Annotated in this window: 44 protein-coding genes and 1 pseudogene (1 of these 45 running past the window's edge); 26 read left to right on the top strand and 19 right to left on the bottom strand. The window is 63.9% G+C overall.

Features of this window, described 5'->3' with window-relative positions; all coding sequences use genetic code 11:
* Window positions 1-1,110, bottom strand: partial view of a chorismate synthase gene (aroC, locus tag K1X71_11315; protein ID MBX7073725.1) — the 5' portion only. It extends 27 nt beyond the left edge of the window; 1,110 of the gene's 1,137 nt are visible here — the first part of the coding sequence; the start codon lies at window positions 1,108-1,110; its stop codon lies off the left edge, out of view.
* Between the two features lie 242 nt (window positions 1,111-1,352).
* On the opposite strand from aroC, the gene K1X71_11310 reads away from it, so the two are divergent.
* Entirely contained in the window at window positions 1,353-1,952 is a 600-nt protein-coding gene (locus K1X71_11310) for a pyridoxamine 5'-phosphate oxidase family protein (protein ID MBX7073724.1), read from the top strand.
* 27 nt (window positions 1,953-1,979) lie between these two features.
* On the opposite strand, the gene xerD is transcribed toward K1X71_11310, so the two are convergent.
* Window positions 1,980-2,915, bottom strand: coding sequence for a site-specific tyrosine recombinase XerD (gene xerD / locus K1X71_11305; GenBank protein MBX7073723.1), 936 nt, complete (start codon window positions 2,913-2,915; stop codon window positions 1,980-1,982).
* A gap of 190 nt (window positions 2,916-3,105) precedes the next feature.
* On the opposite strand from xerD, the gene galE reads away from it, so the two are divergent.
* The 4 genes from galE (at window position 3,106) to K1X71_11285 (ending at window position 7,794) form a co-directional block, all read left to right on the top strand.
* Window positions 3,106-4,089, top strand: a complete 984-nt coding sequence (gene galE / locus K1X71_11300; protein ID MBX7073722.1) for a UDP-glucose 4-epimerase GalE — start codon at window positions 3,106-3,108, stop codon at window positions 4,087-4,089.
* Window positions 4,090-4,102: 13 nt separating this feature from the next.
* Window positions 4,103-5,104 carry an HD domain-containing protein gene (locus tag K1X71_11295; protein ID MBX7073721.1) on the top strand — a complete coding sequence of 334 codons (1,002 nt, stop codon included), beginning with the start codon at window positions 4,103-4,105 and terminating at the stop codon, window positions 5,102-5,104.
* 170 nt (window positions 5,105-5,274) lie between these two features.
* A complete protein-coding gene (locus K1X71_11290; GenBank protein MBX7073720.1) occupies window positions 5,275-6,372 on the top strand; it encodes a hypothetical protein in 1,098 nt (365 codons plus the stop codon).
* 12 nt (window positions 6,373-6,384) lie between these two features.
* On the top strand, window positions 6,385-7,794 hold the full coding sequence (locus K1X71_11285; protein ID MBX7073719.1) for an MBOAT family protein: 1,410 nt from the start codon (window positions 6,385-6,387) through the stop codon (window positions 7,792-7,794).
* A 57-nt stretch (window positions 7,795-7,851) separates the two neighbouring features.
* Here K1X71_11285 and K1X71_11280 read toward each other — a convergent pair whose 3' ends face one another.
* From K1X71_11280 to K1X71_11265, 4 genes are all read right to left on the bottom strand, one after another.
* Window positions 7,852-8,616, bottom strand: a complete 765-nt coding sequence (locus K1X71_11280) for a PIG-L family deacetylase (GenBank protein MBX7073718.1) — start codon at window positions 8,614-8,616, stop codon at window positions 7,852-7,854.
* Window positions 8,617-8,703: 87 nt separating this feature from the next.
* Window positions 8,704-9,438: a hypothetical protein gene (locus K1X71_11275; protein ID MBX7073717.1), complete on the bottom strand. Its 735-nt coding sequence runs from the start codon at window positions 9,436-9,438 to the stop codon at window positions 8,704-8,706.
* The gene (locus tag K1X71_11270; protein ID MBX7073716.1) at window positions 9,435-10,217 is read right to left on the bottom strand and encodes a hypothetical protein; all 783 of its coding nucleotides are present in this window, start codon (window positions 10,215-10,217) and stop codon (window positions 9,435-9,437) included. Before K1X71_11270 ends, K1X71_11275 begins: the two co-directional genes overlap by 4 nt.
* The gene (locus tag K1X71_11265) at window positions 10,214-12,142 is read right to left on the bottom strand and encodes a hypothetical protein (protein ID MBX7073715.1); all 1,929 of its coding nucleotides are present in this window, start codon (window positions 12,140-12,142) and stop codon (window positions 10,214-10,216) included. The genes K1X71_11270 and K1X71_11265 overlap by 4 nt, the downstream gene beginning before the upstream one ends.
* 221 nt (window positions 12,143-12,363) lie before the next feature.
* On the opposite strand from K1X71_11265, the gene K1X71_11260 reads away from it, so the two are divergent.
* Both K1X71_11260 and K1X71_11255 read left to right on the top strand, forming a co-directional pair.
* The gene (locus K1X71_11260; protein ID MBX7073714.1) at window positions 12,364-12,945 is read left to right on the top strand and encodes a lysophospholipid acyltransferase family protein; all 582 of its coding nucleotides are present in this window, start codon (window positions 12,364-12,366) and stop codon (window positions 12,943-12,945) included.
* A gap of 157 nt (window positions 12,946-13,102) precedes the next feature.
* On the top strand, window positions 13,103-13,792 hold the full coding sequence (locus tag K1X71_11255; GenBank protein ID MBX7073713.1) for a hypothetical protein: 690 nt from the start codon (window positions 13,103-13,105) through the stop codon (window positions 13,790-13,792).
* A gap of 113 nt (window positions 13,793-13,905) precedes the next feature.
* Here the strand turns inward: K1X71_11255 and K1X71_11250 are convergent, their stop codons facing one another.
* Window positions 13,906-14,142 (bottom strand): hypothetical protein, encoded by a 237-nt coding sequence (locus K1X71_11250; GenBank protein MBX7073712.1) that lies wholly within the window; start codon window positions 14,140-14,142, stop codon window positions 13,906-13,908.
* A gap of 172 nt (window positions 14,143-14,314) precedes the next feature.
* On the opposite strand from K1X71_11250, the gene K1X71_11245 reads away from it, so the two are divergent.
* The gene (locus K1X71_11245) at window positions 14,315-15,136 is read left to right on the top strand and encodes a PIG-L family deacetylase (protein MBX7073711.1); all 822 of its coding nucleotides are present in this window, start codon (window positions 14,315-14,317) and stop codon (window positions 15,134-15,136) included.
* Window positions 15,137-15,145: 9 nt separating this feature from the next.
* Here K1X71_11245 and K1X71_11240 read toward each other — a convergent pair whose 3' ends face one another.
* Both K1X71_11240 and K1X71_11235 read right to left on the bottom strand, forming a co-directional pair.
* Complete coding sequence (locus tag K1X71_11240; GenBank protein MBX7073710.1) at window positions 15,146-16,537, bottom strand: FAD-binding oxidoreductase; 1,392 nt, start codon at window positions 16,535-16,537, stop codon at window positions 15,146-15,148.
* Between the two features lie 8 nt (window positions 16,538-16,545).
* Entirely contained in the window at window positions 16,546-19,080 is a 2,535-nt protein-coding gene (locus K1X71_11235) for a ComEC/Rec2 family competence protein (GenBank protein MBX7073709.1), read from the bottom strand.
* A gap of 246 nt (window positions 19,081-19,326) precedes the next feature.
* Between K1X71_11235 and K1X71_11230 the strand changes: the two genes are divergently transcribed.
* The 4 genes from K1X71_11230 to K1X71_11215 all read left to right on the top strand — a co-directional run bounded on the left by K1X71_11230 (window position 19,327) and on the right by K1X71_11215 (window position 24,495).
* The gene (locus tag K1X71_11230) at window positions 19,327-21,459 is read left to right on the top strand and encodes a S9 family peptidase (protein ID MBX7073708.1); all 2,133 of its coding nucleotides are present in this window, start codon (window positions 19,327-19,329) and stop codon (window positions 21,457-21,459) included.
* Window positions 21,460-21,732: 273 nt separating this feature from the next.
* Window positions 21,733-22,434: a hypothetical protein gene (locus tag K1X71_11225; GenBank protein MBX7073707.1), complete on the top strand. Its 702-nt coding sequence runs from the start codon at window positions 21,733-21,735 to the stop codon at window positions 22,432-22,434.
* The gene (locus tag K1X71_11220) at window positions 22,431-23,612 is read left to right on the top strand and encodes a hypothetical protein (GenBank protein ID MBX7073706.1); all 1,182 of its coding nucleotides are present in this window, start codon (window positions 22,431-22,433) and stop codon (window positions 23,610-23,612) included. Before K1X71_11225 ends, K1X71_11220 begins: the two co-directional genes overlap by 4 nt.
* A 58-nt stretch (window positions 23,613-23,670) precedes the next feature.
* Window positions 23,671-24,495: an AAA family ATPase gene (locus K1X71_11215; GenBank protein ID MBX7073705.1), complete on the top strand. Its 825-nt coding sequence runs from the start codon at window positions 23,671-23,673 to the stop codon at window positions 24,493-24,495.
* A 231-nt stretch (window positions 24,496-24,726) separates the two neighbouring features.
* On the opposite strand, the gene K1X71_11210 is transcribed toward K1X71_11215, so the two are convergent.
* A complete protein-coding gene (locus tag K1X71_11210; GenBank protein MBX7073704.1) occupies window positions 24,727-25,386 on the bottom strand; it encodes a DUF2238 domain-containing protein in 660 nt (219 codons plus the stop codon).
* An 83-nt stretch (window positions 25,387-25,469) separates the two neighbouring features.
* Here K1X71_11210 and K1X71_11205 point away from each other — a divergent pair, with 83 nt between their 5' ends.
* The 3 genes from K1X71_11205 to K1X71_11195 all read left to right on the top strand — a co-directional run bounded on the left by K1X71_11205 (window position 25,470) and on the right by K1X71_11195 (window position 29,631).
* Window positions 25,470-26,252 (top strand): SDR family NAD(P)-dependent oxidoreductase, encoded by a 783-nt coding sequence (locus K1X71_11205; GenBank protein ID MBX7073703.1) that lies wholly within the window; start codon window positions 25,470-25,472, stop codon window positions 26,250-26,252.
* Window positions 26,253-26,428: 176 nt separating this feature from the next.
* Window positions 26,429-27,589, top strand: coding sequence for a hypothetical protein (locus K1X71_11200; GenBank protein MBX7073702.1), 1,161 nt, complete (start codon window positions 26,429-26,431; stop codon window positions 27,587-27,589).
* 140 nt (window positions 27,590-27,729) lie between these two features.
* Entirely contained in the window at window positions 27,730-29,631 is a 1,902-nt protein-coding gene (locus K1X71_11195) for a thioredoxin family protein (protein ID MBX7073701.1), read from the top strand.
* A gap of 21 nt (window positions 29,632-29,652) precedes the next feature.
* On the opposite strand, the gene ribD is transcribed toward K1X71_11195, so the two are convergent.
* From ribD to K1X71_11180, 3 genes are all read right to left on the bottom strand, one after another.
* Window positions 29,653-30,756, bottom strand: coding sequence for a bifunctional diaminohydroxyphosphoribosylaminopyrimidine deaminase/5-amino-6-(5-phosphoribosylamino)uracil reductase RibD (ribD, locus tag K1X71_11190; protein ID MBX7073700.1), 1,104 nt, complete (start codon window positions 30,754-30,756; stop codon window positions 29,653-29,655).
* A 5-nt stretch (window positions 30,757-30,761) separates the two neighbouring features.
* Window positions 30,762-32,897, bottom strand: coding sequence for a hypothetical protein (locus K1X71_11185; GenBank protein ID MBX7073699.1), 2,136 nt, complete (start codon window positions 32,895-32,897; stop codon window positions 30,762-30,764).
* Between the two features lie 168 nt (window positions 32,898-33,065).
* On the bottom strand, window positions 33,066-34,118 hold the full coding sequence (locus K1X71_11180; protein MBX7073698.1) for a transaldolase: 1,053 nt from the start codon (window positions 34,116-34,118) through the stop codon (window positions 33,066-33,068).
* A 341-nt stretch (window positions 34,119-34,459) separates the two neighbouring features.
* Between K1X71_11180 and K1X71_11175 the strand changes: the two genes are divergently transcribed.
* The gene (locus K1X71_11175) at window positions 34,460-35,854 is read left to right on the top strand and encodes a BBP7 family outer membrane beta-barrel protein (GenBank protein ID MBX7073697.1); all 1,395 of its coding nucleotides are present in this window, start codon (window positions 34,460-34,462) and stop codon (window positions 35,852-35,854) included.
* 112 nt (window positions 35,855-35,966) lie between these two features.
* Here K1X71_11175 and K1X71_11170 read toward each other — a convergent pair whose 3' ends face one another.
* Window positions 35,967-36,323: a hypothetical protein gene (locus tag K1X71_11170; protein ID MBX7073696.1), complete on the bottom strand. Its 357-nt coding sequence runs from the start codon at window positions 36,321-36,323 to the stop codon at window positions 35,967-35,969.
* A gap of 206 nt (window positions 36,324-36,529) precedes the next feature.
* On the bottom strand, window positions 36,530-37,210 hold the full coding sequence (locus K1X71_11165; protein MBX7073695.1) for a zinc ribbon domain-containing protein: 681 nt from the start codon (window positions 37,208-37,210) through the stop codon (window positions 36,530-36,532).
* Window positions 37,211-37,603: 393 nt separating this feature from the next.
* On the opposite strand from K1X71_11165, the gene K1X71_11160 reads away from it, so the two are divergent.
* From K1X71_11160 to K1X71_11145, 4 genes are all read left to right on the top strand, one after another.
* Window positions 37,604-40,033, top strand: a complete 2,430-nt coding sequence (locus K1X71_11160) for an MMPL family transporter (protein ID MBX7073694.1) — start codon at window positions 37,604-37,606, stop codon at window positions 40,031-40,033.
* Window positions 40,034-40,144: 111 nt separating this feature from the next.
* Window positions 40,145-41,389 (top strand): PQQ-like beta-propeller repeat protein, encoded by a 1,245-nt coding sequence (locus K1X71_11155; protein MBX7073693.1) that lies wholly within the window; start codon window positions 40,145-40,147, stop codon window positions 41,387-41,389.
* Between the two features lie 88 nt (window positions 41,390-41,477).
* On the top strand, window positions 41,478-45,344 hold the full coding sequence (locus tag K1X71_11150; GenBank protein MBX7073692.1) for a hydantoinase B/oxoprolinase family protein: 3,867 nt from the start codon (window positions 41,478-41,480) through the stop codon (window positions 45,342-45,344).
* Window positions 45,344-46,303 (top strand): aldose 1-epimerase, encoded by a 960-nt coding sequence (locus tag K1X71_11145; GenBank protein MBX7073691.1) that lies wholly within the window; start codon window positions 45,344-45,346, stop codon window positions 46,301-46,303. Before K1X71_11150 ends, K1X71_11145 begins: the two co-directional genes overlap by 1 nt.
* Here the strand turns inward: K1X71_11145 and K1X71_11140 are convergent.
* Entirely contained in the window at window positions 46,300-47,202 is a 903-nt protein-coding gene (locus K1X71_11140; GenBank protein MBX7073690.1) for a thioredoxin family protein, read from the bottom strand. The two genes, K1X71_11145 and K1X71_11140, sit on opposite strands and share 4 nt — an antisense overlap.
* 412 nt (window positions 47,203-47,614) lie before the next feature.
* Between K1X71_11140 and K1X71_11135 the strand changes: the two genes are divergently transcribed.
* The 3 genes from K1X71_11135 (at window position 47,615) to K1X71_11125 (ending at window position 52,890) form a co-directional block, all read left to right on the top strand.
* Entirely contained in the window at window positions 47,615-49,747 is a 2,133-nt protein-coding gene (locus K1X71_11135) for a hypothetical protein (protein ID MBX7073689.1), read from the top strand.
* A 34-nt stretch (window positions 49,748-49,781) separates the two neighbouring features.
* On the top strand, window positions 49,782-50,258 hold the full coding sequence (locus K1X71_11130; protein ID MBX7073688.1) for a hypothetical protein: 477 nt from the start codon (window positions 49,782-49,784) through the stop codon (window positions 50,256-50,258).
* Window positions 50,259-50,646: 388 nt separating this feature from the next.
* Window positions 50,647-52,890, top strand: coding sequence for a TolC family protein (locus tag K1X71_11125; GenBank protein ID MBX7073687.1), 2,244 nt, complete (start codon window positions 50,647-50,649; stop codon window positions 52,888-52,890).
* Between the two features lie 276 nt (window positions 52,891-53,166).
* Here K1X71_11125 and K1X71_11120 read toward each other — a convergent pair.
* Window positions 53,167-53,352, bottom strand: a pseudogene (locus tag K1X71_11120) (hypothetical protein).
* 567 nt (window positions 53,353-53,919) lie between these two features.
* Here K1X71_11120 and K1X71_11115 point away from each other — a divergent pair.
* Window positions 53,920-54,621: a PEP-CTERM sorting domain-containing protein gene (locus K1X71_11115; protein ID MBX7073686.1), complete on the top strand. Its 702-nt coding sequence runs from the start codon at window positions 53,920-53,922 to the stop codon at window positions 54,619-54,621.
* A gap of 181 nt (window positions 54,622-54,802) precedes the next feature.
* On the opposite strand, the gene K1X71_11110 is transcribed toward K1X71_11115, so the two are convergent.
* Window positions 54,803-55,513: a peptidylprolyl isomerase gene (locus K1X71_11110; GenBank protein MBX7073685.1), complete on the bottom strand. Its 711-nt coding sequence runs from the start codon at window positions 55,511-55,513 to the stop codon at window positions 54,803-54,805.
* Between the two features lie 315 nt (window positions 55,514-55,828).
* Entirely contained in the window at window positions 55,829-56,308 is a 480-nt protein-coding gene (locus K1X71_11105; GenBank protein ID MBX7073684.1) for a hypothetical protein, read from the bottom strand.
* 217 nt (window positions 56,309-56,525) lie between these two features.
* Here K1X71_11105 and K1X71_11100 point away from each other — a divergent pair, with 217 nt between their 5' ends.
* On the top strand, window positions 56,526-56,723 hold the full coding sequence (locus K1X71_11100; protein MBX7073683.1) for a hypothetical protein: 198 nt from the start codon (window positions 56,526-56,528) through the stop codon (window positions 56,721-56,723).
* Window positions 56,724-56,948: 225 nt separating this feature from the next.
* The coding region (locus K1X71_11095; GenBank protein ID MBX7073682.1) for a 3-isopropylmalate dehydratase large subunit at window positions 56,949-57,671 on the top strand (723 nt) is incomplete at its 3' end.

The raw sequence follows: 57,671 nt of genomic DNA, 5'->3' as shown, positions 1-57,671 counted from the left end.
CTGCTGGTAACGGGCTTGCATCTCGGCGAGGCTGTCGCCGCCAAATTTATCGACGAGCGCGGTGGCGATCTCAAAGGCCACCACGTTTTCCACAATCACGCTGGCTGCGGGCACGGCGCACACGTCGCTGCGTTCGTAATTGGCCGACTCGGGCTCTTTGGTGCGCAGATTGACCGATTCCAACGGTTTGCGCAGCGTGCTGATCGGCTTCTTGGCGGCGCGAATCACCAGCGGTTGCCCGTTAGTCATGCCCGCCTCCAGACCGCCGGCGTTGTTAGTGGGGCGCAGGTAGCCCAGGCTCTTGGAGTCGCGCGCGGCCGGATCAAAGGCGATGGCGTCGTGAACTTGCGAACCGCGGCGGCGCGCGGCCTCGAAGCCCAGTCCGATCTCGACCCCCTTGATCGCTTGCACCGCCATCACGGCCTGCGCCAGTCGGCCGTCGAGCTTGCGGTCCCATTGGGCATGAGTGCCAAGCCCAAACGGCAAGCCCTCGACGCGGACCTCGACAATGCCCCCGAGCGTGTCGCCGTCTTTGCCGCAGGCGTCGATAAGGCCCTTGATCTCGTCTTCTTTGCTGGGATCGAGGATGGCCAATTCGCTGGCGTCGCGCCGGGCGCGCTGCTCGTCGAGCGACCCGGCCAACGGCTCCGCGCCAATGCCGCCCAACTCGACCACATAACCAAATGCGATAATGCCAAATGGCGCCAATAGCTGCTTGGCCAGTGCGCCGGCGGCTACACGCGCCGCCGTCTCGCGAGCGCTGGCCCGTTCCAGCACGCCGCGGATCGAGCCCAGATATTTGATGGCGCCGGTCAGGTCGCCATGGCCGGGCCGGGGGCGATCGAGATCGCCCAACCGCTCCAGCTTGTAGTCTTTGTTGGCGACTTCCAGGGCGATGGGGCTGCCGAGGGTGCGGTTTTGCCAGATGCCGCTCTTGATGTCGACCTGGTCGGTTTCGATGCGCTGGCGGCCACCACGACCATAGCCCCCCTGACGGCGGCGCAGCTCAACGTCGATCGGCGCGCGGTCGATCTCGACGCCTGCCGGGAAGCCGTCGATCAAGGCGATGAGCGCCTTGCCATGCGATTCGCCAGCGGTCCAGTAGCGCAAGGTCATTGATATTTGCTAGTTACAGAAATGTGCGAAAGTTGGGATCAGCCCACGGCGCGCATGCGCAGCCGCCAATCGGCGACTTCGCGCGAGCCGACCCCTCGCCAATTTTATCTGGACGCGCAGAACGCCGATAGGTCGATTGCCGGTCCGTGAGGCGGGCCACACCCGCCGTAGTTTGCGGTGGCCGAGCAGCTTGCTTCGAGGCTGCAGTTCAAAATCAATATGGCTCGATTTGTGGCATGGTTGTTGCTTTACAGGAAAATCCCCCCGATCAATCTCCGCTCTTGCACGCCTTGCGTGGGCAACTTGACGCTAACAGCGCGAAAATGGCCAGCACCTATCAGAAACTGCGCGATTTGATCGACGGCGTGCCCGTGGCCATGTTGACCATTGCCAACGGCCGCCGCACGCTGCGCAGCCGCCCGATGCTGGCACAAGAGGAACCGTTCGATGGCACGCTCTGGTTCTTTACCCGAGCCGACGCGCCGGCAGAAGCGCAGCTTGCTGGCGAGCCAGTGAACGTCAGTTATTCGTCGCCGAGCGACAGCCGCTATGTGTCCGTTTCCGGAGTCGCCCGCGTGGTGCGCGATCCACAGGCGCTGACCCAACATTGGCGTCCCAACTATCTGTCCTGGTTTCCAGAGGGACTGAACGATCCGCACCTCGCGCTGCTGCGTATCGAGGCGCAAGAGGCGGAGTACTGGGACCTGGCTTCCGGCAAGCTCGTGCAATTGCTGGGCTTCGGCTGCTCGCTCTCGGCCGGCCAGCCGCGCGAACCGGGAGAGCACGAGCGCTTTGAGATGGATCACGGGCGGCTGAAAGAGCAACCTGCCGAATGAAATCGTCCGACGCGCCGGCGCGGCGCCTCACGCCCGCGGATGAAACCGCGCATGCACCGACTTCAACCGTCGATGATCGACGTGCGTGTAGATTTGCGTGGTGGCGATGTTGGCGTGCCCCAGCAACTCCTGCACCTGTCGCAGGTCGGCGCCGCCAGTAAGCATGTGCGTGGCAAAGCTGTGCCGCAGCGTATGCGGGCTGACATCGGGGTCGGCGCCGGCGCGGATGGCGTACTTCTTTACTAGCTCCCAGATCCGCTCGCGGCGCAGACGATCGCCGCGGCGCGATAGCAGCAGCCATTCGGGCGCCGGCTGGCGCAGCGCGGCCGACTGTGGCCGCTCGTGTTCCAGATACGCGCGCATCGCCTCAATGGCGCGACGGCCGAGTGGCACCATCCGCTCCTTGTTCCCTTTGCCTCGGCAGCGGCAGTGTCCTTCGTCGGCGTGCGTGTCGCGCAGCCGCAGATTCGAAACCTCCGACGCGCGGCAGCCAGTGGCGTAGAGCAATTCCAGCAGTAGTCGATCGCGCCGCCACAGGCCATCGGCGGCGCGTGGCGCCTCGAACATCTTGTTCACCACCGCGGTCGACATGACTTGCGGCACCCGCTGCCACAGCTTGGGGCTGCCCAATAGCTCGGCGCGGTTCTCGGCCAACACCCCTTCAAGCTGCAAGTAGCGACAGAGCATCTTGAGCGACACCAGATGCCGCGCGATCGACGAGGGCGCGAGCGCGCGCCGCGACAGCCAGGCCGGATAATCAGACAAGTCGGAGATCGTCAGCGCGGCGACCGAGCGGCCGGCGAGCCATTCGCGAAAGTGCCGCAGGTCGCGCTCGTACGCCATCACCGTATTGGCCGACAGGTGGCACTCGTTGCGCAAATACGCGCTGAAATTCGTCAGCCAATTGCCGCTGTCCACCGTCTGGCGCTGGCTGGGCGGCAACACCTGTCGTCGTTTGACCATCGCTGCGTCTCGGGAGTTTTGGCCCCACTGGGGGAGTTGGCGCCATCCGCCGTACCCTTCTCATCGACCACCGTCGGGCAGGGAATGGACGGCCCTTTTTCGCCGGCGCCGCACTTGCCCCCCGCGACGTCGCCAACGACGCTATATTCTGCCTGTTCGTTATGGTTTATTGGCCGGGGGACTTTCTCACGTGAACATACTCGTGGTTGGCGGCGCCGGCTATGTCGGCAGCCACGCCGCTCGCTATCTCGCGCAACAAGGCCACGAGGTGTGGGTTTATGACAACCTCTCGCAAGGGCACCCTGCGGCGGTGGCGGCTGGCCGGTTGATCGAAGGCGACCTGGCCGACCGTCCGCGCCTGGAGGCTGCGCTCCGCGAGCGGCGGATCGAAGCCGTGATGCACTTTGCCGCCTTTGCGCTTGTGGGCGAGTCAGTGACCGATCCGGCGCGCTACTATCAAAACAACGTCGTAGCGGCGCTGACGCTGCTGGACGCGATGCGCTCCGCCGGCGTCTCCAAGATCGTCTTCTCCAGCACCACCGCCACCTATGGCGCGCCCGAGCGCGTGCCAATCGCCGAGTCGACGCCGCAGCGGCCGATCAACCCCTATGGCTTCACCAAACTGGTGATCGAGCGCGCCCTGGCCGATTACGCCGCCGCTTATGGTTTGTCGTACGCGGCGCTGCGCTACTTCAACGCGGCCGGCGCGGCGGCCGCTGGCGATATTGGCGAAGACCATGACCCCGAGACGCATTTGATTCCGCTGGTGCTCCAGGTTGCGCTGGGACAGCGCGACGCCATCACCATTTTTGGCGACGACTATCCCACGCCCGACGGCACCTGCGTGCGCGATTATGTGCATGTCGACGATCTGGCGGCCGCGCATCTGTTGGCGCTGGAAAAGCTGGCGCCCGGCGTCGGCCTGCAAATGAATTTGGGCAGCGGAAGCGGCGCCAGCGTGCGCGCGGTGATCGAGTCGTGCCGCCGCGTGACGGGCCACTCCATCCCGGTCGCCATCGGTCCGCGCCGCCCCGGCGATCCGCCAGAGCTGATCGCCGATGCGAGCTTGGCGCGGCAGTCGCTGGGTTGGCGGCCGCGCTACACCGAACTCGACGAGATCGTCGCCAGCGCCTGGCGCTGGCATCAATCGCATCCACGCGGCTACGACGACTAGACGGAGGGGCGCCATGTCCGCGCGTTCGATCGCCATTGTGCCTTTGTCGCAACTGGTCCCTGGCCAGGAGGCCGATCTATTCGCGCTGTTGTCGGCCAAGGAGGAGCTGACCACGCGCGACGGCAAGCGCTATTGCCGCGTCGCCTTTCGCGATCACGCGCGCGAGGTGAGTTTTCCGATCTGGGCCGAGTCGCCGCATGCCGCCGACTGCGCGGCGAACTGGACCGTGGGCGCCTTTTACAAGCTGCGCGCCGCCTATCGCCAAACCAATTACGGTCCCCAGCTCGACATCGAGCGGATTCGCCAGATCACCGACGCCGACCGCGCCGACGGCTTCGACCCGGCGATGTGCCGTCCGCGGTCGCGCTTCGATGTCGAGGCGCTGCACGCCGAGTTGTTGCGAGTGGCGGAGACGGAGATTCGCCGGCCCGAGCTGCAGTCGCTGGCGGTCGACCTGCTGACCGAACATCGCGAGGCGATTTGCGCGCTGCCCGCCTCGGAGCGGCTGCACCACGCCTACGCCGGTGGTTGGCTCGAGCACACGCACAGCACGCTGACGACGGCGATTTTTCTGGCCGATCGTTACTTGGCGCAATATCCCGACCTGCGCCCGCCGCTCGATCGCGATCTGGTCGTGGTCGGCGCGCTATTGCACGATATCGGCAAACTGCGCGAGCTAGCGCCGACGCCGCTCGGCGCCGAGCTCACGGCGCCTGGCCATCTGATCGGCCACATCGTGCAGGGGCGGGACCTGGTGCGCGAGGCCGCGGCCGGGCGCGACATCGAGCCTGAGCTATTGCTGCGGCTGGAGCACGTTTTACTGTCGCACCACGAAACGCCCGAGTACGGCGCCCCCAAGCCGCCGATGACCCCCGAGGCGCTGTTGGTGCGCTACGCCGACGATATCGACGCCAAGTTCCACATGTTCACGCAAGCGCTGGCCAGCGACACCGGTGACGGCCCGGTGACGTCAAAGAAGAACGCGCTGGGCCGCCACATTTATCGCGGTGAGTGAGCGGCCCGGCGGTGGGAAACCTCGACACTTTTGCGGCAGCGCAGCCAGCGAAAAACGGAAGCTGCGGGCGATCATTTGCGGTGGATTGGTCGATCGAATACTGTGGTTGACTGTTCTTTTCATCCCATGCGCAGTGCAGGCAGGTTCTCGCGGCCGGCGCGCGAGAATTGATGGGACAGTTTATGCGCTTCTCCGTGCGGCCCTTGCTGAACGCGGCCGCAATCATATTTCTGACGCTCGCCTCCGCCGAAATCGTGGCGCGCCTGGATGACTATTTGCGGCAAGGAGTTCGCCTCAATGCGTCTCCCGATCCCGAACGCGATCTGCAGATTATCGACGCGCGCGGGAGGCATGGCACACCACATGGCGCGTATAAACGCTGGCGACTCAATCGCTGGGGCTTCAATGCCCCTGAACTGTCACTGATCCCCGCCAGCGGCGTCGATCGCGTAATGGTCCTCAGCGCCTCCGAGGCCTTTGGACTCTTCGAGTCGCCCGGCAAGGAGTTTCCGGCTCAACTCGACACGCTTCTGCGCCAGCACGGCGACTACGAAGTGGTGAACGCGTCGGTGACCGGCATGACGGTCGGCGCCATGAACGGATATTGGCGAAATTGGGTCGGTCGCTTTCGGCCCGCGATCGTGATTGTTTACGCCTCGCCCTTGTTTTATCTGAGCGACATACCGCCCGACGTGGGCAGCAAAGCCAACTACCGATTGTTCTTGCCGCCGCCGAAATTTCAATCGCGCTTCGTTGGTCGCTTGCGCGACCTGGTCGATGTTCCACAGTTCGCGCAGGATTGGCTCGACCAACGAGCGATTGCCGCTCAGATCGCCAACAAGCCAGTCGATTGGCTGTTTGAATCGCCGCCTCTCGATCGACTCGACCTGTTCGAGTCGCATGTGCGCATGCTCTGCGAACAAATAGTCGCCGCCGGCGGCCGGGTGGTGCTGTGCACCCATGCCGTTGACGCATTGCCGCCATTCTCGCCAGCGGAACTACGCCAGTTCGAGAGTGGTCGAGTCCACCTGCCGCGCGCCACTGCCGCCACGCACGCGCAATTTCACGTGGCGGGCAATCAGCGCCTGCGCCAGTTCGCTGCGCGCAGCGGATATTCGCTCGCCGACATCGACGCCGCCCTGAGCGGTCAGGCGCGCTACTTCGCCGATCTGGCGCACTTCACGGACCAAGGCGCCGAGCGCGTCGCCCAACTTCTTGATCAGTCGCTCTCTTCGCTGAGCAAGCAATTGCCGTCAGCGCGACCATAGTCTCACACGCGATTGGGCCGCCGTCCTTTGCTCTTCAACAGCTACATCTTTCTGTTCGGCTTTCTGCCAGTCGCTTACCTGGTGTTTTGGTCGCTGCGCTCGGCATCGTCGCGCTATGTTTGGCTGACCGTGACCGGCTATGTCTTCTACGGGTATTGGGATCCCCGTTTTTGCTTGCTGATGGCTTTCTCCACGCTGGTCAGCTACACGGCGGGACTAGGGTTCTTGTTCGCCAAGACACAGCGCGCGCGGAACGTCATTCTGATCATCCCGATCACGGTCGACTTGTTGCTGCTGGGGTTTTTCAAGTACACCCGATTCTTGCTGGAAAGTGTGGTCGACGTGGCCCAGAGCCTCGGCTATTCGTATCACGTCGCGATTCCTGAGATCGTGCTGCCCGTGGGCATCTCGTTCTACACCTTTCACACGATCAGCTACATCGTCGACGCCTATCGTGGCACGATTCGACCTACGCGCAATTTGTTTGAGTTTTCGGCGTACGTTTCGCTGTTCTCGCAATTGGTCGCCGGCCCGATTGTCCGCTTTCGACAGATCGAGCAAGACCTGGAGAACCTCGGCTCCGCCGATCGCGCTCGCTGGCTGCCGTTGGGCATCTCGTATTTTGTGTATGGCCTGGCCGAGAAAGTGTTGCTGGCCGACGCGCTGGCCAATCTGGTCGATCCCGCGCTCGCTCAATATCAAGAGTTGTCGACGGCGGGCGCGTGGCTGGCCATGATCGGCTATAGCATGCAGCTTTATTTTGACTTTTGCGGCTACAGCGACATGGCGATCGGCCTCGGTTATCTCTTCGGCCTGCGCATCCCGCTAAACTTCAACTCCCCCTACAAAGCGCTCGATCCCTCCGATTTTTGGCGCCGCTGGCACATCTCTTTGTCGCTGTTCCTGCGCGATTATTTGTACATCCCGTTGGGAGGCAATCGATACGGCCGCTCCGCCACGTTCCGCAATCTGCTGATCACGATGCTGTTGGGCGGCCTGTGGCACGGCGCCAACTGGACCTTTGTGCTGTGGGGCGCCTATCACGGCGCCCTGCTGATTGCCTATCACCTTGCCGCCGCGCCGTGGGACCGATTGCCGTCGGCGGCGCGTCAGCTCGCCACGTTCGCGCTCGTGCTTGTCGGCTGGGTCCTGTTCCGATCCACCGACCTCAACATGGCCGCCAATCTGCTGAACACCATGTTTCTTCCGCGTGGCGGACTGCTCATCGGCGATCCACTCGCCTGGACAACGCTGTTGGCCATCGCGGTTTCTTGGGCGATGCTCGGTCCCAACGCGGAGGACATCCACCGCGACTTCCGCTGGAGCGACCGCCATGGCCTGGCGCTGGCGGTCACCTTTGGCGCCTGTCTGGCCATTATGGCCGGCCACGCCAACTCGCCATTTCTTTATTTTCAATTCTGAGCGCCCGGCGGGGATGTTCCGACCGGAGTTCTAGCCACTCGCCACCAGCCACTACTCTCACCGCACGTCCGGCTTGCGCGGCTCGTCTCCCGGCTTCAGCCCAAACAAAAAGTGCATCAGGTCGCGCGTGCCCAAGAGTCGTGGGCTGCCGAACATCTCCCCTGCGGAGTAGCCCGCTGTGAAACCTTGCTGCATTGCGAAGGCCTTCACGCGCTCGATCACATGCGCCTTCTCGGGCGGAAACTGCGTCTGGTAGCAGCGGATGCTTTCCATCTTCTGGTCGATCGTGTCGCCGATGTCGACCACCAGATGACTGGCCATGTCGGTGATTTCGCGCGAACTGAACGCCAACGTGTAATAGAGTTGCATCGCAATGGTGTGGACCGGCAGATCGTCGAAATAGTGCTCCCACTTCGACAGCCGCGAATAAAAGATGGCCGCGTCCGTGATTTGCATCGCCTGCCAATGGTCGGGCGAGGCGAGCGGTGTCTTTTCGCCAAAACCCAGCACCAGCTTGGGGCGATAACGGCGAAACTCTTTGGCCAGCGCCACGCGGGCTTCAAAGGTGTCGAACAGCCGCCGATTTGGCAGCCCCAGTTGCACCCGTGTATGCACGCCCAATGTCTGCGCCGCGCGCTCGGCCTCGGCCAGTCGCGCCTCGGGGCCGGGCGAGCCGGGGGTTGGCTCGCCATCGGTCAGGTCGATGATGCCGACCCGGTATCCTTGCCGCACCAACTTGGCCAACGTGCCGCCGCAGGCGATTTCGACATCGTCGGGATGCGCCCCGACCGCGATCACATCCAACCGGTCTGTCTCAGCCATCGGCGCCTTCCCGTGCCAAAGTGTGAACGATGCCCGCCTCGCCGCGCTGATTGTGGCGGGTGGTCAAAAGGAGTGCAAACGCGCGGGCTAACTGGCCAGCGCCATCGGCTCCGCCTGTGGCGGCTGAAACTCGGAGCCCAGCAACTCGATCAATTGATCGGCGCTGAGGCTTTGCAGGTCGTACGTCTTTTCAAGCTGGCGAATCATGGCGGGCAAGCGGTGTCGCAAATCACCTCGTTGCGGCTTTGTATCCACGATTCGTCTGCGCTGGCGACCCGTCACGGGATCCCAATAGAGCCTGTCGATGACTTCGAAAATACAAGGAATCCGAGTCAGGAACAGCCGCTTCATCACCTCTTCAGTCGACTTTTCTAGTTTTGAAACGGGACCGACCAGGAACAACCGATTGTAGACCGGAGCGATCTGAAGAATGCGCCAGGCGATGCATAGCAAATGGCGATAGTAGTGCCGTGTGTTATTTGGCTCATAGATGTAGCGGTAATCGTTCTTGACGATGCGCCGATTGTCGCTGGCCGGGCACACTCCTTCAAAGTAGAACAGCGTGAGCCAGGTCCAGAGGCCGGCATTGGCCTCCACCTCGTGTGCCGGCAATGGCGCCAGCAGGGCGGTCAGATATTCCGCCGCCTCCCTCTTGTTGGCGAATTGGCGTGGCGCCACTTCGATGCTCGGCCTGACCAGTTCGGTCATCGAGTCGTCTTCTAACAGCGCGGTTGGCACGAGTGTCGCTGGTGTTTGCCGGCACTCGGCCAGGAAACGGCGAAAGGCCTCGATGCCTTGCTGGTTGAATTGCCGCAGTCTCATGACTCGCCCTCGTTCAGCGCGGCGGCTGCCTCGCGATAGCGAGTTTTCAGGTCGTGCTTCTGGCAAAAGGCCTCGACCACGTCGGCGATCCACTCCTCGCGGGCATCGCCGTCGCCCATTTCCGGCGACGGCTCGCGCATCGGGTGCAGATCGCGGCCAAAATTGAGCCAGGCGACCGCCCAATGGTCTTTGTCGTCCTCCTCCGAGCTACGATTCTCTTCGATCGCCTGATGCAGCACCTGCCGCATCGCCTCGGGAAAGACGATCGCGTAGAAAAGCGCGTCCGATCCGGCGCGCTCGGCCAACTCGGGCACGTCGCGGTTGACCAGCAAGCTGACGTACTGGTCTTTGAACTCCAACGCCCAGAGTCGATGGCCCAAGGAGTCGCTTGGCTCAATGGCCAAAATGCCGCGCCGGCCGCTGATGGTGTCGTCGCCAGAACGCTCCACCTGAATGCCGTCGGAGACGCCGAGCAAACGGCCAAAACGCTGCTGTTGATCGACAATCTTGAGCGAGAAGATGATGCGTTTCGACTCCAGACCGGTCAGTTCGCCATGCGCGGCCAACATGTCGTCGCCGGTGGCGCCCGCCGGAAATCGGAGCACGCGATTCGAGCCGGCGCAGGTGGCTTCCAGAAACACGGCGGCGCCGGGCGGAAATTGCGTCCCGTTCAAGTCGACCTGGGCGTTGAACGAACGGGGCGCCCCGTCAAGCAACTCGATTTTCACATGCTGCCGCGTCACGCGCTTGCGGCCGGTGAAGTTGACCCGCTTAATCATGCTTCGACCTCCGTCGCGGCCGACACATCATCGACGCGCACCAGCAAATCGCGATGCTCGTCGAAGCCGTCGATTTCGAAGCGAAATTCTGGTTGCAGATTGTTGAGCGTCACCACATTTCCCTTGTTGCGTTTGGCTTCGACCCCCGCGCCGCGCGGCGGCAACTGTCCTGGGGCTGTGCCAATCTCAAAGTCGAATGGGCTCCAATGTCGTAGCGGATCGCCGCTCACCAGGTCGTAGGCGCACGACACGCGCAAGCGCGCTTTTTCTGGCAGCGCGGCGTCACGCGCGTGCGACACGGTAAAACCTCCCTGCCGCTGCTGGATGCGATACCAGTTGTGGCTGGGCTCTAAATCGCCGAGCCGCGCGGATTGGGGATCGTCGTTGCCGGGGCGCGGCTGTCTTTGCGGCGCGGCTCGCTCGTCGACGGCGAAGAAGTCGCTCAGCAAATCAAAGTTGGGTTCGGTGATCGGCGGCGTCAGCGCGTCGTACAAATAATCGACCATCTTGCTGACAAAATGCACGCGCCCTTTCCAGACCTTCCAAGTTGCGTTCGGGCGTTCGCTGGTAGTCTCCCACTCTTCATGCGATGGGCCTTCGGTGTCGCCCAAAAGCTCGGCGAGCGGCCCCTTGTCGACGATCACCAACGATTGGACGCCGTGCTTGCCCACGCGCGCTGACTGCTTGACAATCGTCATCCCTTCCCGCACGAAGTAGCTTTCAAAGCGATCGGCAGGACCGCGCTGGCGCAAGTAGGCGTCGAGCAGTCCTTCGACGGCCGGTTCTTCGCGGCGCGGCAGCGCAATTCGAACTCGCACGCCGATCAACTCGCCGTTCTTGAATCGTTCCTGAAGCCGCGCCTTATCGGCGTCTGCAAACTCGATATCGCTCCACTTGGGCACGGCGTGAACACCGAGCAACACAGTTTGCGCGCTGGGCGGAGAGTTCAAGCATTTTGTGATGAACGACACGGGCGGCTTCTGGTTCCATTTTCCCGATTTTTTCGGATTCCATTCGATCCCATCGCAGATATCCGCGAGCGAATGTCGGTCGAGTTGTTGTGGCGGCAAATCGGGCCCGGAAACCTCGACCACCAAATCGCCGCACAATATGCGAGCAAAGAACTGAATCGCCACCGCCTTGAGAATGAGGCTGGCCTTCAATTCGGCGGGCACGAATGGCGCCACGACCGATAGCCCCGGTTCGTCGCGGCGGGACAAATGCCACTCGCGGGCGAACTGCTCTTGTTCTGCCGGGTCGTCGATGGGGAGTGGAATTGGATCGTCCGGCCGATTGGCGCACCAGTAGCCTTCTGGCACGTATTCTTGTCCGTCGACTTTATGAATCTGCAGCACCGCCTGCCCCATCAGCGAACGCTGTCGATCGGAGCGGCGGATCGATAGACCAAACATGCAATCCGCGCGGCTGGCGGCGCGATACACCGTCTTGCCCAGCCCCCAGCGCCCCAAATCGTCGTTTGATTTGCCGCTGATGCCGATGTTTCGCCAGAACCAGAAGAAGTCTTGTCGCGAAATCTCCCCGGCAGGTGGATCATCTTTGCGGCGAGGATCGCCTTCCAGTCCGCGCGTGCCAAAATCTTCGCACACCAAGTAATGGCAAGGATCTGATGGCGCGCCATTGGCCGCAAATGCCAGCTTCTTTCCTAATGGCGCGCGCAGCCGCGCGAAATAGTGGACCAATCGGTCGGTGGGTGGCGCCTCGTCTGGACCGTGCAGCGCAAACCGCACGCGCACCGTTTCGCCCTCGGCCCCGGCGTCGATGGCGTTCTGCAGGACTTCGCGCACCAAGGCCGCCGTGCCGGCGTATTCATCCTCGCGCGCTTGTTTGTCTTTGAACAGCACCGCTTCCTGCGGTGCGCGGCGCGGATCGCCGGGACGCTGCACGGCGAATACCCAACTCCCCATTTCTGGCCCTCATTGCTTACACTGTGGATCGGCCACGATTATTGTCTGCCGAACCGGTCGATTGCCAGTATTTTGAACGACCAGCGGTAATTGATCGTTGATTTGGAGACATCGGCCGCCCATTCTCTTGCCCGTTTCGCCATCGCCGGGAGGGGGGTTTGTATCGCGGCGATGGGCGGTGGAGAATCACGCGAAATCATCATTCTTGGCCGAGGCGGCGTGTGAAGCGACTACTAGGACGATTCTATCTGTGGCTGTTTGGCTGGACGGTCAACCCGACCAAGCCGCCGATCAACAAGTGCGTGGTGCTGGCCGCGCCGCACACCAGCAACTGGGACGTGCCGGTGATGCTCGCCATGAGTTGGGTGATTGGCGTGCGCATCAGTTGGGTTGGCAAGCACACGCTCTTCAAGCCGCCGTTGGGCTGGCTCATGCGGCTAATTGGCGGCGTGCCAGTCGATCGTCGCTCGCGCAACAACGCCGTCGAGCAAATGGCGGCCGAGTTCAAACGTCGCGACGAACTGTATTTGATGGTCACGCCCGAGGGCACCCGCAGCCGCGCCGACTATTGGAAGAGCGGCTTTTATTACATCGCGGTGGAGGCGGGCGTGCCGATCGTCTTGGGCCTGCTCGACTTCAAGCGGCGCTACGGCGGGCTGAACGAAGTGCTCTACCCGACCGGCGACATCCACAAAGACATGGATCAGCTTCGCGCGTTCTACGCCGGCGCCAGCGGCAAATACCCGGAGTGCTTTGGCCCGATCCGGCTCAAGGAAGAAGCCGAGGCGGCGCAGGCTCGATGACCCCGGCCAGATGGTGAGCCAGTCGCGTCTCACGTTCTTACGGCATCCACCCTCGTAATAGGGTGGAAATTATCAGCGCAAATTCATTTGAATGTGGACATCGCCGGCACTAAAAGTACCGCCGGGGGATCCATCCACACTTGTCGGGAGAATGCTCATGAGCCGCTGTTTATTGTGCTGCGCGCTGGCGCTTGCGATTTGGACGGATAATTGCGCGGTGGCCGCCACCTATGGGCCATTTGCTGACTTGAAGGAGACGATCGACGTTCCGCAAGGAGACGGCATCGTCATCTCGTTCAGCTTTCCCACCGAGCACAAGGTCACTGGTCCCGTCTCCAACCCGCCACCAAATATTGGAGACACGGTCAAGGACAAAATCACGTACTCGATCGAAATCCCGATCAATTTTTCATTCTTCGCGAATGTCGGCGGCATTGCCTGGCATTCGACCGAGGAACCCGACAACGGTAGCCGCGTCATCACCACCCTCTATGGCGTCGATCTCGATCCTAACGGAACTTCGATGCATTTGACCGGCTTCGACGCGGTCCAGGCCTCGCAGTTGTTGTTCCACGACGAGACGATCATCGGCGCGTCGGGCACGCTCTATTCCGGCGTCTCGCTCGGAACCCCCACGCTCGCCGACTTGCCCTCGCTGCTGCCGGGCTTCGACCTGTCGGTGATCTACGGCGATCCGTCGTCAGTGGTGTACGTGTTTCAAACCACCGTGCCGCACTTCGATATTGCCCCAGAGCCGGCATCGTGGCTGTCGGCGGGCATCGGCGTGGCGGCAATTGTGTGGACATCCTGGCGGCGTCGACGGTGCGAACGGGGTAAGCCGAAATAGGCGAGATCAGGTTCGAATCTCTGCGCCAATAACACGGCCGAAGCAAAGGCCGAGCCAGCCGACAAGGTAAGTGCGCGCCTCCATGCCAGTTCAACTGGCTGAGCCCCGCCCCCTTACGTCGCGTCGGCCCAGTCGAGGCCCGTCTCTTGCTTCACCCGGCGGTCGAAGTCGCCCAACAGGCCGCCGATGATCTCCCAGCCGGCGCGGGTGCGTAGCTCGATGTCGCCCTGCCGATTCACGCGCACCAGACTCTCATCGGTCACGCCCGCCTTGCGCAGTTCGTGTGGCTCGAGCTCCCCCGGCTCGATCACGTTCAGCAGCTTCTTGCCCACCATCTCGATGAACTGCATCGTCATGATTGAATCTTCGCTAGGGCGTCAAGAAAAACTCGGCGCCAAGGCACCGCGCTCGCGTGCCCGCTCATCATAGTCGGCCGCGCGGCGCCGAACTAGCCTTTCGCTCGTTCGCGCGCGGCGGGCTATATTGCCGACCATTGCCTTTCATGGTCAACGGAGCGCTCCTGTGACTGACCCGATCAAACTGCTGATCATTGGCGCTCACCCTGACGACGCCGAGTTCCACGCCGGCGCCCTGGCCGTGCTGTATCGCCGTCACGGCCACCAGGTGCGGATGGTGTCGCTCACCAACGGCGAGGCAGGGCATCAGACGCTGCGCGGCACCGAACTGGTCGCCATCCGCCGCCAGGAAGCCGCGGCAGCCGCCGCGCTCATCGGCGCCGAAAGCGCCGTGTGGGATTATCCCGATGGCCAGCTTGAGCCATCGCTCGCCCTGCGCTGGGACGTGATCCGCGAGATTCGCAGCTATTCGCCCGACCTGGTGCTCACGCATCGCACCTGCGACTACCATCCCGATCATCGGGCGACGGCGCGCGCGGTGCGCGACGCCTGCTATCTGGTCACGGTGCCTGCGATTGTGCCCGACGTGCCGGCGCTGGCCCGCGATCCGGTGGTGATGCACCTGCCCGACCGTTTCACCAAGCCGGCGCCGCTGGCGGCCGATATGGTAGTGGACGCGACCGACGCGTTTGACGCGGTGGTCGACCTGCTGGCGTGTCACCAGTCGCAGGTGTTCGAGTGGCTGCCGTACAACCAAGGCACGCTGCACGAGGTCCCCGCCGCGCCAGCCGACCGCGGCAGTTGGCTCGCCGCCTGGTACGGTCAGTGGCTGCGCCCCATGGCCGGCCGTTATCGCGCGGCGCTGGTAGAGCGCTACGGCGCCGAGCGCGCGAGGCGCATCGAGTACGCCGAGGTGTTCGAGGCCAGCGAGTACGCGGCCCCGCTGGACGCCGCCGCCCGCCAGCGGCTGTTCGGCTTTTTAGCCTAGTTCAGCCTGTCATCGCTCCATCCACCAATCGTGCGCGCGCAAGGCCGCGCGGTAAATCTGCAATCCGTAATAGCGCGCGGCGCCGCCGGGCATCCACCACGGCAAGCGATTGAAAAAGAACGGATCAACCGCCGATTCGCAGCGCAAGTTGCCATCGAGTCGGCACAGGATCTTCGGCGCCAGAATGCGACCGGCGTAGTTCGATAGCGCCACGCCATGCCCGGAGTAGCCAGCGGCATGAAACACGTTCTTCCGTTCGCCGCCGACGCCGAAAGTGGGGAACATATCGAGCGTGACGCCAAGTACGCCCCCCCAGCGATGTGTGAATCGCACGTCGGCCAGCGATGGAAAGAACTCGCGCAGCCGCGCTTCGAGCATCGCGAAGCAGGGGGCGTATTGGTCGCGATAGCCGCCGCTGGCAAAGAGCTGCGCGTCCTCGCCGCCAAAGGCAATGCGGTTGTCGGCCGTCAGCCGGAAGTAATGAATGAAGTTGCGGGCAGTCTCCAGGCTGGTGCGCCGCTGACGCCAGCCGATCGCTTCGAGTTGCGCGTCGGTCAACGGCTCGGTCAGTGAAATGTAGGTGTGCACCGGCGCGATGCGATCGGCCATGAAGCCGAGCGACGCGCCATAGCCGTTGAGCGCCAGCACGGCGGTCTTGGCCGCGACGCCGCCGCGCGGCGTGCGGATCGTCACGCTTTCGCCATCGGACAGCTCGGTGATTGGCGTTTGCTCATAAACGCGTACGCCGAGGCGCTCGACCGCTTGTTTGAGCCCGCGCGCGAGCTTGGCCGGGTTCAAGATCACTGGGTGCGGATCATAGACGCCGATGCGAAACGAGTCGCTTTGAATATGCTCGGCCAGCGCGTCCCCTTCCAGCAACTCATGATCGAAGCCGAGCGTGCGGCCTAGGTCGGCCTCGTGCCGGATGTGCGCGTCGCGCTTCGGCGCCGTCGAAATCAGCAGGTAGCCGGTCGCTTCCAGGTCGCAGGCAATCCGTTCGTCTTCAACAACCCGTTGCAAATGCTTCACCGCTTCGTACATCAGCCGGTACGCGCGCTGGCCGCCGTCGCGCCCCAGTTTCTTCACGGCGTCTGTCAAATCCCAACCGATCAGCGGCATCGCGAAGCCGCCATTGCGGCCGCTGGCGCCGTGGCCGACCACTGCCCGTTCCAACAGCACGATATCCAGATCGGGCCGCGCGCGTTTCAATTCATAGGCGGTCGAGAGGCCCGAGAAGCCGCCGCCGACAATCGCCACGTCGCAGTTGGTGCGCTCCGCCAGCGGCGCGCCCGGCTCGACCTGGATCGTCTCCTGCCAAAAGCTCACTGGCTGATACGCGCCGCCAGCGGCGACCGGCGGGGCGGTGGTGGCGAATGGCCTGTCGTCGAGCACAAGTCGCATGGCATGCCTCACGGTTGGTTGGCCGGCAGCGGGCGAAAGGTCGCCACGTGCAAGCCGCGCGTATTGCTGGTCAGCTCCACCGCTCCGGTGCGCGCGGTGTGCAGCACCCGCGCCCCGGCGCTGCGATACGCCGCCTCGACCGCCGGATCGGCGTCGTGTCCGCCACTCACCACCACCCACTCGGGCAGGCACCACTGGGCCATGCCGCGCGGGTTGCTCCGCGCGCTGCCGTGATGCGGGGCAAGCAGAACGTCGCAATCGATTGGCGCCTCGGCCAACAAGGCGTCGAGGCCGGGCGACTCCAGATCGCCGGTCAATAAGATGCGCCGGCCCGCGTGCTCCACCAACAGCACGATGCTGTTGGCGTTGTCGCTACCCAGTACGCCCGCGGCGGTAGGATGCAGCACTTCGATTTTGCAATCGCCGGCGCGCAGACGCTGCCCGGCTTCCAGGGTGCGCAGCGGGCCCCGCGCGGCGCCGAGCGCGCGCTCCAGTTCCGCCAACGACGCGGCGGGCTGATCGAACATCATCGGCGAGGTGTAGGCCACACCGATCGAAAACTTTTGGGCAAGCTCGGGCACGCCGTTGAAGTGGTCCAGATCGGCGTGCGAGATCACCACCGCGTCGAGATGCGTGATGCCGCGCGACCACAGGTATCCGGCGATGCTCCTCGCCACGCCGCCGGGCGAGCCAAGCTGGCCGCCGTCGTAGAGCAACGTCTGACCGTCGGGCAGTTCGAGCACCACGGCCAAGCCATGCCCGACCGAGAGAAAAGCGCAGCGCAATTCGCTTGGTGTGCTATTGCGCTGCGCGCTGGGGACGGTGGCCAGCGGGCGCGACGCTTCGGCCGGAGCCCGCAGCGCCAGTCCACAGGCGACCCATCCAGCGAATAGCGCCACCAGCCAGCGACGTGGCGGTCGCCAACCGCCCAGGATCACCAACACGAGCAGGCCGCCATAGAAGCCGACGAGCCACCACTCGGCGGGGCCGGGGAGCCATGTGTGTCCCCAGCGAAGTTGCGCCCCGCCGCGCACCAAGGCATCGAGCGCGGCGAGGCTGGCGTCGCAGACCGCGCCAAAGGCGCGCGCCAGCGGTGGCGCGACAAGACCAGTGGCCAATACGCCAAAACCGGAGAGTAGCGCTAGCGCCACTGGTCCCCACGCCAAAAGGTTGAGCGGAATTGCGATTGGCGCCGCCACGTGAAACCGCGCCAGCACCAGCGGCAGCGTGACGCCCCACACCACGGCGCTGGCCAAAAGCGCTTGCGCCGCGCGGCGCATTGTCCAGCGCGCGGCGCGGGTAGGCCAGGGGCGCGAGTCGGCGATCAGCCGATCGAGCGGATCGCGAATCTCGCCGAGACGGGCGATCCACGGCCCCGCGCCAAAGAGCGCGGCCACAGAAAGAAACGATAACTGCGTGCCGGTGTCGAACAGATCGGCGGGGCTCAGACACAGCACCACTAGCGCCGCGGCGGCCAGGCCATTGAACAGCCGCGTCTGACGTCCCCAGGCGAGCGCCAGACAGGCCAGCACCACTAAGGTGGCGGCTCGCGCGACCGGCGCGCCCGAGTCGGCCAACAGCGCGTAAGAAATGGTGAGCGCCGCGACGGCCGCCAACGCCAAGCGCTGCGGCGCCCAACCAAGTCGCAGCAGCAAAAAGAGCCCGCCGGCGAGCATGCCGACGTGCAGTCCAGAGATCGACAGAATGTGGACCGTGCCGGTCTCCAGAAATTCTTCGTTCCGTTCGGGGGTCAGTTCGTCGCGCAATCCCAAGAGCAGCGCGGCGGCCAGATGCGCTTGCCGCGGCGCCAGGCTAGCGCGCAGCAGCGACTGCCCGCGAGCGCGGACCGCGTCGAGGTCGATTGGCCAACGCCAGTGGTCAGCGCTGTTTTGATTTGTGACACACTCGGGAAAGTCTGACCACACCTGCGCCAGCCGGCGGCGGCCACGTTCGCGCGCGGCAAAGTCGAACTCGCCCGGATTGCGCGCCGCGCGCGGCGCGCTCAGGCGGCCAAACACGCGCAACTGATCTCCGGCCGCGATGCCGCCCAGCGGCCCGTCGACCGTGACGAGCGCTTCGCCAGCCGCCGCTTGCCAGGTGGCGCCGTCGCGCACTCGCGCCACGCGCACCGTCAGTCGGCTGCGCTCGCCGCTGGTGAAGGCGCGGAGCGGCGTGGGCTCTTGCGGCGGCAGGCGGCGTGGCGACTCAAGCGCGGTCGCTTCCAGGCAAATCGGCTGGGGCGCTTCGGCGGCGGCCAGGGCAATGTCGCGCGCGTCGAACAGATTCCAGCGAGTATGATGCCAGGCGGCGCCTGCCAGGCCGGCGGCTATCAATAGAAGCGCCGTGGCCGCCGCCAGGCGAGCGCGCCGCGCGGCCATGTTCCAAGCGACCAGCGCCATGCCAGACAGTAGCCACGCTGCCCAGGGCGCGACGACGATCTGCCGGTCGAGCGCCACACCCGCGCACACGGCCGCCAACACGAGCGCCAGCGGTTGATAGCTAGCGCGAGTCGGCGCGCGGCGATGTGAAGGCGCAAGTTCCATCGCAAGGTGCGAATGCGTCGTGTTGAACCGGCCAGACCGCCCGGACATATCACACAGGACGGCCTTGTTTTGGCCACGAGCATCTTAGCGGCGCCGCCGCGCGCGTGCGATGTTTGGCGTCGCTGGCGGGGCCTCCCCCGCCGGTGGTAGTTCCCGCGCCTTGGCCGAAGACGGCTAGATACGCTATCTTTGACCGCGCGCTGGCAAACGGCGCCACCACGACAATCCCAACCAGGAGATACTGCCATGCCGCGCGGATTACGGATTTGTTGTTCACTGCTCGCCGGCATGGCCTGTCTAACAATAGCCGCCATGCCGCGCGCCGCCCTGGCCGAGGAGACAAAGCCCGTGTCAGCGAAGATCGAGTTGATTCCGCGGCGCATACTGTTTGGCAACCCCGATAAGGCGTCGCCGCGCATCGCGCCCGATGGTTCGCGGCTGGCGTTCATCGCGCCGGTCGACGGCGTGCTCAACGTGTGGGTTTCGCCTGATCTCGATCCGGCCAAAGCCAAACCGGTGACCAACGACACCAAGCGCGGCATTCGCTCGTACTTCTGGGCCTACACCAACGAGCACATCTTGTACGTGCAAGACGTGGGGGGCGACGAGGATTGGCACGTCTACGCGGTGAATCTCAAGACCGGCAAGACTCTCGACCTGACGCCGCTCAAGAAGATCTCGGCGCAGATCACTGAAGTCAGCCGCAAGTTTCCCAACGAAATCTTGATCGGCCTCAATGATCGCGACGAGCGGCTGCACGACCTGTACCGCGTGAACATCGAGACAGGCGAGCGCAAGCTGGACGAAAAGAACGACGAGTCGTTCGCCGGCTACATGACCGACGACGACTACCAGGTGCGGTTTGGCATCCGCTTCACGCCGGATGGCGGCAACGAGATTTTGAAGCCCGACGACAAGGGGGGCTGGTCGCCGTTCCTCAAGATCGGCATGGAAGACACGGTGACGACCAACCCGGTAGGTTTCAACAAGACCAACGACGAGATGTACCTGATCGACAGCCGCGGCCGAGACACCGGCGTGCTGAAGATCGTCAATCTCGAAACGGGGGAGGAGAAGATCATCGCCGAGCACGACAAGGTCGACATCGGCGGCATCATGATGCACCCCACCGAAAAGACCATTCAGGCGGTGAGCAACAACTACCTGCGGACCGAATGGGATTTTCGCGACGAGCAGGTGAAGGCCGATTTCGACGAATTGCGCAAGCTGGCCGACGGCGAGATCGACATCGCCAGCCGCACCCTCGACGATCAAACCTGGGTCGTCGCCTTCGTTGTCGACAACGGGCCGGTGCGCTATTACCTCTTTGATCGCAAGACCAAGAAGGCCACTTTCCTGTTCACCAACCGCAAGGAACTAGAAGGGCTGCCGCTGGTCAAGATGCACCCGGTTGTCGTGCCGGCGCGCGACAAGCTCGATCTGGTTTGCTACCTGTCGCTGCCGGCTGGCAGCGATCCCGATGGCGATGGTCGCCCCGACCGCCCGTTGCCGATGGTGTTGAACGTGCATGGCGGCCCGTGGGCGCGCGACGCCTGGGGCTTTGATCCCGAGCATCAGTTTCTGGCTAATCGCGGCTATGCCGTGCTGTCGGTCAACTTTCGCGGCTCGACTGGCTTCGGCAAGAATTTTGTCAACGCCGGCAACAAGGAATGGGCAGGCAAGATGCACCTCGACCTGCTCGACGCGGTCGATTGGGCCGTGAAGGAGAAGATCGCCGCTGTCGATAAGGTCGGCATCATGGGCGGCAGCTACGGCGGCTATGCCACGCTGGTCGGCGTGACCATGACCCCCGACGTCTTCGCCTGCGGAGTCGATATCGTGGGGCCGTCGAACATCTTGACGTTGCTCTCGACCATTCCGCCCTATTGGGAGCCGGCCAAGCAGATGTTCAAAGATCGAGTTGGCGATTACGAAACTGAGGAAGGCAAAAAGTTCCTCACCGAGCGCTCGCCATTGACCTTTGTCGACAAGATCAAGCGGCCGCTGTTGATTGGTCAAGGCACCAACGATCCGCGCGTCAAACAGGCCGAGGCCGACCAGATTGTGAAGGCGATGCAAGACAAAAAGATCCCGGTCACGTATGTCCTGTTTCCCGACGAGGGACACGGATTCGCGCGGCCGGAAAATCGCTTGTCGTTCTACGCCGTGACCGAGGCTTTTTTGGCCGAACATCTTGGCGGACATTACGAGCCGATTGGCGACGCATTCGCGGGCAGCACGATCGAAGTGCCCGCCGGCGCTGGACAGGTGCCAGGGCTGCAATCGGCGCTCACCGCGCGTAAGGATGAAGAGTTGCCGAGCAGCGACAAGCCGGCCAAGAAGGCGGCCCGACGCCCGGCGGCGAGCCGACAGCGCTAGCTGCTCGGCAAGCCGCGACAGATTAATCGTTCACTCTACCATCGCTAACAAGCATGCTAGCAAAAGCGTGCGCGCTTGCGTTCTGCCACGCGCCACGGCCTGCGCACGCGGACAAGTTTCCGCGAAGCGAACAGGGCTCAAGATCGACAGGAGCGCTACCGATAGAACTTGCTGTGCTCCGGGTGTGCGCCCGAAGTCTCTCCCGTTGGCTCAGACCCAAGCGCGGGTGGAGGCCGGTAGCGGCCGAAACTCGCCTCGTTACGCGAGACGTGCATGGCGCTTTCCAAGACTGCAACGGTCCCGAAGCGCGTCGCCCCCACTGGAGGCGCCGCGGACACGCATCGATCGCAGGTGCTCATTCGGCTGCCGAACCTCGAAAAGACCACGAATCAACCGCCACTTGCCGAGCGCGCCAGCGCGCTGGCCAAGCGCATCGACTGGCGCGGCAAGTTGCCGACCATCGATTGGCGCCGCGCCTTGGGCCAGATGGCGCCCGCTACGTTTGAATTTTTGCTGCGTCACCCCAAGGTGGTCGCCGGCGCCACGTTGTTGGTGCTGGTGCAACTCACCGCGATGGCGGTGATGCGCGACGCTCCCGCCCCAGCCGTGGCGGCCGAAGTGGCGATACCACAGGTGGAACTGACGTCCACGCCCGCCACATTGCCCACCGGCGGCGCGACCCCCGCGCAGCCCTGGGGGGCAGCGCCTTTGATGGCCGACGCGCCGCCAAGCGCTCCTACCGTGGAGATAGGCGCGGTGACCGCCATCTCGGCCGAACCCGCGCCACCAAACTTTGTGCCGCCGACCATGCCATCGCCGCCGCCCGGTTTTGGCAACGAACCTATCGAGCGCATGGCGCAGTTGCCGCAATCGCCAGCGGCGCCTCCTGGATACCAGTCTCCCGCGCCGGCGCGGCAAGGCGTGGCCGAGTTGGGCGGGCAAATCATGCCTTTCGGCCCTGGGAGCCAGCGATGAGTCATTTGGACGCGGCTTTCATCAAAGCGTACAACAAAAACGAAACGGCCGGCGTGGCGCTCGACACCTTGCTGGGGGGCGCGCCGCGCGGCGAGCCCATCGCCGACGAGTTGCCCGGCGCCGGCAGCGCCCCTTCACTGGGCGACCTCTATCGCAGCCACGTCAATCGCAATCGCCAGGAAGAGCCGGCCATCGAAGGAGACCGGGCGAACTTCCTGCCCGATCAGATACGCGCCGAGGAGCCCATCGAAGCGGCGCCGGAGCCCGTGCGCCCCCGCCTGGCCACGCATACCATTGACGAAAGCGCGCCGCCGCGGCGTGGTCGTCCGAGCGGAACGCCCAAGGGCCCCTTGGCGCGTTTCCGTGGCGCGTCGTTGCAAACAGAGCGCCCGCGCGCGGCCGAGATCGAGAGCCCCGCGCCGACGGCCAGCGCCTTCCCTTCGCCATACGGCGACACGCTCGGTGACGAAGAGCCGCGCGCAGAGAGCGAACAACTACGCGCCTGGAAGATGCCGACCTTGGCGCCGCAAGGCTTGCCGGCGTCGTTTCAGCTCGAGCGATTCACGTTTCCGCCCTTGTGCCTCGAACTGGAAGAGCGGCTGGCGAGCCGCTTCGACGCGCTGTGCGAGCAATTGATGACCGGCACGCGGCAAGGACGCAAACTGCTTGGCGCGCTCGGCTGCCGTCCGCGGTCGGGTGTCACCACATTGGTCTTGTGTCTCGCGCGGCGCCTGGCCGCGCAAGGTTTGCACGTGGCGATCGCCGATTGCGATCTGGCGCGGCCGCAGTTGGCGGCCACCCTCGGCGTGCAGCCGCAGTTTGGCTGGCAAGAGGCCATCGCGCAAGACCTGCCGCTGGGTGAGGCCCTGGTCGAGTCGGCGCACGACCGCTTGACGTTGGCCCCCTTGATGCGCGCCACCCGCCGACTCGATGCCTTGCAAACCGATCGTTTGACCGAAGTGCTGGGCGAATTGCGTGACGCGTTCGATGTGACGCTGATTGATCTCGGTTCGCTGCAAGCGAGCCTCCGATCGGGCGTGTTGGCGGCGGCGCCGCTTGATGGCGTGCTGCTGGCGCGCGACATGCGGCAGGTCCGGACGCCAGAACTATCGGCGGCGGTGACGCAGATCGAAGCCCTGGGGATCCGTTGGCACGGGGTCGCGGAAAACTTTGTCTGAGTGAAAGCGAGTGAACGCCCCAGCGGGTGGACGGTTTCCACCCGCCGCGGCATCGGCCATGTACCAAGCCTACTGGCAACTCGATCGACGCCCGTTCGAGAACAGCTCGGACCCGAACTTCTATTACCCGTGCGAAGCGCATCAAGGGGCGATACTCAAGCTGCGCTACGCCATCGAAAACACGCGCGGCGCCGCGCTGTTGACCGGTGGCTCCGGCGTCGGCAAGACGCTGATTGTGGAAATGCTCAAGCGGCAACTGAGCGAAGCCTTTTCGCCCGTGGCGCATCTGGTTTTTCCGCAGATGCCGCCCGAAGAGCTATTGGCTTATCTGGCCGACGAACTTGATCCGGCCACCGCCCCTGCCGGGCACCCTCCCCGAGTCAACGAGAGCGTGCGGCGCATTGAAAAAAGCCTGGCCGAAAACAGTCGCCAGGGGCGCCACGCGCTGGTGGTGGTCGACGAGGCGCACCTGATTGCCGAGCCGGCCGCCTGGGAGGCGCTGCGGCTGTTGTCCAACTTTCAAAACGAACGTGGGCCGCAGTTGACGCTGTTGTTGTGCGGCCAACCCGCTTTGCTGCCGGCGTTCGACCGCATGCCGCAATGGGAAGAGCGGCTCGGCGTGAAGTGCCTGTTGCGCGCGCTCACGCTCGACGAAACGATGAGTTACATCAGTCACCGGCTGACGGTCGCCGGCGCTCAGGCGCCGATCTTCGACACACCGGCGCTGGAGGCGGCGCACTTTCTGACGCACGGCAACCCGCGCAAGATCAATCGCCTGTGCGATCTGGCGCTGTTGATCGCGTTTGCCGAGGAGCAGCCGAGCATCACCGCGCCGCAGGTCGAAGCGGTGGCGCAAGAGTTGGTGACGGTCACGCCCGAGTAGCGTCCTGGCGCGACGGCGACGCCAGCGCATAGAAAAAGGACGCAGCCGACGTCGGGTTCCCGGATGGTACTACCATGTTTGGGCAGTTCGTCTCCCGATATACGGGAGTCACTAACCCGGCGTGGGTTCTAAAACGATCGAGGCGAACTCCACTAGGGCCACGTCCTTGGTTGAAGTATGACGCGTTCGCGCCAGATTTCTAGCTAGACAAATGTTGAGCGACGAGTTTTTTCAATCGCGCGCTCGTCTCGCGCAAATCGCAATCGCCAGCGCCGCGGTGATCGATCCCAGCGCGTTCGACACCAGATCCCAGCCGGTGTTCACGTAGCCGCCGACGTTCGTCTCGGCCACCGCCAGCGTCGCCGCGAACTCGACCACCTCGTTCGCCGCGCCCAGACCCATGCCGGCCAATGCGCAAATCGTCAGTAGCGGCGCGCTGGGGCGAACATCGCGCCGCGCCACGCCTAGCCAACGCGCGATCGACGCTTGAGCGATCTGCCAACACACCCAGGTCGCCACGCCAAAGCCAAAGGCATGCACCGCCTGATCGTATTTCAGCCGGCTCGGAATAATCCACCAACTATAGAGGACGCGAATGTGACCGTCGATGGGCCAGCTCTCGGGCACCGGGACGAGTCCCCCCGCCATGTGCAACAGCCCCCACAAGCTGAGCGCGGCGAGCGACCACTCGGCAAGGTGAAATCGCCAGTGCAGCCAGCCGATGTAGGCGATGAGCGCCGCCATCACGGCGATGTACAGAATGAACTCGCGGTTACCCGATTGCAGCGCGCCAACAACCGCGGCCACCAGATACGCCAGCGTTACGGCGACGACGGCGCCAACAAACGGAGTGACCAACGGCGGTTCGGCGTCAGGTGCTTTGGCTGTCATAGCGACTCCCTGGCGGATGTGCGACGACCTGGAACTTTGCTATCGTGCCTCACAACTCTAACCCACGCCCACGGAACTTGCGCATGGCACGACGCACCTTGAACGGCAGCCGCATTTTGCTGACCGGGGCTTCGAGCGGCATCGGCCGCGCATTGGCGCTGGAACTGACCCGAGCCGGCGCGCGGGTGCTGGCGGTCGCGCGCCGAGAGCCACTGTTGCGCGCCCTGGCGAACGACAATCAAGGACCGGGCACGATGGAGATCGCCGTCGGCGACCTCACCGATCCGGCGGCGCGGACCGAATGGTTGCGTCTGGTCGGCGAGCGGTTTGGCGCGCTGGACGTGTTGATCAACAACGCCGGCGTCGGCGCCTTGGGACTGTTCGAGCATGCCGACGAGGCGCGATTGCGACAGGTCATGGAGGTCAATTTCTTTGGGCCAGCGGAATTGATCCGCGCTAGCCTGCCGCTGTTGCAGCGCGGCAATCATCCCTTGGTGGTCAACATTAGCTCCGTGTTGGGACAGCGGGCGATTCCCAGCATGAGCGAGTACTGCGCCAGCAAGTTCGCGCTGCAAGGGTTGAGCGATTCGCTGCGGGCCGAGTTTGCGCGGCACGGCATCGACCTCATGGTGGTCAGCCCTGGTTCGACCAACAGCGAGTTCTTTGACAACCTCGTCGAGACCAAGGGAGAAGTCCTGTGGCCCAATCGGCCGCGCCGCACCAGCGAGCAGGTGGCGGCCGAGATTGTGCGCGCCATGCGGCGCGGGCGGCGGGCGATAGTCCCCAGCCATTCTGGCCGCATGCTCGTGTGGCTCAATCGCGCGGCGCCATGGCTCATCGACCGGGTGCTAGCACGCAAGGCGTAGTCGCCAGTTGATTGTCCCATCGCGCAGCTAGCTGATCGAGCAGGCAAGCCCGCGAGAAAAATCGGGCTGTGGTCGGCGCGCCGCATTTGCCGATGATGCCAACGAGGCGAAGTTTGCAGCCCGCCGTTTCCGGTCGTGGTCGCGCCCTGTCGCCCATTTTCCGGGGGGAAAAGTGCATGCGATATTCACATAAGCGCGGGCTGGCCGCGCTGGCCGCCAGTTTGGCTTTGTTTTTTGGCGCCGCGCAATGCCGCGCGCAACAAGCGGAAGTCGAACTCGAACCACCGTTGCCAGTCGAGCGCCAGGCGAGCGATGCAACCGACGCCGCGCCGGTTCCCATGGCGATTCAGCGCACGCGCCGCACCAGCGCCACACCGTCGCCGCTGGCCGAGCGACTAATGTTAGCGCGGCAATCGCGCGAAGCGACGGCCAATGCCAGCGAAGCCGCGGTGCTCGTTGAACCGGCCCCGCTCGATGGAGAGGCCGCTCCCGCCGATTTGGTCGAATCGCTGGTACAAACCGCGCCGGCGCCCGCGCAGCCGATCTGCGACGTGCCAGCCGACGTGGCGCCCCCTCAGCCAGAGGTCGTCGGCTCGCCACGATCGTTGCGCATCGCGGGCGCCACGCCGGTCGTCTCCCAATCCAAAGCGCAAGGACGCCGCATGCGCCGAGACGCTGATGTGCGCCTGGCCGCGGCCAACGAATCACCAGCGCCTTTGCCGCCGCACAGCATCGCGCCGGTGCAAACCGCCGAGCACATGCAAGCCATCGCCGAAACAGTCATCTCCGATGTCGTCGTCTCCCCCCCCGGCGAAACACAAGACTCTGGCGCTGTCGCCACGGATGATGTCGCCGCCGGCGATTGCGCTTCGGGCAACTGCTCGGGGGGACAATGCGGGAGCGACTGCGCCAAGCCCGCCCTGGGGTCGCGGTTGGGCTGCCTTGGTTGCCTTGGCGGACTGCTCGTGCAGCACGAGGTGGGTTCATTCAACTGTGGATGCAACGGCAGCTACAAATTTCCCGTGCCGCCGCTCTACACCTATCACTGGCCCGGCATGTACTCGCAAGAGTTGATGACCGACTATCACTATCCGTGGCGCTTTCTGCCGCTCAAGCCGTACACTGACGAGTTCCCCCGTCCGGGCGAACCGGGCAAATTGGCCGGCGCGGCGCCGGCAATCAGCATGACGCCGCCCGCGACGAGCGTGCGAGTTGTGAGCGCCACGGTGGAGTCGGCCCCGGCGGTCGCCACGCCGATGGCGATTGAGGCGCCCCGCATGCCCGGCGAGCCTGAGCCCACCAGCAAAAAGCTGGAACGCCTTTACGGCGTGAAATAGCGATTGACTGCGTGGGTCGCGGTTGGCTGGTAAGATAGGAGGCGGAATACCCACCGCCCCCTGCACCTACCTGGCAGCCGCGTCGCATGCGACGACTCTTGCAAACCACGCCCCGTTGGCGCCACCGAGCACGAGCTTGTTTGGCGACCTTCGTAGCGACGCCACGTTGGATCGCATGCTGGGCGCTGGTGTTGGCGATCGCCGCCGCCGCGAGCCCATCCACGGCGGCCGAACTGGGTTTGCCGATCGACGAATTTACCTTGCGCGATTCGCATGGCCGCGAGCACGCCTTGGCCTCGGCGCCCGACACCAAGGCCTTTGTGGTGGTGTTTCTCGGGGTGGAATGTCCGCTGGCGAATCTCTATGCGCCAAGGCTCAACGAATTGGCCGAGCGCTTCGCCGGGCGCGGCGTGGCGTTTTTTGGCATCAACTCCAATCGCCAAGATTCCAATAGCGAACTGGCGGCTTATGTCGAGCAGCACCACTTTTCGTTTCCCCAATTGAAAGACGTTGGCAACGTGATCGCCGATCGCTTTGGCGCCGAGCGCACGCCAGAGGCGTTTGTGCTCGATGGCAATCGCGTGCTGCGCTATCGAGGCCGCATCGACAATCAATACGAGGTGGGTGTGCAACGCGCCGCGGCGACGCGTCACGATCTGCGCTTCGCGATCGAAGCGGTGCTGGACGGCAAGGAGGTCTTTGATCCATCGACCGAGGCGCCAGGCTGCTTCATTGGCCGCACCGAGGTGCGCCAGCGTGAAGGTCAAGCCGCGCCGGCCGCTGGCGACATCACTTGGTCCAGCAAAATCGCCGACATCATTCAGCGGCGCTGCCAGGAGTGTCATCGGCCGGGGCAGTTCGCCCCGTTTCCGCTGTTGACCTACGACGACGCCTTGGGTTGGGCCGAGACGATTCGCGAGGTGGTCACGCTCGAGCGAATGCCACCGTGGAACGCCAATCCCGAGCATGGCCAGTTCTCCAACGATCTGCGGCTTACGCCGGAAGAAAAATCGGCGCTGCTGGCCTGGATCGACGCTGGCGCTCCACAGGGCGATCCTGAAAAGCTACCCGCGCCGCGCGAGTACGCCAGTGGCTGGCGGATTGGCGAGCCCGACCAGATCGTGTACCTGGCCGAAAAACCGTTCGAGGTGCCGGCCGATGGTGTGGTGGACTACCAGTGGTTTTACGTTGATCCCGGTTTCAAGGAAGACCGCTGGGTGCAAGCGGTCGAGGCGCGCCCCGGCGCTCGACAGGTGGTGCATCATGTCACCGTGTATCACAAGCCGCCGTGGGGCGACTGGGATATGCAGCACAATACGCGCATCAACTTGCTCGGCGGGTTCAATCCCGGAGGCGAACCGCTGGTGCTGCCTCCAGGGCATGCGATCTACCTGCCGGCCGGCACGCAGTTCGCCTTTGAAATGCACTACACGCCCAACGGCGTTGTGCAACAAGATCGGAGCCACATCGGGCTGGTCTTCGCCGAACCGGGCGACGTGAAAAAAGAAGTGCAGGCGTTCATGCCCGCCGACACAAAGATCGACATTCCGCCGGGCGAAGCCGACTATCGCTCGCGGATCTCGTATCGCTTTCCCGAGGACATGGACCTGATGATCCTCCGCCCGCACATGCATCTGCGGGGCAAATCGTTTCGCTACGAAGCGGTGTATCCGGGGGGCAAGCGCGAGATTCTGCTCGATGTGCCGCGGTTCGATTTCAACTGGCAGCACAGCTACTACCTGGCCCAGCCGAAGCGGATGCCGCGCGGCACGGAGTTGGTCTGCAGCGCGAGCTTCGACAACTCGGCGGAGAACCCCAGCAACCCCGATCCAGCAGCGCGGGTGCGGTGGGGCGATCAATCGTGGGACGAGATGATGATTGGCATCTTCTGCGCCACGCCCGTCGTGCAGCACTGGAACAACTATCCATTGGCGTATGGCACGCCGCGGACGCGGCGCATCGCGTTTGTGGCGCTGGCTGGCGGCATTGCGGTAAGCTTGGCCGCGAGCTACTGGCAGCGCGGCCGGCATGTCACGGGATAAGTTCACCGCGCTTTCGGCGCGCTAGCGGGCGATTCGTCCGCAGATGTACACGTCGCCCCCCAGCACGCGTACGCGCGGCGATTGCAACTGTGAGGCCAGCGCCATCTGTGGCACGCCGTCCCCCGCCAGCGGCGAGGGGGCGGCGGCTCCGCCAACCAACTTGGGCGCGACGAACACATGCGCTTCATCGATTTGCGAGCTGGCGAACAGCGAGCCAAGCACGCGGCCCCCCCCTTCCACCAGGATGTTGGTCATTCGCCGGCGCCCCAGTTCCAGCAGCAATTGATCCCAGCGCGCCAGAGGCGTGTCGCCCGCCGAGCGAAACACCTCCACCCCTAGTTGCCGCAAGCGCTGGCAAGCGATCTCGCTGGCATAGCTGGCGGCCGCGACCAGCACCGGCGAGTCGTGGGCCGTGCGCGCCAGTTGCGACGCCGGATCGAGCGCCGCGGCGCTATCGAGCACGATCCGCGTGAGCACGCGCGGGCCGGCAGGGCGCGCGGTGAGCAGCGGGTCGTCTGCCTTCACGGTTCCACGGCCAACCACAATCGCGTCGACTTGGCGGCGCAGTTCGTGGGCGACCTCGCGCGAGGCTTCGTTCGAGATCCAGCGACTATCCCCCGTGGCGGTGGCGATCTTGCCGTCGAGCGTCATCGCCCATTTGGCGATCACCCAGGGGCGCCCGGTCGCCAACAATTTGAGATACGGCGCGTTCAGCTCGCGGGCTTCGTCCTCGAGCAGGCCGACTTCGACTTCGATGCCGGCCGCGCGCAGTCGCTGAATGCCGGCGCCATCGACCTGCGGAAACGGATCGCGCTGCGCCACCACTACACGGGCGATGCTCGCGGCGATGATCGCATCGACGCAGGGAGGCGTCTTGCCGTGATGACTGCACGGCTCCAGCGTGACATATAGCGTCGCCCCCCGCGCGCGCTGGCCGGCGATGGCCAAGGCCTCCACTTCGGCATGCGGGCCGCCATATCGGCGATGCCAACCCTCGCCAATGATCTCGGCGCCGCGGGCGACGAGGCAGCCCACCAACGGGTTGGGCTCCACCAGTCCGCGCCCGGCGGCCGCCAGTTCCAGCGCGCGGGCAAGATGCCAGCGGTCGATTTCGACCTGTCGCATGGCGCCTAGTCCATTCCCGGAACCCAGAGCTTCGATTTTTGCGCGCCTCCCGCTTCTCCCTCGGGAGTCCAAATGCGCCCCGGATCAACCGGAGCGGCCGTGGCGGCAATGGTCGATTCGTCGGTCGGCATCCGTCCTCTCGGCACGCCGCCAGGTGGAGCGATGCCCGCCATTTGCAACAAATTGCCCAGCGCCGCGCGCACGCCCGGCTCGTTGCCATGTTGGCGCGCGATGTGGTCGAGCAGGCGCACTGCTTCTTGCTCTTCGCCGCGCTGCAAGCGCAGCCCCAACTCTTCCAGATCCCAGGGTGCGCACGATTGACCTTTGCCGGCGGCCCATTGGCGCCCCTCGTCGACCCAGCGCAATCCTTCGTCGGTCGGACCGACGTTGAGGGCCAGGGTGCGATAAATGGGGGACAGGTCGTAGCGCTCGCCGAGCGAGGGGCGCGCCAGAATCTCACGACCGGCGCGTGACAACAACAGGCGATAGTTCATCATCACGACCCGACTATAAACCTGCACCAATTGCTCATCGCTGAGCTTGGCCAGATCGAGCCGCGGAAACCGCGCCATCGGCAGCGCTTCAATATCGACTGTGGCAAGGTCAATCGGTTCGACCGGAGGCAACCCCAACTCCTCGCGCAGGCGGCCAAAGTCAAAGTCGTCGCCGTCTCCTTGAGCCGATAGCTCCAAGAGCAGCGCCAGCGCCGCCAGCCGGAGCCGATACTTGGGGTCTCCCTTCACGGCCAGCGGAGTCTTGTTGTCGAGCACCGGCAGCGGCAGCCGTGGCCAGCGCTCGTACAGATTGTGCTGCTGAAAGTCGCGCGTCAGTTCTTGAAACCGCGTGAGACTAATGTCGTCCGGCAGCCGCCATTGCGGCGCCAAGGCGTGCCGGATCATGGGTATCTTGTCCAGCACTTCCTCGTCGCCGGCGGGACCGATAGCGCCATCCGCGATTTGAGCCAGCGCCTCGTGCGCCGCGGAGAACTGCGCGTCGCGACAGGCGATCAGCTCCAAACGCGCCTCGCGGTCGGTTTGTTTGCCAAAGAGCAGCGCCGTGGCCAACGCCCGGGGAATATCGGCCAACCCGAGCGAGGGAGTGTCGTTCTTGACGTGCGGACGATCTAGCAGGAGGTACGCCGCGCGGGGTGGCGGATTGTCGTCTTCGGCGGCAAAGCGTTCCTCATCGATCGGCGCCGCCACGGCCACATCGGCCGAAGCCAACAACTCGCCCAGGCGCTCGGCGTCGAGCACCGGATAGGTGGTGGCCACGATATCAAGGTTGTGCAGGTTGTCGACCGGTTCGAGCAGTTGCGCTAGCGCCTCGGCCTCGACCGCCTGATCGTACGGAATGTCCAAACTGGTAAGAAACCGCAGCGCGCCCACGGCTGCGGCGTTCTCGCCCAACCACGATCGCAGCATGGCGATGTTTTGCCAGACGACGGGCGGATTGGCGTTGCGCCCCGCCAGATCGACCAGTTGCGCCGCGGCGCGACGCCAGCGCCCGCCGATCGCTTCGACCATGATCTTATCGAACTGCGGAGCCCAACTGGCATCGGCGGGCGCGGGGACCAGCTTGCGGTGATCCTTGAGCAACAGCGGCAACTGCGGCGAGTTGAGTAGTTGCGTCAACATCTGGACGGGCGCTTTGTCGTCGGGATCGAGGCTGTTTTGCAGGATCAAGTGCGCCAGCGCGGCGGCCGGCCGCCCGCTGGAAATCGCCGCCATCGCCATGCCGCCCAGCGCGTCGTAAAGTTGGACCGGAATATTGCGATCCACCCGCTCCAGCGCGTCTTGCAGCAGGCCGATGCCAGCCTCCTGTCCCTTGTCGCGGGCGGCGAACAGAGCCGACTCGGCCAAAGCCACCGGGTTGGTGGGGTGCGCGGCCACGAATTGCCCAACCGCCTGTTGTAAGTCGTCCTCGCGCTGACCGGCGGCGAGTACGGAGCACTTCAGCGCCATCAGGCAGGCGCGATTGGGATGCTTGGCTTCGATCTTGGCGATCGACTCCAGCGCCGCCACGCGTTGGTCCCCCTCGATCATGCGCGACAGCTTGTCCAGATCATGTACCAGATCGGCGCAGCAGAATTTGACTTTCTTATCGAATCCGCCGGGACACGGCGAGTAGGAATCGATGGGCATGAAATCGCTTTCTCAACAGAAACGGCGCGAGCCCCAGGGGAGTCGCGCCGCGGGATACAGCTACAACAAGCGGCGCGCGAGCGCCGCGGGCGGCCAGTCCGCAAAATTGGCCTGCGGCGGATTGTACCAAATGCGGTGGCCCGGCGACAAAAGGGGCCAAGCCGCGTGTCAGCGAGCGGCCAGTTGCGAGCGCTTTTCGGCGATCAGCTTGAGAAGCCCCTTTTGCGGGTCGGCGAATTTTTGGATGCCTTCGCGCATCAGCGTTTCTTCCAGCTTGCCCATGTCGACCAGGCGGTCGACCTCCGCCAGCACGTTGGCCGCCGGCAACTGGTCGACCTGCCGTGTGGCGGTTCGTCCGCTCGCCTCGTAGGCGTCGTTGGTTTCCGGCGGATTGGTCTCGATGTCGCTGCCGGCCAGGGCCTCGACATATTTCCACGGCGGGTCTTCGGGCTTCTTCGTGCCGGTGCTGGCAAAGATCATTTCTTGCGCCAGCGGCGTTTTCTTATCGGCCCAAAAGTCCTGGTTCTCGCGCCAAATGCGTTTGGCGTTGACGATGCCCACCTGGCCTTGCGCGGCGGTCAATTGCGGCACGGCCTTCTCGGTGTACACGTCGAGCCGCGAGACAAAGATGCTGTAGACACTCTTGAACCCGTCCAGACTCTTACGCTTCTGGGCGCCGCGCCAAATGGAGTCGCGCGCGATGCGATACTGCCGATCGGTGAAGATGAGCGTCACGTTGATCGTGACCCCGGCCGCGGCCAGCGCCTCCAGCGCGTCCAAACCGGCGGGCGTGGCGGGGACTTTGATCATGCGGTTCTGTTGACCCGCCGACCACTGCTTGCCCAGCGCCACATACCGCTCGACGCGCGTGGCGTGCGGCAAATTCGCGCTCGGGTCTTCCAGCAAGGGATCCAGCTCAAAGCTCACATAGCCGTCGTTGCCATTCGTTTCTTTCCACGCGGGCAGAAAGACTTCTTGCGCGCGCTTCACCAGTCGATCGGTCACCTGCCAGGCAATATCTTCGTCGCTCAGTCCGTTCCGCGCGAGCGACGCCAGATCGTCGTCAAAGCGCCCCGTCTTAAGCAGGTTGGCGATGATGATCGGATTCGAGGTGGCGCCCGTGGCGCCCCAGGCGCGATTGCTGGCGACCAGTTCGGGGTCGATCGAATCGAGCCACAGCTTGGTGCCGCAGGCGATGAGCGAACGCAAAGGGGAAGTCATGGTCGCTAGTTCTCCTATTCCTATCGATGTCCTGCCAGCACGAATCGCGCGCCAAGCAATCGCTAGCTTATCTCTTGAATTTGCCGCCGGTTTTTTTACCCGCCTCCCTTGCGATAGTACCCCTTGTGGCGCGCCACGCCAACGATTGGCAAATTGGGCAAGCTGCGGCGAGCGGCCCGGAAGCGCTTGCGATTGACGTGGCAAACCGTGCCGATTCTAGCGGTTATTTGTGTTGTGCCGCGCCCGAGCGTTCCGATTAGCAAAGATGAACATGCGCCGGCGCGCGGGCGGGGTGTCTTGCCTTGGTCTGGGCCGGCGTGGTTTTGCGGAGATTGTCCCCCGTGCGTGCTCGTTGGCTCCAGATTCTGCTGCTTGTGGCGATCGGCATGACCGGCGCGCGCGCCAGTTGGGCCGACGAGGCCGAAGACCTCGGCGTCTGGCTCGATCAAACGCCCCAAGACGGCATGGTGGTCGACGAGTGGGGGGCGGAATACCCTACCCCTGCCGACGACGCGCAGAGCACCATCCTCTGGCCCGACGAGGGACAGTTGATCGGCGCCTACAGCACCGACCCCATCGCTTACGACCAAGGGCAAACGCCCCCCTATTGCCGGGGCTGCACGCGGCCTGGTTGCGGACCCGCCGGCTGCGGCGCCTGCGGTGGTGGCGGCCTGCGCCCCACCTGGTTCGCCTACACCGACGTGGTGGCCCTGGAGCGCAGCAGCGGGCGACCCGTGAATCTGTCGGGCACCGAGCGCACCGTGGTGATCAACAACCAGCAGATCCTGGTGCGCACCGTGGATCAATCGACGCGCGATCTCGACTTTGGTTATTCGGTGGGGACACGGTTGACGGTGGGACGGTTCTTGGGGACCGACTTCGTCAAGCGGGTGCATACGCTGGAGTTCAGTTATCTGGGGCCGTTCGATTTCGACGCCTCGCATCAGGTGCGCGGCGGCAGCACCACCACGGTCAATCCCTTCACCGGCAATCCGATCATCACGTTGGGCGATCTGATCACGTTCTTTCCCAACGGCGTCGGCGGGTTCAACTTCACCAACCTGCAGCGCGCCGAGTACTCGTCCGACTTCAACAACTACGAGGCGGTGTGGCGGGTGCGCCGCTCGCTGGGGCGCGACAGCCTGGTGGCGCTGCCCAACAACAGTTGGGAAAAGCGCTGCACGCCCGGCTTCACGCCGTCGTTCTTGGCCGGCTTTCGCTACATCACGATCAACGAGGCCTTTGGCTTTCACGCGCAAGGCAGACACGTCCTGTACGACGCCAACGGCGGCATCGACTCCGATGTGCTGGCCCGCGGCGATTACCGCGTACGCACCACGAACAATCTGTTCGGCTTTCAGATCGGCGGCGACATGGTGCAGCAGTATTGCCGCTTCAACCTGGGAGCGCGCGGCAAGATCGGCCTGTTTGGCAATCGCGCCAGCCAGACCAGCGTAATCACCGCTTCCGACCTGGAAGGCGCCACCCTGCCGTCGCGCGCCTTTGGCGACGCGATCACCAAGTTCGCCTTCGTCGGCGAGTTTGGCTTTACCGGCGTGTGGCACGTGCGACCCAACATGAACCTGCGCGCCGCCTACGACTTTCTGTGGGTGACGGGACTGGCGCTCGCCCCCTTGCAGGTCACGCCCAAGACCGGCAATCAGCCCGCCAATCTCGACCACTCGGGCTCGACGTTCCTCACCGGCCCCTCCCTCGGCGCCGAGTTCTTCTGGTAGAGGGCGGCGCTACGACGCCTAGCCCCTCGTCGCCAGCGAAACGAATCCAACCCCAGTTTCTGTCCAACACTTGGGGTCCACCTCATTCTCTCGGCCGCCCGGGCGGCTGTTCTTAGTGGCGGCGACGCATGAAATCCCGGATCAAGCCCACGACGAAGCCGAAAACCGCATAAACGCCGCCACCGATGACGATGTAGCCGGCCGCTAGTTTCAGCACTTCTCGCTTCTCACCGTAGTACGCGATAAGCGGCAGTATCGGCAGGTCAATCAGCCACAGAGACATCGAATACAGCCATCGCTGCTCGCCCCGGACCGACAGGATGAATGGCAGACAGACCAACCCTACCAATGTGTGCGACAGAAAGAATCCGCAGCCAGTCAAGAACGGCGTTCGGGCACGCAGCGTCCAGAAGATCAGCGACACAAAGAACATGACATTCACGGTCAATGCTGCTGCCGAAAAAGCCATATCTGAGTATGCGAGGGTTACAGCATTCCCTGGAGGCTCAAGCATGGATTGTCTCAGGGGGCATCTTCCGCGCTATTGAATCGCGCGCTAGCAAGTCGACACATCCGTAAGCGTAGAGTCAACTGGCTGGAAGCGCCACCCAGGAACTTCCGCGGAGTTGGAAGCCTGCCGGCGTTTGTTCCCGCCGCGATCGCCCCGCGCCGACTTCAGGCCGCCCGGCCCAGCGCGAACCCGGCCAGCACGTCGCATTCGAGATCGGCAAAGAGTTGATCCAGGCAGCGATTGCTCTTGCCCCAGTCAAACCATTGCCCGCCGATGCGGGCAGTGGCCGCGACCGAGGCGGCGGGTCCGTAACGGCGCACGGTGATCAACAGGTCGCCTTCGAGCGCAAAGAGATCGGATGGCAGCGCCGCTTCGATCAGGCAACCATCTTCGGCCTGAGTCACCTGGCGCAGCGCCTGGCCGCGGCGGGCCAACGAGCAGAGCACACGCACGATCGTCTGGCTGGCCGGCGCGGCGACCTGCCGCGCGCGATCTTTGCCCGTCTGCACGCCCAGCCGTTTGAAGAAGGCGTTGGCGACCCCCGCCACCCCCTCCATCGAAACGCCGAGCGGCACGATCTTGTCGGCCAGCGCCAAGAATTGCTCGCCCGTCATCTGCTTGGGCGCTTGCGCGGCGTGTCGCTCGATCGCGGCGCGGACCCCGGGAAACTGCAAAATCGCTTCATAGCGAATTTCGCTCTCCCAGTCGGGCAAGACTTCGACCGGCACCAGATCGAGCAGGGCAAGTTTTTCGCCGGAGTCGCCAGAAGCGGCGTCCAAGAGCGGCGCGCCGCAGTGGGAGCAGAACTTGCCGCGAGCCGGTTTTCCACATTCGGAGCAGAACATCAGACCCATCCCTGGCGACGATGAACGGTGCCCTACCGCGTTGGCTGGGGGCAGAGCCCCCCGCGTCTTACATCGGCAAGACTTTTGCGCCAGGTTGGCGCTATTGCGATGAGAAATCACACACAACCGCAGGTTGCCTCTTTCGCCTGTAACGACTGGGTAATTTGCTCGTCGCGATAACTGCAAGTGCTAGCTGGATTTATCGAGAGCATCGCTGGTATGGATCGTGCTGTCTCGCTAGCATGGGTTGAACTACCCGCTTGTAGGCGGCGCCGGTAACATACGTTGCCCAAACGGCGCTTAGGCCTACAGGGCCGCTTGGCGAGTTGTCGCCATCGCAAGGGCCCCGGCGCCGCAAATGAGCAGTCCCTCCTGGACCGTGGGTCACTCGCAATGAATTCCCCCGCCAAGCACTCTTTTTACTCGCGCTACGGCCTGACGATCATGCTGGTCGTCTTCTTTTTGCTGCCCATCTCGTTGGCGGGGGCTCGCCGGGCCCTGTTGAGCAACAAGAACGACGTGAAGCAGTGGCTGCCGGCGCGGTACGAAGAAACGCAGGTCTACGAGCGGTTTCAGAAGCACTTTCAGAACGAAGAGTTCGTGCTGGTGAGTTGGGACGGCTGCACGCTGGACGACCCCCGGCTGGAACTGATGGCGACCAAGTTGCGGGCCAAGGCCCACGCCGTCGCCGCCGACGACGACGGCGAGGCGCACCAGTCGTACTTTTCGCGGGTGATGACCGGGCCCGACTCGATCGCCGAGATGACCGAAAAGATCGAGTCGCTCAGCTACGAAGAGGCGCGCGATCGGCTGGTTGGGTCGCTGGTCGGTCCCGACAAGGAGACCACCTGCATCGTCTTGACCCTCTCGGCCTATGGCTCTGAGAACGCTCGCAAGGCGGTCGACAAGATCGAAGATGTGGCGGTGAGCGAATGCGCCATCCCCGCCGCCAACCTGCACATGGGGGGCCCGCCCGTCGATAACGCCGCCATCGACAAGGCGGGCGAGAGCACGCTGGTGCGCTTGGCGCTGATGTCGGGCGCCATTGGCCTATTGGTGTCGTGGTGGTCGCTGCGCAGTAAGCGCCTGGTGGCGCTGGTGATGTTCACCGGCATCTACTCGATCATCATCAGCATGGCCATCGTGTATTACTCGGGCACCCCGATGAACGCCATCTTGCTGTCGATGCCGTCGCTGGTGTACGTGACGGCGACCTCCGGCGCGATTCACTTGGCGAATTATTATCGCGACACCGTGGCCGAGCATGGCACAAAGAACGCGGCGCTGCACGCCATCCAGCACGCCTGGCTGCCGCTCAGTCTGGCCACAGTCACTACTGCGGTGGGCCTGGTGTCGCTCTGCATGAGCGAACTGGTGCCGATTCAACTATTCGGCATCTTCTCGGCCATTGGCGTGGTGGTGAGCTTGCTGCTGTTGTTTTTGTTCTTGCCGGCCGGGCTGGAGATGTGGCCAATCCGTGTGCCGAAAAAGCAAGAAGGCGAGCCCGCGGAGACGGTGTTTTCGCGCTTCTGGTGGCGCATGGCGGAGCGCGTGGTGCGGCATCACAACCTGGTTTCGGTGGCCACGCTGCTGGTGATGGCCATGTGCGCTTATGGACTGGTCCATATCAAGACCTCGGTCAGCATGATGCGCTTCTTTCAGAAGGGCGCGCCGATCCTCAACGACTACACCTGGCTGGAAAAGAACCTTGGCGAACTGGTGCCGGTCGAAATTGTGCTCAGTGTTCCCAAGGACTCCGGCCTGTCGCTGCTCGACCAAATGCGTCTGATCGACCGCGTGCAGACCAAGGTGAACGAAATTCCCGAGGTCGGTAGTTCGCTTTCGACCGTCACCTTTGGCCCCTCGCTGCGCAGTCGCACGCGGCGGATACCGATCGTTGGTCGGGTGGAAGACCCGGTCCTCAATAAACGCTTGACGAAGAATATCGACGAGTTCCTTGCCGGCGACTATCTGCGCGAGACGCCCGACGCGCTGTTGTGGCGGATCAGCGCCCGCGTCGGGGCGCTCAAGAACGTCGACTACGCCCAGTTCATCGACGTGCTCAAGCAAGAGGTGGAGCCGATCGTCTCCGAACAGGAGACCAAACTCGCGCAAGCGCCCCCCGCTGGGGGCGTGGCGCTGGCGGCCGACGCCGCGGCCCGGCCCAACATCGATGTGGTTTACACCGGATTGGTGCCAATCGTTTACAAGGCGCAAACCTCGTTGCTCGATGGTCTGGTGACCGGCTTCGTCTCCGACCTGGTGCTCATCATCCTGGTTATGATCATTGCCGTTCGCAGTATGTCGGCCGGCATCCTGCTCACCATCACCAGCATCTTTCCCGCGCTCATCGTATTTGGCCTGATGGGCTGGTGGGACATCGTGGTCGATGTGGGCACGGTGATGACGCCGGCCGTGGCGCTCGGCGTGACGGTCGACGACGTGGTTCACTTCATGCTCTGGTTCCGTCGCGGCATCGCCGATGGCCTCTCGCGTAATGAGGCGGTGATGCTAGCCTACAAGGGTTGCGGCCGAGCCATGTATCAAAGCTGGGGCGTGATCGGTCTGGGGCTTTCGGTCTTCGCCTTTAGCCCCTTCACGCCGACGCAGCGGTTTGGCTTTATGATGCTTACGCTGCTCACGGCTGCATTGCCGGGCAACTTGCTACTGATGCCCGCCCTGCTGGCGGGGCCGCTGGGCCGGTTGTTCGAGCGCGGCATTCGACCGGCCAAGCAGCCGGCGCCGGCCAAGGTGGCGCTGCCGCCGCACGCGAAGGCCGACAACCCGCATCGCCGCCGCGACCCGGCGCCCAGCGTGCTGTAAGGGCGAGGTCGCTGGTCGGGCACTTTGCCGCGCGTCGATTTGCGTTGCGCTCCGTGCGCCTGTTAGGCTGACGCTGCGCGCCCTGGAATCGCCGCCGCGGAGACCGAGCCGATGACGCACTGGACGACCCGTCTCGTATTGCTGCTGGCGATAGCGTGTTGCGCCGATTGGACTTTCGCCCAGGAGTGGACTCGCTTTCGCGGGCCCAATGGTTCCGGTGTTAGCGAGGCCCAAGGCATTCCCGCCGAGTGGACCGAAGCCGACTATCGCTGGCGCGTGGAACTGCCGGGCGTTGGCCACTCGGCCCCGGTGATCTGGGGAGACAAAGTCTTTTTGACCAGCGCCGACAACGACAACGCCACGCGCATGGCGCACTGCCTCAGCGCGCGCGACGGCAAGTTGCTCTGGTCGCGCAGCTACACCTCGTCGTTGCACACCAAACATCAATTCAATAGCTTCGCGTCGTCCACGCCAGCAGTTGACGAAGAGCGGGTGTATGTGGTGTGGTCAGCGCCGGAAGACTACTCCATCCGCGCCTTGGACCACGATGGCCAGGAAGTCTGGCATCGCTCGTTGGGGCCGTTCGTGAGCCAACATAGCTGCGGCACGTCGCCAATCGTCTATGAAAACCTGGTGATCCTGGGCAACGATCAAGACGAGTCGGGCGTCAGTTTCTTGGTGGCGCTCGATCGAACCAACGGAGAAGTCGTTTGGCAAACCCCACGCCCGGGACGCGAGGTGTCGTACGCCACGCCATGCGTCTACGAGCCACCGGGACGCGGTCCGGAACTCGTTTTCTTGAGCGGCGCGCACGGCTTCACCGGCATCGACCCCAAGACGGGCGCACGGCTCTGGGAACTGGCCGACGTGTTCGACAAGCGCACGGTCAGCTCGCCCGTCGTGGCCGGCGACCTGGTGCTAGGTACCTGCGGCTCGGGAGGCGGCGGCAACTTTGTCGTGGCGGTGCGCCCCGGCGGGCCAGATAACCAGCCCGCGCCAGAGGTCGCCTACAAGATCACCAAGAGCGCGCCGTATGTGCCTACGCCGGTGTACCTGGACGGTCATGTCTATCTGTGGAGCGATCAAGGGGTGGTGAGCAGCGTGCGGAGCGATTCGGGCGAAGTGGTCTGGCAACACCGCGTGGGTGGGCGCTACTTCGGTTCGCCAATTTGCGTCGATCGCCGGCTGTACTGTATGTCGGACGCGGGAGAGTGCGTCGTCGTCGCCACCGGGCCCGAGTATCAACTGCTCGGCAAAAATCCGATCGGCGAAGGAAGTCACAGCACCCCCAGCGTGGCGGGCGGCGTATTGTATCTGCGCACTTTCTCGCACCTCGTCGCGCTCGGTGGCGGCTAGCAACCGGTTGAAGTGTTCAACAAGCTGCCGAGATCGCTCGCGCGGCGCGCCGCTTGTCAACGCGGGTCGTTTCGCCGAACATCACGGCATGTCAGATCAAGCTTCTAGCGTCGCCCCCCCCTGGGAGTTTTGGATCGATGTCGGCGGCACCTTCACCGACTGTTTTGCCCGCGGCCCGCAGGGCCAGTTGTCGCGTTACAAGCTGCTGAGCACCGGCATGGTGACCGGGCGAGTGGAGCCCGGTTCGTCGAGGCGCACGATCTTCGATAGCGCTCGCCGCGCCGATCCGCCTCGCGTGTGGGAAGGCTTTGCCGTTCGTTTGCGCAGCGGCGCGCGCATCGTAGCGGAGGGACGGGTTCTCGAGTTCGACCAAGCCCGGGGGGCCCTTATGCTAGACGTCGATCTGCCAGACGACGTTGGCGACGGTCTTGTTTACGAACTATCCAGCGGCGAAGAGGCGCCGCTGGTCGCCGTGCGCTACCTGCTGGGCCTGCACTGCGATCAGCCGATTGGCGTCGTTTCGATTCGGCTGGGCACCACGCGCGGCACCAACGCCTTGCTCACTCGCCGCGGGGCGCGCACGGCGCTGGTCACCACGCGCGGCTTTGGCGACATACTGAAAATCGGCTATCAGAACCGGCCGCGTTTGTTCGACTTGGATATCGTCAAAACCGAGCCGCTCTTTAGCGCGGTGCTGGAAATCGACGAACGCGTGGCGGTCGATGGCGCCGTGCTGAAGGCGCCTGACCAAGACGCGATGATCGCGCCGCTCAAGGAGCTAAAGCAACAAGGAATCGAGTCGCTGGCCATTTGCCTGTTGCACGCCAGCGATCACCCCCAGCACGAAGCGCTGGTCGAACAGGCGGCTCGCCGGGCTGGCTTCACGGAGATCAGCGTGTCGCATCGGGCGGCGCCGCTGGTCAAGATCGTGGCGCGGGGGGACACCACCGTAGTCGACGCCTATCTCAACCCAGTGCTGCGGCAATATGTCGGCCGACTGCAAAGCGCGCTCGGCGCCGGCAGCCGTCTGCGCTTGATGACCTCGGCCGGCGGGCTGATCGGCGCCGACCATTTCACGGGCAAAGACAGCGTGCTCAGTGGCCCGGCCGGGGGCGTGGTTGGTTTCTCCCAGGTGGCGCTGGCGGCGGGCTTTGCGCGCGCCATCGGTTTCGACATGGGAGGCACCAGCACCGATGTGTCGCGGTTCGACGGCGGTTTCGAGTTCGAGTACGAAACCGAAAAGGCAGGGGTGCGGCTGGTGACGCCGATCCTCAAGATTCATACCGTTGCCGCGGGTGGCGGATCGATCTGCCGCTTCGACGGCGTGAAGCTGGTGGTCGGTCCCGAAAGCGCCGGCGCCGATCCTGGTCCTGCCTGTTATGGTCGCGGTGGCCCATTGTGCGTCACCGATCTCAACTACTATCTGGGCAGATTGCCGGCGCGGCGGTTTCCGCTGCCGCTCGATCGGGCGGCCGTCGAATTGCGCCTGGCGGAACTGATCGCCGCGGTGCGCGCCGAATCGGGACGCGAATACACGCCGCAGGCGCTCTGCGAGGGGCTGCTCGAGATCGCCAATCAAAACATGGTGCAGGCGATCCGCGCCATTTCAATTGCGCAAGGCGCCGACCCGCGCGATTATGTCTTGGCGTCGTTCGGCGGCGCGGGAGGGCAACACGCCACCGCCGTCGCGCGCGAACTGGGCATGCGTCAGGTGCTCTGCCATCCAGACGCCGGCCTGTTGAGCGCCTACGGCATCGGCCTGGCCGACGTGACGCGGCACAAAGTAGCGGGCGTATATCAGCCGTGGGACGAGCAATTAGCGAGTCGGCTTGCCAATGTGTTTGACAAACTTGCCAGCTCAGCGCGCGACGAACTGCAAGACGAAGGCGTGCCGGCCGAGCGCATCGAAATTAGCCGCTCTCTGGAGATGCGTTATCGCGGACTCGACGCGGCGCTGGCCATTGTCGCGCCCGCCGATGGCGACTATGCGGCTGCCTTCGCGCGCGAACATCAAAAGCTCTATGGCTATCTGCATCAGCAGCGCCCCTTGGAAGTGGTGTCGGCCCGTATCGCCGCGCAAGGCCGCGTATCCGCGGCATTGCCGCTATCCAAGCGGCTGGCGGCGCGCGATTCCAGGCGGGGCGAAAGCGTCGCCGTGTGGCACGCCGGCAAAGAGCTGGCCGCGCTGCAATACGACCGCGCCAATCTGACGCCAGGCTGCGTGCTGACCGGACCGGCGATTGTCTGCGAACCGACCTCCACGCTGTGGATCGAGCCGGGCTGGCGCGCCGAGGTGCTCTCGGGCGGAGAGCTACTGCTCACAGGCGACGCAGTTCAAAACGCCGCGGCTGCGTCAACCACGGCCGACCCGGTGATGCTCGAAGTCTTCAACAATCAATTCGCCGGCATCGCCGAACAGATGGGCATCACGCTCCGCAACACGGCCAGCAGCGTGAACGTGAAGGAGCGACTCGATTTTAGCTGCGCGCTGTTCAACGCCGCCGGGCATTTGATTGTCAACGCGCCGCACATTCCGGTTCACTTAGGGGCGATGGGCCTCACCGTGCGATCGGTGCTGGCCGACAATTCGCGAATGGCGCCGGGCGACGTGTTCGTGACCAACGACCCCTATCGCGGCGGCTCACACCTGCCCGATGTCACCGTGGTGACGCCGGTACACGACCCGACGACTGGACGCTTGCTGTTCTTCACGGCCAGCCGGGCGCATCATGCCGAGATTGGCGGAATTGTGCCCGGCTCGATGCCGCCGTTCTCCAAGAACCTGGCGGAAGAAGGGGTGCTGATCCGCAACTTGCGCGTGGTGGCCGCTGGCCAATCGCGAATGGAGGCCCTTGAGGCGCTGTTGAGCGCGGGGCCGCATCCCAGCCGCGCCGTGGCCGACAATCTGGCCGACATCGCGGCGCAAATCGCCGCCAACCAGCAAGGCGCTCGCGACCTGGCGCGGCTTGTCGAGCGTTACACCTTGCCGGTGGTTGAAGCCTATATGGAACACATCCAAGACGCCGCCGAGCGCAAGCTGCGGCAGGCCTTGGCGCGGTTGCCGCTGGGGCGACGCGAGTTTGTCGATCATCTCGATGGCGGCGAGCGTATCGCCGTGGCGATCACCATTGAGCATCTGCCAGCGCCGCGCGCGATCATCGACTTCACCGGCACAAGCGGCGTCTCGGCGGGCAACCTAAACGCCAATCGCGCCATCGTCACGGCGGCAACGCTGTATGTGCTGCGGGTGCTGATCGCCGAAGATATTCCGCTCAACGAAGGAGTGCTCAGCCCGGTGACGTTGATCCTGCCCGAGTCGATCTTGAACCCCGCGCCTGGCGCGACGCCGGCCACCTCGCCCGCCGTGGTGGGGGGCAATGTGGAAACATCGCAGCGTGTGGTGGACGTGCTGTTGGGCGCCTTGGGCTTGGCGGCGGCCAGCCAAGGGACGATGAACAACCTGTTGTTTGGCGATGCCACGTTTGGCTACTACGAGACAATCTGCGGCGGCGCGGGCGCAACCAACCGTCGCGCTGGCGCCGACGCGGTGCATACCCATATGACCAATACGCGACTCACCGATCCCGAGGTGCTGGAGCGGCGCGCCCCAGTGCGCTTGCGGCGATTCGCGATTCGCCAAGACTCTGGCGGCGCCGGCCACCAGCGCGGCGGCGAAGGAGTGATTCGCGAGATCGAGTTTTTGAAGCCGCTGGCCGTGTCGATTCTCTCGCAGCGGCGCGGACCTTACCCGCCCTACGGCGCGGCCGGCGGTGAGCCGGGCGGACTCGGCAGCAACACATTGCGGCGGGCAAACGGCCAAGTGGAAACCTTGAGCTATCAGGCGCAATTGAGCGTCAACGCCGGCGATGTGCTGACGATCGAGACGCCGGGGGGCGGAGGCTGGGGCGCGGCGGAAAATGAAATGCGATCATCTCAACCCAACGAGGCGCTTTGATGTCGATCGACTACATTTCCATTCGAGACGAAGAGTCCGGCAGCGAGGCGCGCATCGCCCCGGCGATGGGATTCAATTGCTTTAGTTTTCGCGCGATGCTGGCAGGCGACAGTCACGAAACGCTCTGGTCGCATCCCGATTTTTTGTCTGGTGAGCAGAAGCCGTCGCGCAGCGGCATCCCGATCTTGTTCCCCTTTGCCGGACGGATTCGCGGCACGCATTTCGACTTTCAAGGCCGGCGCTACGCGCTGGAGGTGGGAGACGATTTTGGCAACGCGATTCACGGGTTTGTCCTCAATCGGCCGTGGCGAGTGATCCAGCAAGGCGCAGACGAAGCGACCGCGGAGTTTCAGGCGGCGCTCGACGCGCCTGACACGCTCGACCGCTGGCCCAGCGACTATCGAATTCGCGCCACCTATCGAGTCGCCGGCGCGCGGTTGGAGTCGAGTTTTGAATTCACCAATACCGGCGAGCGCCCACTGCCGTACTGGTTTGGCACGCATCCCTACTTTCGCCTGCCGCTGGCCGTCGGCGCCGATCGTGGCGCTTGTCTCACGCAGGTGCCCGCGGCCGAATATTGGGAATTGGCGGGCATGTTGCCCACGGGCCGCGAGCTGCCGGTCGACGCGTCGCGCGACCTGCGCGCCGGAGCGCGGTTTGGCGAATTGAAGATTGACGATGTGCTGTGCGGACTCGATTTCGAGCGCGGCCAGTGCGCGGCAAGCGTGATCGATCATCAGGCTCGCCGCCGGCTGACGATTCGCTTTGGACAGGAGTTCTGCGCGTGTGTGGTGTTCACGCCGCCACATGGCGAGGCGGTGTGCATCGAGCCATACACGTCGGTCTCAAACGCCTTTGAACTGGAGGCCCAGGGGCACAAGACCGGGTTAACAATCCTGGCCCCTGGTCAGTCGCGCACGGCGAGCATCGACATGGAACTGGCAAGCGCCACTCACTAGCGATGCCGGTACCCGGCAAAGATGCCGGTGGCGTACCAGATGCCGTTGCTGCCGCGCTTCATGTCGTAGGCATACGCGCCATGATCGGAACGAACGGCGTCCCAATGACCAGACGACTGACGCCAGCTATCGACGCAATCGACCGCCGCGTCGACCAGCGTCTTGCCGGGCCAACTCTCGGCGACGACCTCGGTGGGGCCGCTGTCGCCACCGCCACCACCAAATCGATAGCGCAATCGCCCCAAGATGCGCTGAAAGCGGTAGCCCCATTGGTGATGCCCTTGCACGCGAATGTTCGCTTGATGGTGCGAGTGGCTCTCGGCCTCATTGGCCAAAATCGGACTAAACTCGCCGCGAGTGCTCGCCGGATGTTCGGGGTGCATGCGCACGGCGTAGATCATGGTGCGTTGCGTCAACGTGCCGGATGGCAGAGCGAGAATCGTCTTGACGGCCGGCACGCCGTAGTAGCGCCCCGGTCGAAACGGAAACATGTTCACCACCAATCCGTAATGCGCGCTGCCGGGCGCGGCGAAATCGAGAATGGCGATCCCTTGCTGGCGCTGCATCTCGGAGAACGAAGGGTGATCGAGCAACCGTGTGAGCTTGCCGCCGATGTAGATCGAAGCGTCAAGCGGCAATCGCACGCGCTCGAAACCAGCGAGTCGAGCTTGCACCTCGGACTGCGCAAGCACGCGGCTTTCAAACGCGTCGCGCACAGCGCTGTTGCCCGTCTCGTGAAAAAAGATGAACAGGTACTTCCCTTGCTCTTTGGCCGACTGCACCGCTTTGGTGTAGTCGGTGTGCCAACTCTGCGTCGCGGCGCCGGCCGCCAGCGCCGAGCTAGCGGCAAGACCAACAAATAGCAGCGTGAGGCACACAATCCGTTTCGACAAAATCATCGCTCTTCTCTCCAATGTGGGCGGGGAAAGTCATCTCCGCGCCGCGCAGGGCACGGCGTCGATGAGCGCCGGTATGGCCGGCCGTGGGATAACTGCCGCAGGTTCCGTGTCCGCGGCGATTGGGGCGGGGGAGCGCCAAGGGCGCTCAAAGGCGTCGTGCCAACCCGAAGGGTAAAATCAGGGTTCGGATTTGCTTGGGTGGGATTTCCGGATAAAACGGTCTGGGCAAAGTACGAAGACTTTGCCGCTTGAGATCGAACCGGTTTATCAAGCTATCACTTCTGAATCAACTCCCCGGTCGGCGGAGATTGGCACAAAATCAATCCTGGCCAGAAGTTGGCCAAAGGCTGGATTTAGTGTTATCTATGCTGACGTGGAAAGCGCCCGGTGCTGTCATCTAGGAGATAAAGTCATGCGTTGTATGGCGTTAGCAGCACTCGTCGTATGCTTGGCCACCGTCGCAAGAGCCGCCGAAACGAGCAATGCGTCTGATCCTCGCGCCGAGGCCAAGGCCGCGCTGGAGCGCCTACAAACCTGGCTGGCTACCAGTTCTAACCAATCTGGCTGGAACGATTTCCTGCAAACCGACCAGCTCCAGGCACAACTTGTCACCGCGGAGCCCGATGTCGTCGCAGTTTCTCAGATCATCTCGCGCTACCGCAGTCCGCAGCCAGGGCTCGAACTGCCGCGGTTTGCAGCGGTGCGGAAAGCTTTAGAGCGTTGGCTGGCCAGTGGTGAGCTACTGGATAAAAAGCTCCCCGAGATCGTCCGCGCCGCTCAGCCCGCGCCTCCCACAGAGAAAGAAGTGGCGGCGCGGCGCGAGTCGCTGGCCGCAGCAGTCAAGGATCTCGATGTTTACCTCGACGGCGTCTCGACCGGCGCCGGCTGGCAACGCTACTTGGAACTCGATCGGTTGGTCCAACTTGCCGCCGGTCCACCGCCGACGGTTGAGCAGTTGATCCCACTTGCCGAGCGATTCGAAAGCGGCAATCGCGGGCTGGAGATGCGCCCCTTCCGCCGCGCCGCCCGCGCGCTGCGCCGCTATGTGCGCACGCTACGCGGCAGCGAAGCCAAGGATCTTGCCCAGGAGGCACAACCGCGACTGGAGGCGCTGGCCAAGGCGCTTTCCGATCAACAGGCAGCGGCCATCACCGATCTCGATCCGGTGGTTAGCGCGGTCAACTGGCTGGCCGATCACGGCCAGTCGCCCGAAGTGGTGAGCGTGGTGCAGGCTCGCTTTCCGTACAAGAACTTGTTCGTCACTGTGTCAGAGGGTTTTCTCAGCTCCAGCTTTGCCGAGCATTTGAACGAATGCGAGCCAGTGCGCGAAACGATCGAAGGGACCCTGGTCACCGGCACGGCCCGCACCGAGGGAGATGTGCTGCTCGACCTAGTGGCCAACGACCGCCGCGCGGTTTGGAACGCGCTGTTTCGCGGACAAGTCGTGTCAGAGACGCTGGGCCGCAATCGCTCGGCCCGCGTCTGCCTGCGCGGCTACACCGACCTGACCGGGAACAAATCAATTCTGGTGGAACCAACGGGCCTCTCCACACAGCCCGCCACCGCCAGCGCCGATACGCGACTGGTGACCACCGGCATCGGTTCGACCAGCGGCGGCATCCGCGGTCGCATTGTCGAGCGGGTGGCGAGCCGGCGCGTGGCCGAGGCGCGACCGGGGGGCGAATCGCGGCAATCCGATCGCGCGCGGCGCGCGCTGCGCGAGCGGCTCAACTCGCGAGCCGACGCCCAGATCGCCGATGCCGACAAGCAGTATTGGAAGCAATTCCGCGATCCGCTCGCCCAACGCGGACATTTTCCAGACGACTTGCTCTTTTGGACCACGCCCGACTACATGCTGGCGGCGGGCACCTTTTCGGGTCCCGTTCGGCTCGGCGCGCCAACCTTGCCCCCCTCCTGGTCAGGTTCTCCCGATCTCGGCCTGATCCTGCACGAAACAGCGGTGAACAGCCTGACGCAAGGTTTGCTGGCCGGCGAGACGCTCGAATCAGAAGATGTGAAAGAGCGCATGCGCGACGAGCAGGGGCGACTGCCCGAGGGATACGACGAAGAGGAAGAGGGGGATTCGTGGTCGATCACGTTCGCCGATCACAAGCCGATCGAAGTAGTGTTTCGCGACGGATCGCTGAGGGTCACCATCCGCGGCCAGCGGTTTCGCAGTGGCGACCGCCAATACCGCGCGATGAACGTGACCGCGACCTACAAATTTGAAAACACCCCCAATGGCATCAAGGGGGTTCGCCAGGGAGAGCTGGAGATTTTTCCGCCCGGCTTTGTGCCCGGCGAGCGGCGCCTGTCGGTGGCCGAGCAAACGCTGCGCAACATGCTGGAACGCCGGATGGGCAAGATTCTGAAGCCGGAACTTGGTGGCGAACAGATCAAGCTGCCGGGTAAACTGGCCGAGGCGGGCCCGCTGACGGCGTCGCAGGCGGCGGCCGACGGCGGTTGGCTGACCTTAGGCATGACGCGCAGCGCCAGCAGTCAGCCGGCGCCGCAAAGCGTGGCGCGCGCCGCCCTGGCGAAATGAAAAGCGCGACGGCCGCGCAAGGAGGAGCATGGCGATGGGACGTTTCGTGGAGATCGGCTTCGACTGTTTGCCGCTGCGCAGTGTGGGGCGGCTCGATATCCCGCTCGACGCGTCGCCCAAGTACCAAGAGCGCTGCCGGCGCATCAAGCACGCCATCGAGACGCACGGCTCGCACAACTCGTACTATTTATACAACGCCGACTGCACATTTCACCTCACCAACGACGAAGCGCGCGGCATGCTCGAGTTTCGGTTTGAAGGGACCGTGCTGACCGACGAGGCCGACGAAAAGACCTTGTCGTGCGCGCTCGACGTGGAGCTGGTGCGCGAAACCTGCGACTGGCTCACCGAGCCGATCGTCCATTGGTTCTTGGAGACGGTGCCGCGCGCCGTGCAGGTCGAGTTCGACCAGTACATCGCCGCCGGCGATCTGGAAAAGGCGCACCAGCGCGCCCAGCAGGCGCAGGCGCAAATGGAAAGCGCTGGCGGCTACCTGGGCATGTTTTTATAGACAGCCGCGAGCCAGCGGGGCACACGGCATCGCCAGCAAGCTAGCAGTCGGCCTGTACTGCGGCTCGCCGAACTTCGCATCGCGCTGGCGCTGTATACCGGCCTCCCTTCGCCGGACATTCCCGCCCGGTTTCTCCGCCTTGCCAGGCTCGCCTCGCTTCCGGCCATCCTTCCCCACTTCTGGTAGCGGTCACGCGGGTTGTGCGGATTCTTCCAAGTTTGCGGGTTAGGGCGCCGATACCAAGCGTGCCGACTATGCCGCGCGGATTGCGCGCAGCGTGGGTTTGGCCGCGATCAGCGTGAATTTGGGAAGGCCTCATCGGCCCGGAAAGATCGCCAGCAGGGCGATCCGGCCGAAGCGACGGCAAGCCCCCAAGGAATTACCGCGAATGAATCGGCAACTACATAAGATTTGGGCGGTCCTGACCTGCGCCATGATGGTGGCCACCGGCTGCACGCCGTCGCAGCCGTTCTACTTCTTTGAAGATGGCGACCTGTCGCACTACCGGGGTGTGGCGACCGAGATCGAATACGCCGACGTCGAAACGCAGCGCCTGGCCGATGTCGATGGGGCGCTGGCGCCCTTCTCGCTGAAGAACTCGCAGCCGCGCGAGATTTGGGACCTCACCTTGCAAGAGGCCGTCAAGGTCACGCTGCAAAACTCCCGCGTCATGCGCACCATCGGCGGCCAGGTGGTGCAACCGCCGGCCCTGCTGAGCCAGGCGCCCGACAGCTTCCCCACCGTGTACGATCCGGCCATCGCCGAGTCGAACCCGCGCATCGGCGTGGAGGCCGCCCTGGCCGCGTTCGACGCGCAGTTGGCCAGCAGCATGATGTGGGCCAAGAACGACCGACCGGTGAACGTGACCGGCTTCTTCGGTCAGGCGATCTTCGCGCCAGTCTTCGAACAAGACCTGGGGCAGAACACCACGCAAATCAGCAAGACGACTGCCACGGGCGGTCAGTTCTTCATGCGGTCGAACACCTTCTATGAATACAACAACAACCCCACCCGTCAGTTCCCCAGCGACTGGAACCAGAACATCGAGGCCGAGTTCCGTCATCCGTTGTTGCAAGGGGCCGGCGTGCAGTTCAATCGCATCGCGGGGCCCAACGCCCAGCCGGGCTTCTTCTTCGCCAACGGCGTGATCCTGGCGCGCATCAATCACGACATCTCGCTGGCCGACTTCGAGATTGGCGTGCGCACGATGATCCGCGACTTGGAAACCGCCTACTGGGAGCTGTACTTCAACTATCGCAACCTCGACGCTTTGATCGCCGGACGCGACAGTGCCCTGCAAACTTGGCGGCGCGTCTATGCCTTGTACATCGTTAGCGCCGTCGGCGGCGAGGCGGAGAAAGAGGCCCAGGCACGCGAGCAGTATTTTCTGTTCCGTGCCCAGGTCGAGAACGCGCTCAGCCAGCTTTACTCCACCGAGAACCGCGTGCGTTACATCATGGGCCTGGCCTCAACCGACGGCCGGCTGATTCGCCCATCGGACGAGCCAACCATCGCCCGACTCAATCTCGACTGGTATGAGACGCATGCGGAGTCGCTCGCCCGCTCGACCGAACTGCGACGCCAGAAGTGGCGCGTCAAGCAGCGCGAGATGGAGTTGATCGCCACCAAGAACTTCCTCTTGCCGCGTTTGGACGCCAACGGCCGCTATCGCTGGCTGGGCTGGGGCGACGATTGGTGGTACGCCAACCGCACCGGCGCGCCGTTCTCCAACGCCATGCAAACCCTCACTCGCGGCACGTTCCAAGAGTGGCAACTGGGCCTCACCTTCCAGATGAACATTGGCTTCCGCAAAGAGTTGGCGGCGGTGCGCAACATGCAACTGTTGCTCACTCGCGAACGGGCCGTGCTGCAGGACGAAGAGTTGGAAGTCTCGCATCAATTGAGCGACGCGATGCGCAACGTCGATCGCTACTATGGCCTGAGCCAAACCAACTTCAACCGCCGCGTGGCCGCCGAGCGCAACGTGGAGGCGGTCAAGGCCGCCTACGAAACCGGCACCGTCACGCTCGACCTGGTGCTCGACGCCCAACGCCGCCTGGCCGACGCCGAGAGCAGCTACTACCGTTCGCTGGTCGATTACATGTTGGCCATCCGCGATGTGCACCTGCGCAAGGGCTCGCTGCTGGAATACAACGGCGTGTTCTTGAACGAAGGCCCCTGGCCGGCCAAGGCCTACTACGACGCCCTCAAGCGGGCTCGCGAACGCGACGCCGCCATGTTCATCGACTACGGCTTCACGCAGCCTCGCGTGATGAGCCGCGGACGCTACCAGCAGCACATTCACGGCTACGACGCGGCGGGCGGAACCATCCTCACCGCGCCGGCCCCGGCCGAAGTCGAGGAAGTGCCAGCGGGCGCGCCGCGACCGACGGGCGAGATTTCGCCCACGGCCACCGGCGCCAACATGCCCGCCCCGGCCGCGGGACCCAATGCCCCCTTCGCGGTGCCGACGGCGCCCAAGTTCGGCGCCGCGCCGCGCCCCATGCAAGGCATGGCCGACTGGCCGGCGCCGGCGACCGGCGGACGCCTCGCTCCTCCCGGCGTGCGGCCGGTGCAGTATCAAGCCGCGCAGGCGCCGCGGGCCTCGGTGGTTGGCGTGCGTCCACAGTAGCCAAGCGCGTGCGTTAGCAATCGCTAACCGTTCATCAAGCTCGCTGGTGTAATGCCTGGCGAGCTTCTTTCATTGCTGGCGGCAGCACGGCGCGTACCTCTTGCCAGATTGCCATTCGATGGTGATGTCCGTTTTTGCCTCGCTTGCGGAATGCGTTCAACATGCGCGGCGCGCGGGGCGACTTCAACTCCACTGCGCAATAACCAGCGCGCCCATGCCGCCCACGCCGGCAAGCAACAGCACCAGGCAACCAGCCCGCGATCGGCGCCGAGTGTCAAACAAGTCTTCGATGCCGAAGGTAGTGCGGCGATACACACGGTTGTAGAGCGCCTTGCGCGGGTTGGTCAGCCAACCCCAACCCTTGGGAACGCGCAGCCCGAGCGAACTTCGGGCGAGCCGCTTGAGCGAGGTTCGCGCCGCGATGCGCTTCTTGAAGGAGGGCCGTCGAAAACCGAACTTCATATGCGCCACTGTAACCTAGGCTCGCTCAGATCATCGCCGCTCTAATTGGTCAAGCCGACTCGCCATGTCGCGGCGCCGATGCGACCAGTCAACCTTCGACATACGATTTCGTTCGGCGCACCCGACGGACGACTGTACCTGCGTGAATCATCGTTCATGTAACAGAAAATTCGTTGCACCCCAATGGTGGGGGATTAGCCTGTTGATTGACAGCCGGGGTAGTTGCGGGCTGTGCTTTCTGGGTCTCTGGCGCCGCTAATGACGGTGAGTTGAGAGCCGCTAAACCGATGCGACTCATAGCAGCACGCTAAGGTCGACATCGCATCTCTTGCGCGGTTCGCGCCGACGACACAACGCTCGCCAAACGCTTGCCGCTGATGTGGGCGGCAGGCGGCGATACTTGGCGGCGCTGCATCGCACAAACTGCCATGCGCATGGATCGTGCCGGCAATTGGACCGGTGACTCATCGTTCTGGGTAGCTCCCGATCCCTCGAAGCACGCAGCCAGCCAATGCTAGTCAACACTCGCTTCCGCGTGATGAATCATGGTTCGAAAGGAGCTAGCCAATGCGATTCAGCAGCATTTCTCTTGGGGCTTTTCTGTTCGCCCTCGCGATCAGCGGATGGGCGCCACCAGCCGACGCGGGCATCGTCTCTTTTTTTACGCCCGCGGGCGCCACGACCGGCGGACAGACGGTCAGCGCCAAGGCGACCTTCACCACGTCGGCCGACACCGTAGTCGTGCTGTTGGAGAATTTGGAGGCCGACCCCACCTCGGTGGTGCAAAACCTGAGCGGCTTGCAGTTCACCATTAGCACCGGTCAGAACAGTGGTTCAATCACCACGAGCGCAGGCCTCGACCGCACCATCGCCAAGGCCGGCACGTACGTCGATGGCGCCGTCGGCGACACCGGTTGGGATCTGTCGACTGCCGGCTCCGATCTGTTTCTCAACGTGCTCGGGACAAAGATCGGTCCGGCGCACCTCATTATCGGTCCACCCGGCGGTCCCACGTACGCAAACGCCAATGGCTCGATCGCCGGCAACGGGCCACACAATCCGTTTCTTGCGGAATCCGCCACCTTCACGTTGAAAGTGACCGGTGTGACGGCGGCTTCGTCGATCTCGGCCGTGACCTTCGCCTATGGCACGACAGAAGGCGCCAACCTGGTGACGGGCATTGTGCCCGAGCCAAACACGCTGGCGCTGGCCGCTGTCGGACTATTGGGACTGGCGCTTGCTGGTCGCCGCCGCGTGCGACGGTGCTAGATTGCGGAACTGAGCGCGTCGCTGACCACATAAGCACGATGAGCTGCCAAGAGGAAATTTGTACGCCCCCCTAAACGCCAAAGCCGCCTGCTGAAGCGGAGCACAAGGCTTCAGCAGACGGCATGGTTGGGGTACAGGGCGTTATTCTCGCGCGCTAAAGAAGGCGCTCGGAATCAGAGCGCTAGCTGCTCTGCTTGGCACGCTTGCGGCGCCAGCGCGACGCCAGACCCAACAGAGCGACTCCGCCAGTGGCCGCCAGCGCCAGGGTCTGCGGCTCCGGCACCGGAACCACGGTCACGCTGGTCATGATCACCAGGTTCTCGGTGGCGATGTTGTTTTTCGCGTCGTAGTCCTGCAGCGGCAGTTCGTTGAAGGGCGGCCCCCCCGCGTTGAAAATCTTCAGTCCCGCGATGGCGTCGATCACATCCATGCCGGCGCCGAGCACCTGTCCAAACACGGTGAACTTCTGCGGATCGAGCGAGCCGGTGTTGTCGACCGTATTAAAGAAGAACTGGCTGGTGGCGCTGTTGATGTTGCCGGCCGTTTGCGCCATGGCGATCGTGCCGCGCACGTTCGACAGTTGATACTCATTTTGAATCGGCGGGTCGGTCGTCAGTGGAACCACCTTCGAGCCATCCCAAGTGAAGCCCCCCCCTTGCACGACGAAGTTGTTCACCGAGCGATGGAAGAAACTGTTGTTGTAGCGGCCCGAGGTGATGTAGTTCAAAAAGTTGTCCACGGTGATCGGCGCTACGTCGTCGTAGAGCAAAATGTCGAACGAATTGCCAACGCCGGGCACGTTCAGATTGGTTTCGATATGAACCGTGGTGGCCAACGCGGGCGAGGCGATCAATGCCGCCAGCGCAATAACGAGCCAAGACCAACGAGACATGAATGGGCCTCTTGATTTTCGAATTAGGGTGATGGAGCGAGAGAGCATTTCGGTTGAAGCAGCGGACTATGTGACGCGCAAATACCACGGCGAGCAGCTTGCGCGGTTCAAGGGGTCAGCGGAAAGAGCCAGTAAGAAGGCGCCACTCGGGCGCGATTAATCCTTGCCACAGAGGGGCAAAGAGCGGCTCAATTGCGGAAGGTCACTAGCAAAATACCCAGCAGACTAGGGTTCGGCTGACCCTATGAGACTAGTTTGGCGGCGATCGCCAGTCAAGACATTCAGAAAGCTGGCCGAAAATTAACAGAAACCGGCTCAGCGACCAGGCGCCTGCGGTTCTATGATTCGCACCTCGCCTGCGGCGCCCACGGTCACCCGCCAGCTTCCCTCGGGCGCCGCCAACTCGATGACGGCCGGCTCCGTCACCCCGCCATCGGGCAAGAACTCGATTCGCCGCGGCGCGGCCGAAACCGCAAACTGCGGCTGAAATTCGCGGCGGTTAGGCAAACGATAGAAGCCGATCGGCCGCCCCTGCATCGCGATCGTATACGCCGCTGGCCGATCTCCCGCCGCCTCGATCACCACTTCGACCGGCTCGCCACTGTTCACCGATTGCCGCTGCGCCGCATAAAGCTCCATGGCCAAGACGCGGGCATTTGCCCGCTCGGGTAGCGCCTCGATGCCGGTCGACGCCCAGGCCATCGAGATCGCGCTACCCAGCACCAGCAAACTGCCGACGAGCAAACTCAGATCGATGGCAATCACAGCCGGGGTAGAGATTCGCCGCGTAGACATGATGAATGGCCGAGCTTGGGAATATGGAACGTCCTCATCCCAAGGCTAGGTTGCCGCGAGACTTGCGGCCTGGCCGGCGTCAAATCGGGACATTGCGCGACGGTTGTGTCCTATACAACCGGTCGTTTCTATTGAAGTTTCACGCCCCAGGGTCGCCGTCGCCGATCCAACATCAAATTGCGCCACAGCGGCGCTCCTCAGCGAACCGGGCGACACCATGAGCGACATCAGCAGCCTGCCGGCCGTGCAAGCCGCACAATCCGAAGCCCTGGCGGGTCAAATCGCGGTTGTGCTCGCCAGCAAGCGACTCGACGCCGCGCGACTGCAAGGCGCCGCCGTCGCCGAGCTATTGGCTTCCGCCGCCCAGGCAGGCAAAGCCCCCGACCGAGGCGATCAGCTCGACCTGTCGGTCTGAAACCCGGCCCCGTCAGGCAATGTTCAGATGGCCGCGAACCTTTTCGCCGCCGGGATTGCCATAAACGGCGTCCTCCCCGACTGACCCAATCGCTGATATATTGACAGGTCCGTTCATTCCCGGTCGCGCATCTTGCGCCGGCCTGAACCGCGCGGCGCTGCCAGCGGCCGCCACGCCCCCGCGAACCCCAGCACAGCCCGTACTGCTATGACCGCACCGCGCACGATGTTCGAGAAGATCTGGGACGAGCATGTCGTCCATGCCGCGAAAGGAGAGCAGACGATCCTGTACATCGATCTGCACCTGGTGCATGAGGTGACGAGCGCTCAGGCGTTCGAGGGATTGCGACTGGCGGGGCGCCGCGTGCGCCGCCCGGAGCGGACCATCGCCACGCCCGACCACAACGTGCCAACCACCGATCGCCGGCTGCCGATTGCCGATCCAATCTCGAAGCAGCAGATCGACACGCTCCGCAACAACTGCCGCGAGTTCGGCGTTCGCCTGTACGATCTGAACGACGCCGAACAAGGAATCGTCCACGTCATTGGACCCGAGCAGGGCTATACGCAGCCGGGCATGACCATCGTTTGCGGCGACAGCCACACCGCCACACACGGCGCCTTTGGCGCGTTGGCGTTTGGCATCGGCACCAGCGAAGTGGAGCACGTGCTGGCCACGCAAACGTTGCTGCAATCCAAGCCCAAGACGATGGAACTGCGCGTCGATGGCAAGTTGCCGCCGGGTGTCACCGCCAAGGACTTGATCTTGTACTTGATCGGGCAGATCACCACCGACGGCGGCACCGGCTACGTGATCGAATACGCCGGCGAGGCGATTCGCGCCCTGTCGATGGAAGAGCGGATGACGGTGGCCAACATGTCGATCGAGGCGGGCGCGCGGGCAGGCATGATCGCCCCCGACGACACGACCTTCGCCTATCTGCGGGGC

The organism is Pirellulales bacterium (assembly GCA_019694455.1).
Taxonomy (GTDB): domain Bacteria; phylum Planctomycetota; class Planctomycetia; order Pirellulales; family JAEUIK01; genus JAIBBY01.
Note: the sequence above shows the minus strand (reverse complement) of the source record. Positions and strands in the feature narration are given on the sequence as shown.

Bases quoted from the DNA above. Each gene is read 5' to 3' on its own strand.
- K1X71_11310 (MBX7073724.1), top strand. From the start codon at position 1,353: ATGGTTGTTGCTTTACAGGAAAATCCCCCCGATCAATCTCCGCTCTTG.
- xerD (MBX7073723.1), bottom strand. From the start codon at position 2,915: ATGGTCAAACGACGACAGGTGTTGCCGCCCAGCCAGCGCCAGACGGTG.
- K1X71_11295 (MBX7073721.1), top strand. From the start codon at position 4,103: ATGTCCGCGCGTTCGATCGCCATTGTGCCTTTGTCGCAACTGGTCCCT.
- K1X71_11290 (MBX7073720.1), top strand. From the start codon at position 5,275: ATGGGACAGTTTATGCGCTTCTCCGTGCGGCCCTTGCTGAACGCGGCC.
- K1X71_11280 (MBX7073718.1), bottom strand. From the start codon at position 8,616: ATGGCTGAGACAGACCGGTTGGATGTGATCGCGGTCGGGGCGCATCCC.
- K1X71_11275 (MBX7073717.1), bottom strand. From the start codon at position 9,438: ATGAGACTGCGGCAATTCAACCAGCAAGGCATCGAGGCCTTTCGCCGT.
- K1X71_11270 (MBX7073716.1), bottom strand. From the start codon at position 10,217: ATGATTAAGCGGGTCAACTTCACCGGCCGCAAGCGCGTGACGCGGCAG.
- K1X71_11265 (MBX7073715.1), bottom strand. From the start codon at position 12,142: ATGGGGAGTTGGGTATTCGCCGTGCAGCGTCCCGGCGATCCGCGCCGC.
- K1X71_11255 (MBX7073713.1), top strand. From the start codon at position 13,103: ATGAGCCGCTGTTTATTGTGCTGCGCGCTGGCGCTTGCGATTTGGACG.
- K1X71_11250 (MBX7073712.1), bottom strand. From the start codon at position 14,142: ATGCAGTTCATCGAGATGGTGGGCAAGAAGCTGCTGAACGTGATCGAG.
- K1X71_11240 (MBX7073710.1), bottom strand. From the start codon at position 16,537: ATGCGACTTGTGCTCGACGACAGGCCATTCGCCACCACCGCCCCGCCG.
- K1X71_11235 (MBX7073709.1), bottom strand. From the start codon at position 19,080: ATGGAACTTGCGCCTTCACATCGCCGCGCGCCGACTCGCGCTAGCTAT.
- K1X71_11230 (MBX7073708.1), top strand. From the start codon at position 19,327: ATGCCGCGCGGATTACGGATTTGTTGTTCACTGCTCGCCGGCATGGCC.
- K1X71_11225 (MBX7073707.1), top strand. From the start codon at position 21,733: ATGGCGCTTTCCAAGACTGCAACGGTCCCGAAGCGCGTCGCCCCCACT.
- K1X71_11220 (MBX7073706.1), top strand. From the start codon at position 22,431: ATGAGTCATTTGGACGCGGCTTTCATCAAAGCGTACAACAAAAACGAA.
- K1X71_11215 (MBX7073705.1), top strand. From the start codon at position 23,671: ATGTACCAAGCCTACTGGCAACTCGATCGACGCCCGTTCGAGAACAGC.
- K1X71_11210 (MBX7073704.1), bottom strand. From the start codon at position 25,386: ATGACAGCCAAAGCACCTGACGCCGAACCGCCGTTGGTCACTCCGTTT.
- K1X71_11205 (MBX7073703.1), top strand. From the start codon at position 25,470: ATGGCACGACGCACCTTGAACGGCAGCCGCATTTTGCTGACCGGGGCT.
- K1X71_11200 (MBX7073702.1), top strand. From the start codon at position 26,429: ATGCGATATTCACATAAGCGCGGGCTGGCCGCGCTGGCCGCCAGTTTG.
- ribD (MBX7073700.1), bottom strand. From the start codon at position 30,756: ATGCGACAGGTCGAAATCGACCGCTGGCATCTTGCCCGCGCGCTGGAA.
- K1X71_11185 (MBX7073699.1), bottom strand. From the start codon at position 32,897: ATGCCCATCGATTCCTACTCGCCGTGTCCCGGCGGATTCGATAAGAAA.
- K1X71_11180 (MBX7073698.1), bottom strand. From the start codon at position 34,118: ATGACTTCCCCTTTGCGTTCGCTCATCGCCTGCGGCACCAAGCTGTGG.
- K1X71_11170 (MBX7073696.1), bottom strand. From the start codon at position 36,323: ATGGCTTTTTCGGCAGCAGCATTGACCGTGAATGTCATGTTCTTTGTG.
- K1X71_11165 (MBX7073695.1), bottom strand. From the start codon at position 37,210: ATGTTCTGCTCCGAATGTGGAAAACCGGCTCGCGGCAAGTTCTGCTCC.
- K1X71_11160 (MBX7073694.1), top strand. From the start codon at position 37,604: ATGAATTCCCCCGCCAAGCACTCTTTTTACTCGCGCTACGGCCTGACG.
- K1X71_11155 (MBX7073693.1), top strand. From the start codon at position 40,145: ATGACGCACTGGACGACCCGTCTCGTATTGCTGCTGGCGATAGCGTGT.
- K1X71_11150 (MBX7073692.1), top strand. From the start codon at position 41,478: ATGTCAGATCAAGCTTCTAGCGTCGCCCCCCCCTGGGAGTTTTGGATC.
- K1X71_11145 (MBX7073691.1), top strand. From the start codon at position 45,344: ATGTCGATCGACTACATTTCCATTCGAGACGAAGAGTCCGGCAGCGAG.
- K1X71_11140 (MBX7073690.1), bottom strand. From the start codon at position 47,202: ATGATTTTGTCGAAACGGATTGTGTGCCTCACGCTGCTATTTGTTGGT.
- K1X71_11135 (MBX7073689.1), top strand. From the start codon at position 47,615: ATGCGTTGTATGGCGTTAGCAGCACTCGTCGTATGCTTGGCCACCGTC.
- K1X71_11130 (MBX7073688.1), top strand. From the start codon at position 49,782: ATGGGACGTTTCGTGGAGATCGGCTTCGACTGTTTGCCGCTGCGCAGT.
- K1X71_11125 (MBX7073687.1), top strand. From the start codon at position 50,647: ATGAATCGGCAACTACATAAGATTTGGGCGGTCCTGACCTGCGCCATG.
- K1X71_11115 (MBX7073686.1), top strand. From the start codon at position 53,920: ATGCGATTCAGCAGCATTTCTCTTGGGGCTTTTCTGTTCGCCCTCGCG.
- K1X71_11110 (MBX7073685.1), bottom strand. From the start codon at position 55,513: ATGTCTCGTTGGTCTTGGCTCGTTATTGCGCTGGCGGCATTGATCGCC.
- K1X71_11105 (MBX7073684.1), bottom strand. From the start codon at position 56,308: ATGTCTACGCGGCGAATCTCTACCCCGGCTGTGATTGCCATCGATCTG.
- K1X71_11100 (MBX7073683.1), top strand. From the start codon at position 56,526: ATGAGCGACATCAGCAGCCTGCCGGCCGTGCAAGCCGCACAATCCGAA.